The sequence below is a fragment of the Micromonospora lupini str. Lupac 08 genome (genome assembly GCF_000297395.2).
Lineage (GTDB): Bacteria > Actinomycetota > Actinomycetes > Mycobacteriales > Micromonosporaceae > Micromonospora > Micromonospora lupini.
The window spans coordinates 4,655,167-4,711,775 of the sequence record NZ_HF570108.1; the positions used below are offsets into that span (position 1 = coordinate 4,655,167).

At 71.0% G+C, this 56,609-nt stretch carries 52 protein-coding genes (2 of these 52 only partly in view); 22 read left to right on the forward strand and 30 right to left on the reverse strand.

What is annotated here, in order from left to right; translation table 11 throughout:
- Positions 1-347, reverse strand: partial view of an NBR1-Ig-like domain-containing protein gene (locus MILUP08_RS35465; protein ID WP_007461847.1) — the start only. The gene continues 697 nt to the left of window position 1, outside the view; only the first 347 of its 1,044 coding nucleotides appear in the window; it begins with the start codon at positions 345-347; its stop codon lies beyond the left edge, outside the window.
- Between the two features lie 138 nt (positions 348-485).
- Here MILUP08_RS35465 and MILUP08_RS33955 point away from each other — a divergent pair, with 138 nt between their 5' ends.
- A complete protein-coding gene (locus MILUP08_RS33955; RefSeq protein WP_007461851.1) occupies positions 486-902 on the forward strand; it encodes a hypothetical protein in 417 nt (138 codons plus the stop codon).
- Between the two features lie 115 nt (positions 903-1,017).
- Here the strand turns inward: MILUP08_RS33955 and MILUP08_RS22345 are convergent, their stop codons facing one another.
- The 5 genes from MILUP08_RS22345 to MILUP08_RS33960 all read right to left on the reverse strand — a co-directional run bounded on the left by MILUP08_RS22345 (position 1,018) and on the right by MILUP08_RS33960 (position 4,418).
- Positions 1,018-1,596 (reverse strand): dihydrofolate reductase family protein, encoded by a 579-nt coding sequence (locus MILUP08_RS22345; RefSeq protein ID WP_007461853.1) that lies wholly within the window; start codon positions 1,594-1,596, stop codon positions 1,018-1,020.
- Entirely contained in the window at positions 1,593-2,792 is a 1,200-nt protein-coding gene (locus tag MILUP08_RS22350; protein ID WP_007461856.1) for an RNA polymerase sigma factor, read from the reverse strand. The genes MILUP08_RS22345 and MILUP08_RS22350 overlap by 4 nt, the downstream gene beginning before the upstream one ends.
- A 19-nt stretch (positions 2,793-2,811) precedes the next feature.
- The gene (locus MILUP08_RS22355) at positions 2,812-3,165 is read right to left on the reverse strand and encodes a YciI family protein (protein WP_007461860.1); all 354 of its coding nucleotides are present in this window, start codon (positions 3,163-3,165) and stop codon (positions 2,812-2,814) included.
- A gap of 39 nt (positions 3,166-3,204) precedes the next feature.
- The gene (locus tag MILUP08_RS22360; RefSeq protein WP_007461862.1) at positions 3,205-3,615 is read right to left on the reverse strand and encodes a DUF6069 family protein; all 411 of its coding nucleotides are present in this window, start codon (positions 3,613-3,615) and stop codon (positions 3,205-3,207) included.
- A 152-nt stretch (positions 3,616-3,767) separates the two neighbouring features.
- Positions 3,768-4,418, reverse strand: a complete 651-nt coding sequence (locus MILUP08_RS33960) for a TMEM175 family protein (protein ID WP_007461864.1) — start codon at positions 4,416-4,418, stop codon at positions 3,768-3,770.
- Between the two features lie 258 nt (positions 4,419-4,676).
- On the opposite strand from MILUP08_RS33960, the gene MILUP08_RS22370 reads away from it, so the two are divergent.
- Both MILUP08_RS22370 and MILUP08_RS22375 read left to right on the forward strand, forming a co-directional pair.
- Positions 4,677-6,161: a DUF1996 domain-containing protein gene (locus MILUP08_RS22370; RefSeq protein WP_007461879.1), complete on the forward strand. Its 1,485-nt coding sequence runs from the start codon at positions 4,677-4,679 to the stop codon at positions 6,159-6,161.
- A gap of 170 nt (positions 6,162-6,331) precedes the next feature.
- Positions 6,332-7,417: a hypothetical protein gene (locus MILUP08_RS22375; RefSeq protein ID WP_007461881.1), complete on the forward strand. Its 1,086-nt coding sequence runs from the start codon at positions 6,332-6,334 to the stop codon at positions 7,415-7,417.
- 178 nt (positions 7,418-7,595) lie between these two features.
- On the opposite strand, the gene MILUP08_RS22380 is transcribed toward MILUP08_RS22375, so the two are convergent.
- On the reverse strand, positions 7,596-9,077 hold the full coding sequence (locus tag MILUP08_RS22380) for a hypothetical protein (RefSeq protein ID WP_039906448.1): 1,482 nt from the start codon (positions 9,075-9,077) through the stop codon (positions 7,596-7,598).
- Positions 9,078-9,424: 347 nt separating this feature from the next.
- On the opposite strand from MILUP08_RS22380, the gene MILUP08_RS22385 reads away from it, so the two are divergent.
- Positions 9,425-10,984, forward strand: a complete 1,560-nt coding sequence (locus MILUP08_RS22385) for an MFS transporter (protein ID WP_039908572.1) — start codon at positions 9,425-9,427, stop codon at positions 10,982-10,984.
- A 41-nt stretch (positions 10,985-11,025) separates the two neighbouring features.
- On the forward strand, positions 11,026-11,664 hold the full coding sequence (locus tag MILUP08_RS22390; RefSeq protein WP_007461887.1) for a TetR family transcriptional regulator: 639 nt from the start codon (positions 11,026-11,028) through the stop codon (positions 11,662-11,664).
- A gap of 161 nt (positions 11,665-11,825) precedes the next feature.
- Here the strand turns inward: MILUP08_RS22390 and MILUP08_RS22395 are convergent, their stop codons facing one another.
- Positions 11,826-12,260, reverse strand: coding sequence for a glutaredoxin domain-containing protein (locus MILUP08_RS22395; protein ID WP_007461888.1), 435 nt, complete (start codon positions 12,258-12,260; stop codon positions 11,826-11,828).
- A gap of 828 nt (positions 12,261-13,088) precedes the next feature.
- Between MILUP08_RS22395 and MILUP08_RS35470 the strand changes: the two genes are divergently transcribed.
- From MILUP08_RS35470 to MILUP08_RS22410, 3 genes are all read left to right on the forward strand, one after another.
- Complete coding sequence (locus MILUP08_RS35470) at positions 13,089-13,670, forward strand: hypothetical protein (RefSeq protein ID WP_144056990.1); 582 nt, start codon at positions 13,089-13,091, stop codon at positions 13,668-13,670.
- Between the two features lie 201 nt (positions 13,671-13,871).
- The gene (locus MILUP08_RS22405) at positions 13,872-14,477 is read left to right on the forward strand and encodes a response regulator transcription factor (protein ID WP_039906450.1); all 606 of its coding nucleotides are present in this window, start codon (positions 13,872-13,874) and stop codon (positions 14,475-14,477) included.
- Positions 14,478-14,598: 121 nt separating this feature from the next.
- Positions 14,599-15,183, forward strand: a complete 585-nt coding sequence (locus MILUP08_RS22410) for a response regulator transcription factor (protein ID WP_007461895.1) — start codon at positions 14,599-14,601, stop codon at positions 15,181-15,183.
- Between the two features lie 25 nt (positions 15,184-15,208).
- Here MILUP08_RS22410 and MILUP08_RS22415 read toward each other — a convergent pair whose 3' ends face one another.
- The 4 genes from MILUP08_RS22415 to lanKC all read right to left on the reverse strand — a co-directional run bounded on the left by MILUP08_RS22415 (position 15,209) and on the right by lanKC (position 21,503).
- Complete coding sequence (locus MILUP08_RS22415; protein WP_007461897.1) at positions 15,209-16,987, reverse strand: ATP-binding cassette domain-containing protein; 1,779 nt, start codon at positions 16,985-16,987, stop codon at positions 15,209-15,211.
- Positions 16,984-18,711, reverse strand: a complete 1,728-nt coding sequence (locus tag MILUP08_RS22420; RefSeq protein ID WP_007461899.1) for an ABC transporter ATP-binding protein — start codon at positions 18,709-18,711, stop codon at positions 16,984-16,986. The genes MILUP08_RS22415 and MILUP08_RS22420 overlap by 4 nt, the downstream gene beginning before the upstream one ends.
- Before the next feature lie 68 nt (positions 18,712-18,779).
- Positions 18,780-18,899, reverse strand: coding sequence for a SapB/AmfS family lanthipeptide (locus MILUP08_RS22425; RefSeq protein WP_013734295.1), 120 nt, complete (start codon positions 18,897-18,899; stop codon positions 18,780-18,782).
- A gap of 6 nt (positions 18,900-18,905) precedes the next feature.
- Positions 18,906-21,503: a class III lanthionine synthetase LanKC gene (gene lanKC / locus MILUP08_RS22430; RefSeq protein ID WP_007461902.1), complete on the reverse strand. Its 2,598-nt coding sequence runs from the start codon at positions 21,501-21,503 to the stop codon at positions 18,906-18,908.
- A 478-nt stretch (positions 21,504-21,981) separates the two neighbouring features.
- Between lanKC and xynC the strand changes: the two genes are divergently transcribed.
- Positions 21,982-23,727, forward strand: a complete 1,746-nt coding sequence (gene xynC / locus MILUP08_RS37450; protein ID WP_007461906.1) for a glucuronoarabinoxylan endo-1,4-beta-xylanase XynC — start codon at positions 21,982-21,984, stop codon at positions 23,725-23,727.
- A gap of 70 nt (positions 23,728-23,797) precedes the next feature.
- Here the strand turns inward: xynC and MILUP08_RS22440 are convergent, their stop codons facing one another.
- The 3 genes from MILUP08_RS22440 to MILUP08_RS22450 all read right to left on the reverse strand — a co-directional run bounded on the left by MILUP08_RS22440 (position 23,798) and on the right by MILUP08_RS22450 (position 26,539).
- Complete coding sequence (locus MILUP08_RS22440; protein WP_007461908.1) at positions 23,798-24,154, reverse strand: DNA polymerase ligase N-terminal domain-containing protein; 357 nt, start codon at positions 24,152-24,154, stop codon at positions 23,798-23,800.
- Positions 24,155-24,233: 79 nt separating this feature from the next.
- The gene (locus MILUP08_RS22445) at positions 24,234-25,682 is read right to left on the reverse strand and encodes an alkaline phosphatase PhoX (protein WP_007461910.1); all 1,449 of its coding nucleotides are present in this window, start codon (positions 25,680-25,682) and stop codon (positions 24,234-24,236) included.
- A 140-nt stretch (positions 25,683-25,822) separates the two neighbouring features.
- A complete protein-coding gene (locus tag MILUP08_RS22450; RefSeq protein WP_007461912.1) occupies positions 25,823-26,539 on the reverse strand; it encodes a TetR/AcrR family transcriptional regulator in 717 nt (238 codons plus the stop codon).
- Positions 26,540-26,641: 102 nt separating this feature from the next.
- Between MILUP08_RS22450 and MILUP08_RS22455 the strand changes: the two genes are divergently transcribed.
- Complete coding sequence (locus MILUP08_RS22455) at positions 26,642-27,625, forward strand: NAD(P)-dependent alcohol dehydrogenase (protein WP_007461913.1); 984 nt, start codon at positions 26,642-26,644, stop codon at positions 27,623-27,625.
- Positions 27,626-27,709: 84 nt separating this feature from the next.
- On the forward strand, positions 27,710-28,954 hold the full coding sequence (locus tag MILUP08_RS22460) for an MFS transporter (RefSeq protein ID WP_007461915.1): 1,245 nt from the start codon (positions 27,710-27,712) through the stop codon (positions 28,952-28,954).
- A 19-nt stretch (positions 28,955-28,973) separates the two neighbouring features.
- Here the strand turns inward: MILUP08_RS22460 and MILUP08_RS22465 are convergent, their stop codons facing one another.
- Positions 28,974-29,420, reverse strand: coding sequence for a hypothetical protein (locus tag MILUP08_RS22465; RefSeq protein WP_007461917.1), 447 nt, complete (start codon positions 29,418-29,420; stop codon positions 28,974-28,976).
- A gap of 149 nt (positions 29,421-29,569) precedes the next feature.
- Between MILUP08_RS22465 and MILUP08_RS22470 the strand changes: the two genes are divergently transcribed.
- The 3 genes from MILUP08_RS22470 to MILUP08_RS22480 all read left to right on the forward strand — a co-directional run bounded on the left by MILUP08_RS22470 (position 29,570) and on the right by MILUP08_RS22480 (position 34,987).
- Positions 29,570-31,807, forward strand: a complete 2,238-nt coding sequence (locus MILUP08_RS22470) for an ATP-binding protein (protein ID WP_051065782.1) — start codon at positions 29,570-29,572, stop codon at positions 31,805-31,807.
- Positions 31,808-31,938: 131 nt separating this feature from the next.
- Positions 31,939-32,397 (forward strand): peptidoglycan-binding domain-containing protein, encoded by a 459-nt coding sequence (locus MILUP08_RS22475; protein WP_007461926.1) that lies wholly within the window; start codon positions 31,939-31,941, stop codon positions 32,395-32,397.
- Between the two features lie 235 nt (positions 32,398-32,632).
- Positions 32,633-34,987 carry an AbfB domain-containing protein gene (locus MILUP08_RS22480; RefSeq protein ID WP_007461928.1) on the forward strand — a complete coding sequence of 785 codons (2,355 nt, stop codon included), beginning with the start codon at positions 32,633-32,635 and terminating at the stop codon, positions 34,985-34,987.
- Positions 34,988-35,032: 45 nt separating this feature from the next.
- Here the strand turns inward: MILUP08_RS22480 and MILUP08_RS22485 are convergent, their stop codons facing one another.
- The 3 genes from MILUP08_RS22485 to MILUP08_RS22495 form a co-directional block, all read right to left on the reverse strand.
- Positions 35,033-36,163, reverse strand: coding sequence for a Gfo/Idh/MocA family protein (locus MILUP08_RS22485; protein ID WP_007461935.1), 1,131 nt, complete (start codon positions 36,161-36,163; stop codon positions 35,033-35,035).
- Positions 36,133-36,846, reverse strand: coding sequence for a ThuA domain-containing protein (locus MILUP08_RS22490; protein ID WP_007461937.1), 714 nt, complete (start codon positions 36,844-36,846; stop codon positions 36,133-36,135). Before MILUP08_RS22490 ends, MILUP08_RS22485 begins: the two co-directional genes overlap by 31 nt.
- Before the next feature lie 138 nt (positions 36,847-36,984).
- A complete protein-coding gene (locus tag MILUP08_RS22495; protein WP_007461938.1) occupies positions 36,985-37,455 on the reverse strand; it encodes an RrF2 family transcriptional regulator in 471 nt (156 codons plus the stop codon).
- A 117-nt stretch (positions 37,456-37,572) separates the two neighbouring features.
- On the opposite strand from MILUP08_RS22495, the gene MILUP08_RS22500 reads away from it, so the two are divergent.
- The 4 genes from MILUP08_RS22500 (at position 37,573) to MILUP08_RS22515 (ending at position 40,916) form a co-directional block, all read left to right on the forward strand.
- The gene (locus tag MILUP08_RS22500) at positions 37,573-38,040 is read left to right on the forward strand and encodes a cupin domain-containing protein (RefSeq protein WP_007461939.1); all 468 of its coding nucleotides are present in this window, start codon (positions 37,573-37,575) and stop codon (positions 38,038-38,040) included.
- Positions 38,041-38,129: 89 nt separating this feature from the next.
- Positions 38,130-38,750 (forward strand): TetR/AcrR family transcriptional regulator, encoded by a 621-nt coding sequence (locus MILUP08_RS22505; protein ID WP_007461940.1) that lies wholly within the window; start codon positions 38,130-38,132, stop codon positions 38,748-38,750.
- A 126-nt stretch (positions 38,751-38,876) separates the two neighbouring features.
- Positions 38,877-40,382: an FAD-dependent monooxygenase gene (locus tag MILUP08_RS22510; protein WP_007461941.1), complete on the forward strand. Its 1,506-nt coding sequence runs from the start codon at positions 38,877-38,879 to the stop codon at positions 40,380-40,382.
- 135 nt (positions 40,383-40,517) lie between these two features.
- Positions 40,518-40,916 (forward strand): hypothetical protein, encoded by a 399-nt coding sequence (locus tag MILUP08_RS22515; protein WP_007461942.1) that lies wholly within the window; start codon positions 40,518-40,520, stop codon positions 40,914-40,916.
- 136 nt (positions 40,917-41,052) lie between these two features.
- On the opposite strand, the gene MILUP08_RS36035 is transcribed toward MILUP08_RS22515, so the two are convergent.
- Both MILUP08_RS36035 and MILUP08_RS22520 read right to left on the reverse strand, forming a co-directional pair.
- The gene (locus tag MILUP08_RS36035; protein ID WP_007461943.1) at positions 41,053-41,199 is read right to left on the reverse strand and encodes a hypothetical protein; all 147 of its coding nucleotides are present in this window, start codon (positions 41,197-41,199) and stop codon (positions 41,053-41,055) included.
- A gap of 106 nt (positions 41,200-41,305) precedes the next feature.
- Complete coding sequence (locus MILUP08_RS22520) at positions 41,306-41,689, reverse strand: hypothetical protein (protein ID WP_237747161.1); 384 nt, start codon at positions 41,687-41,689, stop codon at positions 41,306-41,308.
- Positions 41,690-41,904: 215 nt separating this feature from the next.
- Here MILUP08_RS22520 and nhaA point away from each other — a divergent pair, with 215 nt between their 5' ends.
- Both nhaA and MILUP08_RS22530 read left to right on the forward strand, forming a co-directional pair.
- Positions 41,905-43,179, forward strand: coding sequence for a Na+/H+ antiporter NhaA (gene nhaA / locus MILUP08_RS22525; RefSeq protein WP_007461946.1), 1,275 nt, complete (start codon positions 41,905-41,907; stop codon positions 43,177-43,179).
- A 69-nt stretch (positions 43,180-43,248) separates the two neighbouring features.
- Positions 43,249-43,695, forward strand: a complete 447-nt coding sequence (locus tag MILUP08_RS22530; protein ID WP_007461948.1) for a CBS domain-containing protein — start codon at positions 43,249-43,251, stop codon at positions 43,693-43,695.
- A 3-nt stretch (positions 43,696-43,698) separates the two neighbouring features.
- On the opposite strand, the gene MILUP08_RS22535 is transcribed toward MILUP08_RS22530, so the two are convergent.
- Entirely contained in the window at positions 43,699-44,988 is a 1,290-nt protein-coding gene (locus tag MILUP08_RS22535) for an ArsB/NhaD family transporter (RefSeq protein WP_007461950.1), read from the reverse strand.
- Between the two features lie 383 nt (positions 44,989-45,371).
- Here MILUP08_RS22535 and MILUP08_RS22540 point away from each other — a divergent pair, with 383 nt between their 5' ends.
- A complete protein-coding gene (locus MILUP08_RS22540; RefSeq protein ID WP_007461951.1) occupies positions 45,372-45,950 on the forward strand; it encodes a DM13 domain-containing protein in 579 nt (192 codons plus the stop codon).
- Between the two features lie 136 nt (positions 45,951-46,086).
- Here the strand turns inward: MILUP08_RS22540 and MILUP08_RS22545 are convergent, their stop codons facing one another.
- Both MILUP08_RS22545 and MILUP08_RS22550 read right to left on the reverse strand, forming a co-directional pair.
- On the reverse strand, positions 46,087-47,577 hold the full coding sequence (locus tag MILUP08_RS22545; RefSeq protein ID WP_237747164.1) for an RICIN domain-containing protein: 1,491 nt from the start codon (positions 47,575-47,577) through the stop codon (positions 46,087-46,089).
- Between the two features lie 66 nt (positions 47,578-47,643).
- The gene (locus MILUP08_RS22550) at positions 47,644-49,083 is read right to left on the reverse strand and encodes a glycoside hydrolase family 43 protein (RefSeq protein WP_007461955.1); all 1,440 of its coding nucleotides are present in this window, start codon (positions 49,081-49,083) and stop codon (positions 47,644-47,646) included.
- A gap of 590 nt (positions 49,084-49,673) precedes the next feature.
- Here MILUP08_RS22550 and MILUP08_RS22555 point away from each other — a divergent pair.
- The gene (locus MILUP08_RS22555) at positions 49,674-50,978 is read left to right on the forward strand and encodes a ricin-type beta-trefoil lectin domain protein (RefSeq protein WP_051066030.1); all 1,305 of its coding nucleotides are present in this window, start codon (positions 49,674-49,676) and stop codon (positions 50,976-50,978) included.
- 107 nt (positions 50,979-51,085) lie between these two features.
- On the opposite strand, the gene iolB is transcribed toward MILUP08_RS22555, so the two are convergent.
- From iolB to MILUP08_RS22585, 6 genes are all read right to left on the reverse strand, one after another.
- Entirely contained in the window at positions 51,086-51,910 is an 825-nt protein-coding gene (gene iolB, locus MILUP08_RS22560; RefSeq protein ID WP_039908580.1) for a 5-deoxy-glucuronate isomerase, read from the reverse strand.
- Between the two features lie 47 nt (positions 51,911-51,957).
- Positions 51,958-53,142, reverse strand: coding sequence for a glycoside hydrolase family 88 protein (locus MILUP08_RS22565; protein WP_007461958.1), 1,185 nt, complete (start codon positions 53,140-53,142; stop codon positions 51,958-51,960).
- Positions 53,143-53,226: 84 nt separating this feature from the next.
- Positions 53,227-53,904: a hypothetical protein gene (locus MILUP08_RS22570; RefSeq protein ID WP_051065784.1), complete on the reverse strand. Its 678-nt coding sequence runs from the start codon at positions 53,902-53,904 to the stop codon at positions 53,227-53,229.
- A gap of 5 nt (positions 53,905-53,909) precedes the next feature.
- Positions 53,910-54,806, reverse strand: coding sequence for a carbohydrate ABC transporter permease (locus MILUP08_RS22575; RefSeq protein WP_007461960.1), 897 nt, complete (start codon positions 54,804-54,806; stop codon positions 53,910-53,912).
- The gene (locus MILUP08_RS22580; RefSeq protein WP_237747166.1) at positions 54,806-55,669 is read right to left on the reverse strand and encodes a carbohydrate ABC transporter permease; all 864 of its coding nucleotides are present in this window, start codon (positions 55,667-55,669) and stop codon (positions 54,806-54,808) included. The genes MILUP08_RS22575 and MILUP08_RS22580 overlap by 1 nt, the downstream gene beginning before the upstream one ends.
- A 116-nt stretch (positions 55,670-55,785) precedes the next feature.
- Positions 55,786-56,609, reverse strand: the 3' portion of a protein-coding gene (locus MILUP08_RS22585) for an ABC transporter substrate-binding protein (RefSeq protein WP_007461965.1). 481 nt of this gene lie beyond the right edge of the window; only the last 824 of its 1,305 coding nucleotides appear in the window; its start codon lies beyond the right edge, outside the window; its stop codon occupies positions 55,786-55,788.

Below are 56,609 nucleotides of genomic sequence, written 5' to 3' on the forward strand. Positions count from 1 at the left end.
GTTGGGCTGCCGGCCCCGGTCGGGAAGTCGGCGACGACCGGCGCGAGGCCGCCCGCCGGGACGGTGTGGCTCTCCCCGGGGCGCTGCGCGTCCTCCCATCGGCGCCGCCACTGGGCCTCGTCCGCCTCGCAGGCTCGGACGAACTCCCGCGTGGTCTCCCAGGACGGGAACCTGGTCCCGGCGGCTGCCTCGTGCAACGTGGTGTGCGAGATCCGGCCCGACCGCCCCGCCATCTTGCGGAATGACGGGTCTCCCGCTGCTCTCCGGAGTGCCCGCAACTGTTCGGCGAACCTCTCGGCAGCCTGTCTGTCCTGAATCGACTCCTCGGCGGCACGCTGGTCCTTCATCACTCCCCCATGTCAGACGCCTTCGTCAGGCGTTGTCAGAGCGTGTCAGAGGCTACCGAACGAGCCGTGGAGACCATCAATGTGGTGCACCGACGACACCGGGGATCGACGGTCCCGGTGCATTGAAGGAGGTCACCGATGAAGAGCCTTTCCCGACGCGGCGTAAGAATCCTCGCGGCCGCCGGGCTGGCTGTGCCCGCGACGTTGGCATTCGCCGGACCCGCCCACGCCGAGACCAACCCGCGCTGCGCGGGTTCGGTCCAGATCGGCGCGACGGCGTACGTCACCGTCGGCGGACAGACCGCCGCATCCGTCAAGCAGTACAAGGGCTGTGGCAAGAACTACGCGTACACGTACGTGTGGCAGCAGTACCGGGCCAGCCACGGCTCGTACCAGGTCTGCACCTCGATCGTCACCGGCAGCACGCTGCGCGACCTGCAGTGTTCGAGCGGCCCCGACGTCTGGTCGCTGGGTGCCAACACGTTGACGGTGTGCACCCGGGCCCTCGGTGGGATCTCGGACGTGGCGCAGAAGGAGACCGAAGTGCGCTGCTGACCGGCGCCGTCGACGCGTGGTGACGCGGTCGGGTGGTCACCCGAGCGGCGTGGCCCGCGGGTGATGGTGGTGTGGCCCGTGCCGGCCACACCACCGCCCCGGGTGCAGGGACGACTCAGGTGTGCAGGGTGGGTCGGTAGGTGAACTCCTGGGTGCGACCGTCGAGCGTCCGGCTCTCGATCAGCTCCAGGTCGTAGTCGGCCGTCCCGTGGAAGATCGGCTCCGTCCCGGTCTGACCGGTGACCACCGGAAAGAGCGTCACCTGGACGAAGTCGACCAGGCCGGCGGCCAGCAGTGCCCGGTTCATCGAGAGGCTGCCGTGCGAGCGCAACGGCACCTCGGACTCCTTCTTGAGCCGGGCGACGACGTCGACGGCGTCACCGCGCTCGACGGTTCCGTCCGGCCAGTCGAGGGGCCCCTGCACCGTGTTCGACACGACAGTCGCCGGAAGGTTGATCATGCGGTTGACCCAGGCGTCCCGGACCTCGGACTCCTCGGTGCTGGCAGCCAGCATCCCCGCGAACATGCGGTACGTGCTGGCGCCGAAGACCATCCGGTGGTCCTCGCCGTACGTGGCGAGGCGGCGCTCCAGCAGCTCCGGGCCCTGCTTACCCCAGTAGCCGCCCCAGTTGCCCGTGGTGCTGCCGAAGCCGTCGAGGCTGGTGAAGACGTCGAAGGTGTAGGTGGCGGTCATGATGATCTCCTTGGGTGGGTGAGTTCGGTACGACGAGTCCGCAGGAAGGCCCGCTCGGTCTCGTTGCTGGTCAGTGCGATGGCCTGGTCGTAGGCGGCTCGGGCCTCCCCGTCGCGGCCGAGCCGGGCCAGCAGCTCGGCCCGGGTGGCGGGCAGCCGGTGGTAGCCCGGGAGGTCGACGTCCTCCAACGCGGCGAGGGCCATCGCCGGCCCGTGCACCTCGGCGACCGCGACCGCCCGGTTGAGCGCGACGACAGAGGTCGGCGCGAGCGCGAGGAGCTGGTCGTACAGCGCCAGGACCTGCGGCCAGTCGGTGGCCGCGCCGTCGGTGTGCACCGCGCCGATCGCGGCCTGGATCTGGTACGGGCCGGGACGGTTACGCCGCAGGCAGCGGCGGACCAGGTCGTGGCCCTCGGCGATGAGCGCCCGGTTCCACAGTGACCGGTCCTGGTCGCGCAGGAGCACGAGGTCGCCGGTCGGGCCGAGCCGGGCCGGACGACGTGCCTCGGTCAGCAACAGCAGGGCGAGCAGGCCCAGAACCTCGGGCTCGTCGGGCATCAACGCGGCCAGCTCGCGGGCGAGCCGGATCGCCTCGGCGCACAGGTCCGTCCTGATCAGCGGCCCGGCGGTGGAGGCATAGCCCTCGTTGAACATCAGGTAGAGCACGGTGAGCACGGGCGGCAGCCGGTCCGGCAGCTCATGTTCGGCGGGCACCCGGTACGGAATGGCGGCATCCCGGATCTTCTTCTTCGCGCGCACGATCCGCTGTGCGATTGTCGATTCCTGCACCAGGTAGGCCCGGGCGATCTCCGGTACCTCGAGACCGCCGAGCAGACGGAGCGTCAGGGCCGTCCGCGCGTCCGGGGCGAGCGCCGGGTGGCAGCAGGTGAAGATGAGTCGCAACTGGTCGTCCTTCACCGGTCCCACCTCCTGGGGCTCGTCCTGTTGGTGGAGCAGCAGGGCCTGGGCGTGCCGGGCCTCGCGGGTGGACTCCCTGCGGAGCCGGTCGACGGCCCGGTTGCGGGCGGTCGTCACGATCCAGGCGCCGGGGTTGGGCGGCAGGGTCTGCCACTTCTGCACTGCGGTGGTGAAGGCGTCCTGGACGGCCTCCTCGGCGAGGTTGATGTCACCGAGGAGGCGGGTCAGGGTGGCGACGCAGCGGCCGTACTCCGCGCGGTAGACGCTCGCCAGGTCCATGTCGGCCGACGGCTCCGGCTCAGGCCTGGGACAGGTCGTCGAACGGGCGCACCTCGACCGGGCCGCAGGCCGCCGCGCACCTCTCGGCCCAGGCCAGCGCCGCGTCCAGGTCGGCGCACTTGATCACCCAGAATCCGGCGATGTGTTCCTTCGTCTCGGCGAACGGCCCGTCGCTCATGGAGGTGGCGCCGTTCTCGACCCGGACGACCGTGGCGCTGTCGGGGGACGTGAGCCCTCCGGCGAAGACCCAGGCGCCCGCCGCCCGCATGTCGTCGATGATCCGACCGGTCTCCCGGAACATGATCTGGGTTTCCTCGTCGGAGGGCGTCGGCGCGCCCTCGACGTCGTGCACGGACAGCAGGTACTGCTTCATGGTGATCCTCCGATAGCTCGACGGTGGGACGGGAAGAGGTCAGGCGGCCAGTCGGCGCGCGACGGCCGGGATCACGATCGCGGCCGCGACCAGGTGGGTGAGCATCAGCAGCGCCCTGGTGGGCGTCCCGGCGTCGACGAGCACGTCCGGCACCAGGGACAGGACCGTCAACACCACAGTCGTACGGACGAACGCGCGCCGCGGACGCCGCGCGAGACGGGACAGCAGCACGGCGAGGAGCACGCCGACCGACGAGAAGACAGCGGTCAGCACGCCGAACCCCGTGACCGGGATCGGGGCGCCACTCACGTCGAGGCTGATCCCGGCCGCCTGGCCGGCGGCGGCGAGGGCCATGGTGGCGGCGCTCGCGGCGACAGTGGCGAGCACACCGGCCCGGATCAGCGCGCCGAAGGCCGTGTTGGTGCGGGTGGTCTGCGCGGTGGTGGTCATCGTGCCCTCCAGCGGGTGCGTGGCCCGTCTCGATGCCGGGCCCTCACCATGGCTACGAAGAGAGCCGGCCCCGATCGACAGCCACGCCCACACTATTTTGACGACCTCGACGCCGGTGTCCGCCGAGCCGGCCCCGGGTCGACGGGTCCGGTTCAGCCGGGACGGTCGGTGGTCCTGTCGTCCTCGCCGTACTCGCCGCGGATGGGCAGGTAGTAGGCGGGCAGGAAGGCCGCGATGACGGCGACGCCCGCGATCGGCACGAACGCGCCGACGAGGATGCCGCCGCCGATCCAGACCAGCGCGAATGCGTACCGACGACCGATGGCCCGGACGCCGAACGGGCCGAGGCTGGGGTCCAGGAGTTTCGCCCGGCGAAGGTGTGCCCAGATGACGTTGAACAGGGCCGCTGCCGCCCACAGTGTGCTGCCGTAGACGACGACCGCCGTGCGCAGCCCCTGCTCCGCGCGGAGCGCGTCGGCGAGCAGCGACGTGGAGAACGGCAGGAACGCGATGACCATCAGGAGCAGCGTGTTGAGGAACAGGACCGGACGGTCGACGTGCCGGACCCGGTCGAACATGACGTGATGATTCACCCACACCTGCCCGACGAGCAGGAAGCTCAGCGCGTACCCCAGGTACGACGGCCACAACGCCCCGAGACCCGGCAGGAGACGCCCGAAGTCCTTCGGCGGTTGGATCTCCAGCACGAGAAGCGTCACGGCGATGGCGAAGACACCGTCACTGAAGGCGACCAGCCGCCCCGGCTGGCGCGTCAGCCGAGGAGTGCCGGGTCGCGACGACATGCCTCCCAGTATCTGATCGGAACACGATTCGTTACCGTGAAATCCGTAATCGGCGGAGCGAGGCCGCCTTCGCGGAGTTAAAACAAACTTAAGGCTGCGCGGGCGAAAAACTGTTATCCGGAGCCGAGAAGGCGGCCACCAGGAGACCTGCTCACGACCCTCCTTAATTCTTTTTCCGCACGTTGATGCGGGCTCTGGACGTGCACATACTTCATCCCGACAGGAGCGTTATCGCCAACTCGAAGGAAACCACTGGCAATGCGGACTCCCCCCGCGCATGTCGTACCGCCGGACCGGGCGCGAAAGCGCCGTCGCCTCGCCCGCACCACGCTCGCCGCCGCGGTCGTCGCCGCGCTGGGCGGCAGCGCCATCTACATCGCCGGCGCCCAGGCCGAAGAGGTGGCCGTGCCCGGCCGGGTCCAGGCGGAGGCATTCGCCGCGCAGTCCGGTGCGCAGACCGAGAGCACCGGCGACACCGACGGCGGCAGGAACGTCGGCTGGCTGGCCGACGGCGACTGGCTGCGGTACGACAACGTGTCGATAACCGGCGCCGACCTGACGGCCCGGGTCGCGGCACTCAACACCACCGGCGGAACCGTGGAGTTGCACCTCGGCACGCAGAACGGTCAACTGCTTGCCAGCTTCCCGATCGCCTCGACCGGCGGCTGGCAGAAGTGGACGACAGTCACCGCGAAGGCGTCAAGCGTGCCGGCCGGCGCGCAGACCGTCTTCGCCGTCCTGAAGAGCATCGGCACGGCGGACTTCGTGAATCTGAACTGGTTCACGTTCGGGCCGGCGACGGCCACGACGCCGAGCGCCTCCACCGCACCGAGCGCGTCGTCCGCGCCGAGTTCCAGCCCGTCGGCGTCCCCGTCGGGCGCTCCGGCCGGCGGCGGCTGGGTGCCTGTCGACCAGGCCAGGTGGAGCAGGGAACTGGCTGCCTTCAACGCGATCACGCCGAAGGCGGTCCCGGCGGGCACCACCCGTGTCCCGGAATTCCACACCGACTGCGATCTCGCCAACTCGGCGCCCGACGACCCGATCGTCCTGCCCGGCCTGGCGGGCGCCTCGCACATGCACACGTTCTTCGGCCCCAGGGTCGACGCCTTCACCACCACCGACAAGCTGCTCTCCTCGACGACCACCTGCAACGCCCCCGGTGACCTGAGCGCCTACTGGGTCCCCGAACTGCGCAAGGACGGCAAGCCCGTTCCGATGAAGAGCTTCCGGGTCTACTACGGCTCGCGGGTCAAGGACCCGTCGACGGTCAAGCCCTTCCCGCCGGGCCTGCGGGTGGTCGAGGGCGACGCCAAGAAGCAGGTCGACACCCCGAAGAACGCCGGCAGCAACCAGTTCTGGTGCGCGGGCAGCGCCGAGATCGGCCGCAGCGCCGACGGCAACTGGCCGGTCTGTGCCCCCGGCGGCAACCTGATCTTCCAGTTGGTCTTCAAGGACTGCTGGGACGGCAAGAACATCGACTCGCCCGATCACAAGTCGCACATGGGCGACCCCGTCAACGGCGTCTGCACCGGCAAGTACCCGGTGGCGGTGCCCGATCTCTCCTTCATGGTCAACTACCAGTCGCTGGGCGGGGACGGTCTCAGCCTCGCCTCTGGCAAGCCGTCCTCGATGCACGGCGACTTCATGAACGCCTGGGAGCCCGACCACCTGGGCGCCCTGGTGAAGTCCTGCCTCAACCAGAACGCCAAGTGCGGGGTGGAACCGACGTTCGCCGGCGGCTGACCCGCGCCCGCGCACACCCACCGGACGGCCCCCACGCCCAGGCGAGGGGGCCGTCCGCTCGATTCCGGGTGGCTGACACCCGACACCGGCGCACCTGGTAGCCGACTGTGACCATCACGTCACCACGCGCAGACTCCTCCCCGACACGTCCCTGTCGACTGGAGGAACAGATGCGTCTCCGATCGTTCGTCACCGCCGCGCTGGCCGCCGTCCTGGCCGCCGGCGCACTCACACCGCCGACGCCGGCCGCCGCGGCCACCGCCGACCGCTGGGGGTTCGCGTACGTGCAGGACCCCACGGTGCCGGTCTGGACCGTGCTGGACACCAGCCGACAGTGGGGTAGCTGGAAGACCGCGTTCCCGGCCGCCTGGGCCACCGGCGTCAAGCTCGCGCCCGGCCGGTTCCAGGTCCGCTTCCCACAGGTGGGCGCCAGCTCGCGGGGCGTGCCCCACGTGACACCGGTGAACCGGACCGGGCACTACTGCGAGGTGGTTCGCTGGTTCCAGTCCGGCACCGACGAGATCGTCGACGTGCAGTGCCACAGGCCCGGCGGCACGCGCGAGGACACCCCGTTCACCGTGCTCTGGACGACAAGCTCCGGCGTACTGCCGGCCGGCACCTCCCACGCGTACGTGCAGTGGGGCGGCGGCGTGGTGGTGCAGTCGTACAACTCCACCGGCGTGGGAAACACGGTCGGGCCACTGGGGGTCGGGCAGTACCTGGTGCGGCTGCCCGGGGTGGGGCTGGCCGGGGTGCTCGCCGGCAACGTGCAGGTCACCGCCGTGCAGCCGAACGCCGGCCCTCGCCGCTGCAAGGTCTACTCCTGGACCGCCGTCGGCAGCGACGTGCAGGTGTACGTCTTCTGCTACGACCAGGCCGGTGCGTTCGTCAACACCGACTTCGCCCTGTCGTACCACCGCCGACGGCCGGTGATCGGCTCCCTCGCCCCGCCGTCGCGCTTCGGCTACCTCGGCACCGCAGTCGGCGGGCCGACAAACGACAACTCGGTGCTCGGCGTCGGCGCGAACACGGTGGCGGCGCTGGCGCCCGCCGGCCGCTACCTGGCGACGTTCCCGCAGATCGGCCTCAAGGAGACCCACGTCCAGGTGGTGGCGCAGGGCGCCGGCAGCAACTACTGCCACCTCACCCAACCGTGGACGTACGCCACAAACGCCGACGTCGACGTGATCTGCTTCGACAACGCCGGTGTGGTCACCCCGCACCGCTTCCTGGCCACCTTCACCTCCCGGCTCTGACGCGACGACCGCGCCGGCGGTGGCCGCTCACGGTCGCCGCCGGCCGGACGAAGCCGCTCTGACGTACGCATCCGGTCCCGCCCCGGTCCGATCTGGTGATCGAGCCGGAGCGGGACCGGATGCCCCCGTACCGCTGTCGGTCGCGCTGGACCACTCGGCAAGCTGGCCGAGGAGCCGGTCAGCCGAAGCAGTTGTCGACGGGCGGTGCGCTTGGCGTGCAGTTGGTGGGCCGGTTGCCGCTGACGACCGACTTTTCGTCCACGGTGGCCTGGCCGCCGTCGTTGAAGATCCCGCCCGGCGCCAGGACGGAGATGTTCTCCGTGACCCTGGACTCGGTCAGGGTGACGGTGCCCCCGTTGTAGATGCCGCCTGCCTGCGAGTTCGTGCCGAACGCCTTGTTGCGGCTGACCTCCGTGTGCCGCAGGACGACGACGCCGCTGCCGACGTAGACGCCGCCGCCGTTCTCGATGCTGCTGTTCGTGCTGGCGGCGTTCTCACTGATCTGGACGTCCTCGGCCACGAACTGACCGATCTGGTTGAAGATCCCGCCGCCGCGTTGACCGGCGTTGTTGCGGCCGATCTTGCTGTGCTCCAGGTGGAAGACGCCGTCGCTGAAGATTCCGCCGCCCTCGCTGCCGGTCGCGTTCTCGGTGACCTCGATGTTCCGGGCCGTGGTGGTGGCGTTGATGCCGCTGCGGATGCCACCACCCCGGAAGCCGGCGGTGTTGTGGTGGACGCGGACGTCCTCGAGCACCGCGACGCTTGAGTTCGACAGGCCACCACCCGTGCCACCGAGCGGCAGGACGTTGAAGATTCCGATCGTGCTGTTGTCGCTGAGCCTGGCGTTCCGCACGGTGAGGTTGCCGTTGTTGTAGACGCCCCCACCGTCGAACTGGGAACCGTTGTCGCTGATCCTGCTCTCGTCGTCCCCGTGCTTGTCGTCCCCGTGCTTGTCGCCGCTCTTGCCGTCCCGGCCCTTGTCCGCGCCGTGGTCGCTCCGGCCGAGGATGCTGGTGTCACCGAAGTTGGCGATCCCGCCGCCCAATCCGTTGGTGTGGTTGAAGACCACGTCGATGTTCTCGAGGGTGGCCCGGCCGCCGATGTCGATCCGGATGCCGCCCCCACCACCGCCGATCCCACTCGTGTCCTCGCCGCCCTTGATGGTGACGTCGCGCAGCTTCAGGTCTCCTCCGGCGCCCACCTCGAGGATCCGGAACGGTGTGGCGGTGGCCGCGCGGACGATCGTGGATCCTCTCCCGTCGATCGCGATCGGCTGAGTGACGAGCGGCAGGCCGATGGGACCGTGGGGCACGGGCGGCTGCGGCGCGGACGCGTTGAGCGTGTAGGTGCACCTCTCGGCGAGCCTGAGCTTCGCCCCGTGGCCGGCGTTCGCGCTGACGAGCGCCGCAATCAACTCGTTCGCGCCGCAGGGTACGTCCCGGACGTCGCCGTCCTCGCCGCTCCAGTTGTCGTCGCCCTTGTGGCCCTTGTCGTCGCGACCGCCGCGCCCTCCGTCGTCGTCGCCTCCCGTCCGGCTGCTTCCGCTGAGGACCTGCTCTCCGACGTTGAGCAGGCTGCCGCCGCCGGCCGCGAACGCTCCGGTCACGCCTGCCGGCGCCCCGACGGCGGCCAGGCCGGCCACCCCGGTCAGTCCGGCCACGCCGGCGACGAGCCAGCGCGCCCGTCGCTTCCTCGACCGTGGTGGTTGATCTGCCGCTGGATCGCTGGCGTTCGGGTGTCGATGGTTGGACATACCTGGCCCTTCTCCGTACACCATGTCTCTGCACGTCACAGTTGGTGCAGACAGCGACAAATCGGTTGCCGCACCCACGGGGAACGTAGCCGAGCAGAACTCGCATTAACCGGTCTTATGCGAAGAAGTCCTACATTCGGTGCAGGTCGCCACGTCGATCGTCACGCACCGCCGCGCCCATCGCCCGCTTGCGTTCGGCAACCGCTACACGTTAGCTTCTAACATGTTAGTAGCTAACTTAACGGGGTGGGATGATGAGGACGCGCATTGATCGCCGCTGGTGGATGCTCCTCGCCGTCTGCCTGGCCGTACTGGTGCTGAGTCTCGACTTCACGGTCCTGAACGTGGCCCTTCCCAGCATCTCCAGCTCCCTGGGCGCCGGCACCGCCGAGCTGCAGTGGATCGTCGACGCCTACTCGCTGGCGATCGCCGGTGCGATGCTGCCCTCCGGTGCGATCGCCGACCGCATCGGCCGCAAGAAGGTCATGCTGGCCGGGCTCGGCCTGTTCTTCGTCGCCTCGTTCGCCGCCGCCCTGTCGGAGACGGCAGGCCAGTTGATCGCGGCCCGCGCCGTGCTGGGTGTCGGATCGGCCATCATCCTGCCGCTGACCCCCGCGCTGGTCGTCACGACCTTCTCCGGCCGTGAGCGCACCCGGGCCATGGCCGTCTTCACGGCCGCGGTCGGCGCCGGAATGCCGTTGGGGCCGATCGTCGGCGGCGCCCTGCTCGAACGCTACTCGTGGAGTTCGGTCTTCTGGATCAACGTGCCGATCCTGACGATCGCGTTCGCGGCCGGCCTGTTGCTGATCGACGAGACGCGCAGCGAGACGCCGCGCCGGCTGGACGTCGTCGGCAGCATCCTGGCCGTCGTCGCCACGGTCGCTCTGGTGTACGGCGTCATCCGCGGCCCCGGGTCGGGCTGGTCGGACGGTCTGACCATCGCCCTGCTGATCGGCGCGGTGCTGGCGATCGCGCTGTTCGTGGCCTGGGAACGGCGCGTCGCCCACCCACTGATGCAGCTCCGGCTGTTCCGCAGGCCGCAGTTCACCTGGAACACCGTCGCCATCATGATCGTCGCCTTTGCGCTCGCCGGCGTGATCTTCGTGGTCCCTCTCTACCTACAGGCGGTCCGGGGCTTCGACCCGCTCGGCACCGGCCTACGGATCATCCCGATGATGGCCGGCCTCCTGGTGTCGGGCGCCCTGGCCACCAGCCTGGACCGCAGGTTCGGCGGAAAGGTCATCGTGATCACGGGCCTGGTGGTGATGGGCGCCGGGCTGCTCCTGCTCACCCGGGTCGACGACGCCAGCGGGTACGGGTGGCTGGCGATCGGCCTCGCCGGGTGCGGGTTCGGCGTCGGCGCGGTGATGGCCACCTCCCTGGAGGCGGCGGTCGGCTCGGTCGGTGACGACGAGGCCGGCAGCGGCTCGGCGGTGGTGAACACGCTGCGCCAGGTCGGTAGCGCCGTGGCGGTGGCCGCGATGGGCAGCGTGCTGTCCGGCGTCTATCAGAAGGATCTCGATCCGGCGCTCGGCGGGCTGCCGTCCGCCGCGGCCGATGCGGCGAAGGAGTCGGTGTTCGGCGCGGCCGCCGTCGCGGAGACGCTCGGACCGTCGGGTTCCGCGCTGTTGCGCTCCGCCCACCTGGCGTACGTCGATGGGATGTCGATGGTCATGTGGTGCTGCTTCGGCCTCGCCGTGGTCGGCGCGGCGCTCTGCCTGGCCTTCCTGCCGGAACGCGAACCGCTCGCATCGGTGCCACCTCGTGCAGACGACGAATCCCCGGTGCGTACCGCCACGCGGAGCAACGGTTAGGCTGCCCCGGTATCCCGACGAATCCGCCGAATGAGCCCTCTGTGAGCAGCACCGACGCGTCCCGGGCCGCCGGATCCGACTGGCGCCGCGAGAAACGGGAGCGCACCCGTCGGCTGCTCCAGCAGCATGCCATGCGGCTGTTCCTGGAGAAGGGTTTCGAGGCCACGACGGTCGAGGAGATCGCGGCCGCCGCCGGCGTCTCCCACATGACGTTCTTCCGCTACTTCCCCACCAAGGAGGACGCGGCGCTCGAGGACGACTACGACCCGATGATCGCCGACCTGATCGCCGAACGGCCGGCCGACGAGCCCGCCATCGACAAGATTCGGCACGCTCTCACGCACGGGCTCAACCAGCTCTACGACAGCGAACGGGACGTGCTGCTGGCGCGGATGCGGCTGGTCTACCGGACGCCCGCGCTGCGGGCCGGCACCGGGTCGCGTCGCGACGCCGACCAGCGACTGCTCATCGAGGCGCTGGCGCCCACCGCCGACGGATCCCGAGCCGGGTTGCACCTGCGGGTCGTGGTCGCGGCAGCCCTGGCGGCCACCACGGAGGCCATCCGGTACTGGGCGGAGAGCAACGGCGCCGACGACCTGCGCCACCTCATCAACGAGGCCTTCGACGCGCTGCGCGCGGAGTTGACGCACGAGGCGCCGGTCGACGAGTCCGCCGACTGACCCTGCGCGCAGCGGCCGCCGCGTGGTCGACCACGGCAGCCACCGCCGCGCCCACGCGTTCCACCTCAGCGCACAGCGCCGCGACTGTCTCTCCGACATCGCGGGCGCTCCGCCCGGTCACCATCCCGTCGTTCATGCCCGACCTCCGCTCACCGAGCGTGTCAGGACGAGCGGATCTGCTCGCGCAGCCAGGCCCGATCGGGGTTCACCACGGCCCGACCGCTGAGCACGACGGTCGGCACCGTCTCGTTGCCGCCGATTATCGCCCGGACGGCGGCCGCACCCGCCGGATCCAGCCAGATGTCCACCCAGTGTGCCCGCCGGGCGAGCCGGCCAAGCGAGAACCGGAGCTGAAGGCAGTAGCGACAGCCGGGGCGCCAGTACACGACTGGTCGTCCGTCCGCCGCGCTGGCCCGTTGCGCCATGGCCGCGCCCGCCGAGCGGGGGAAGGCCCACGGCGACAACGACAGCGCCAGCACCAGGAGGATCAGGAACTCGACGCCGCCGACCACGGGTAACCCGGCGGCCAGTTGGGCCACCAGGACCACCAGGCCGAAGGTCGCCATCACGACCGCCAGGGTCCACCGCCGCGCCACGCTGGGGACACTACCGGCGGACGAGCGGATTCGCGTTCTCGCCGACCTGGTCGGGACCTCGGTTCGCACCGTGGGCGGCCGGCATCTTCCCGCCGAGGTCGCGCCAACGTGATGGCCGAGTCCGATTGACGACTGACAGGCATCACCAGATGCGAATACGTAAGTGCGTCGCTACTATGGGTCAGCAATCCAGAGGGGAAGGGGGGTCGTGCCGGCGTGCGAAGTCCCGTCAACGGAACCGCGACGATGTCTGCGCCAAGCCGATCGGCTCCGCTCGTGGCCGGCCGACTGCGCAGGCTCGCCCGGCGGATGGTGCTGATCGCGGCTGCCGTCGGGGCCGGTTTCCTGCTGGCCGCCCTGTTCCAGGAGCCGGCCGCCGCCGACGGGATACGCGACCGCGTCGGCGACGAGCCTCATCGGCAGCTCCACGCTCTGGTCGAGCCGCTCACGCGACTCACAGTCACCGAGCGCTCCGAGGATGCGCGTCCGCGCGTCGTACGGGCCGACACACCCCGCCATGATCGTCCCGGCGCCCCGCTGGCAGGGGCGGTCGGCAGTGTCGTCGCCCCCCGCGGCGTGACACTCCCGGCAGTGCCTCGTCGGTCGACGCACGCATCGCGCGGGTCCGTGCCGCTGCCTCGGGTCGGCGCCACTGTCCCGGCCGGCACCACCGAGCGCCCACGGCTCCGGCCCGTCTCCCCGGCACCCGCGGCTCATCGCCCCGTTCGCCACGGGCAACCGTCCCGGCCGGCCGCTGATCCGGCGCCGCGGCCGGCCTCCGTCGCGGCCGATGCGTCCGCGCTGCCCGTACCGGCCGGTTCTCTCGCGGTGGGCCTGATCACCGCCCCTCTGCCGCACGTCGTCGACATCGTGCGCACGGCGCCGATCCAGTCGGTCATCATCGCGCTCGTCCGTGTCATCGACGCCGTCCTCCCGCCCGCTCTCCGGGCGGTGATCCCTCCGGCGACACCTCCGCTTACTGCTCCCCGAGCACCCGGGCCGGCCGAGGTGCCGGTGACCGGCTCGCCACCGGTGGCGGCCGTGCCGACACCGCCGGCGGACTCCGCGCTGCCGCCCGTCCCCGCCGGGTGCGTGGCCGTACGCGCCACGGCGCCCCCTCCTCCCTCTGCGCCGCCGCCGATGTCCGTCGCCGGCCCCGCGGGTCCCACGGCCTCGACGGGGCACCACGCCACACGCCCTGCCCCGCTGGCCGTGGCCGCCGGCTATCCCGTCCGACCCGTCGCGCCGGTCGACCAGGACGCCGCCGGCGTCAACGACAGGTCGACGCCGGGGCCGGGTCTGATCCGGCCGGCCGACCGGCAGTTGCCCGTCGGCACCGGGGTGCCCTGCGCACTCGTGCCACTCCTCGTCGAGAGCCGCGCTCCGTCCGCGATCGCCCGCCCGGGCTGAGGCCTGCCGACCGCGCCAGGTGGCCGACCGACCCGCTCGGTTCCGCCCGCTGGCCCGGTCGATCAGTGCCCGTGCCCGTCTGCCATGACGGCGCCGCGGGCCCATGCCTGTCCGTCCGTCGCGCACGACCGCCCTGACCAGCCCGTGGACGTTCCGGGATCGGTGGCCGGTGTGACGCGTACCTGAGATCGGAGAAACGTGGTGATCCACGTTGTCGTCGCCGAGGACATGGGTTTGCTTCGCGGTGCGCTCTGCGCCGCGCTGTCGGGTGAGGAGGACATGAAGGTGGTCGCCGACGTCGAGGGTGTCGGCGAGTTGTTGACGGTGGTCCGCCGGTGCAGACCCCAGGTGGTCGTGCTGGCGCTGACACCGGAGTCGCCCGACCCGGTGGAGGTGGTCGCCCGGATCAGCGCCGAGGCGCCGCACGCGGCCGTGCTGGCGATGAGCCCCCGGTGGAGCCCCGCCCTGGTGGAGGCGGCGCTGGCGGCCGGCGCACGCGGCCTGGTCGGGAAGGACAGCTCTCTGGTGGAGCTGGTGCGGGCGATCCGCGCGCTCGCTGCCGGGGAACGGGCGATCGATCCGGCCGCCGCGGTGGCGGTGCTGAGCCCTCCGGAGATCCCGTTGACAGCGCGGGAGATGGACGTGCTGCGGATGGCGGCCGAGGGTCTGCCCCTGAAGGAGATCGCGTCCCGCCTCTTCCTGGCACACGGGACGGTGCGCAACCACCTGTCGGTGATCCTGCGCAAGACCGGGGCTCGCAACCGGTTGGAAGCGGTGTGGCGCGCGCGAAGTAACGGCTGGTTGTAGCCGTCGGAGGGCGGGTCCGGCGGAGGGCCCCGGACCCGCCCCTCTCGCCGTGCGGGTTATACGGAGGCGTGTTTGAATATTGACGTTGTGTGATCGCCATCGCAGTACGGGAAGGTTCATCGTGATCCGTACCCTGCTCGCCTTGGACGGCGCCCTGGTCCTGGGCGCGCTGTCGTTCGTCCTCGCCGCCGAGGACGACATCCGTGTCGTGGCGGAGGTCGATCGCGGCGACGCGGTCTCCGCGGCCGTCCACGCCCAACGCCCCGACGTCGTCGTGGCCGACCTCGACGTGGTCGAGGGACTCGATCCGAGCCGCCTCGGCCGGTGCCCCGTCCTGGTGCTGGCCCACCCACAGCGGGCACGGCGACTGCGCGGCCTGCTCTGCCCCACCCGGACGGTCGGCATCCTGCGCAGCGACGCGGGCCCCCAGCGGGTCATCGACGGCATCCGCCGGCTCGCCCGCCGGGAGCCGGTGCTCGACGCGGATCTCGTCGTCGCGGCGCTGCGCTCGAACGGCCCGCTGACCAGCCGTGAGACGGAGGTGTTGACGCTGACCGCCGCCGGGGCGCCGGTCGCGGAGGTGGCGGCGTCGCTCGGGCTCAGCCGAGGCACCGTCCGCAACCATCTCGGTCGGATCACCCGCAAGGTGGGTGCCCGCACCCGGGTGGAGGCCGTGCGGATGGCGGGCGAGGCAGGCTGGATCTGACGCGCCGTCGGCTCGGGCGCGCAGTTCAGCGCCGCCGCGTCGCCGCCGTCTGGGGCAGCGCCACCGGGTCGTCCCAGCAACCGACGAGCGCCCGATAGGTGGCCGAGCGGGCCATCAACTGCTCGTGCGTTCCCACCACGGGCTCGGCGCCGTCGAGGACCAACACCCGGTCGGCCCGCAGCGCGGAACTGATCCGGTGCGCGATCACCACGAGGCTGCCGGGCCGCCGGGCGAAGGCACTCTCGACGGTCGCCTCCAGCGCCGGGTCCAGGTGACAGGTCGCCTCGTCGAGGACCACCAGCGGGGCGGGTGCCAGCCAGGCCCGGACCGCCGCGATGAGCTGCCGTTCACCGGCGGAGAGCAGGGCCGGCACGACCGGCGCGTCCAGACCGCCCAGGCGGGTCGCCAGGGGGCCCGCGCCGAGCGCGGCGACTGTGCCCTCCAGCAGGTCGTCGGCGGCGTCCGGCCGCAGGTAGCGGAGGTTGTCGGCGAGGCTGCCGGTGAAGACGTACGCCTCCTGCGGCACCAGCACCCGCATCCGGGCCAGGTCGGCCGGCTCGACGTCGGCCACCGTGGCGCCCGCCAGGTGGACCGTGCCGGCCTGCGGCGGCACCAGACCGGCCAGCAGGGCGGCCAGCGTGGACTTGCCCACGCCGCTCGGGCCCACCACGGCGAGGTGCTCCCCGTCGGCGAGCGTCAGCGAGAAGTTCTCCAGCACGGGCCGGGCACGCGGGCCGTACCCGAAGGTCAGTTCGCGGACCTCGACGGCCGGTGGGCCGGCGACCGGACGGGCCGGCGGGTGGAAACGTGGCGTCCCGGTGGCGGGAGCGGGCAGGTGGGGTCCGTCGGGCCCCGGACCGGCCCGCAGGATGTTCTCCAGGGTGACCGCGTACCGCAGCCCGCCGCCGCCGAGGCCCTGCACCAGCGTGTGCAGGGCCGGTTGCAGGCCGGTGGAGACGTAGATCAGCGCCCCCAGCACCGCGCCCGCCGTCAATCCGCGCCCGACCAGCCACGGAGCGGCCGAGAGCAGCACGACCAGCGGCAGCCAGCCGCCGATGCCGAGGCTGAGGCTGCGGATCACCGCCATCCGGGCGAGGGTGCGTTCGGCGGCGGCCTGCGCCGACACCCACCGTTCCACGTCGGACACGACGCGTGCCTGCGCGCCGCAGGCCACCACGTCGCGGTGACCGGCCAGCGCCGCCGACGCGGCCTGGCCGAGCTGCTCACCGGCCCGGACGTACGCCCGCTGGTGCCCGACCATCGCCGGCAGCGCGGCGAGGAACACGACCAGGCCGGCGAGCAGCGGCGCGGCGGCCAGTACCGCCACCACCGGCGCCAGGGCGAGCAGGCCGAGCAGGGCCGCGCCGGCGGAGAACAGGAAACCGCGAGTCACCATCAGCAGACCGGCGAAGGTGTCGCGGACGATCTCCATCTGGTGCGTCAGCCGGGTCACGGCGGCGCTGTCCGGACGGCCACCCGCCCGGGTGGCGTCGCGCAGCGCTCCCCGGACCACCTGGGCGGCCACCTCGTCGCGGAACGGCTCGACCAGAGCGCCCAGGCTCCGGTACGTCCGACCGGTCGCGGCCGCGCCGACCAGCACGGTCACGGCGAGGACCCCCAACCACGCCAGGCCGTCGAGGAGACGTCCGGCCAGAAAACCGTCGTCGACGGCGCGGGCGACCAGGAGGCCGGCGAGCAGCGCGGGCAACGACTCGACGAGCGACCAGCCGCAGAGCCGGGCGAGGTCGCCGCGGCGGGCCCGCAGTGCCCGCCAGGTCACCCGTCGTACGCTCGGACGGCTCACGGCCCACCGCCGACCGGCTGGAAGAGCGCACGGTAGTCCGGGTCGGCCCAGAGTCGCCGGTGTGGCGCCAGGGCGCGCAGCCGACCGCCGTCCAGCCAGGCGACGAGGTCGGCCGCCGCGGCCGCCGCGGTCCGGTGGGTGACCACCAGTCGGGTACGCTCGCCGCCGCGTCCGAGAACCGCCTCGGCGATCCGGTGTTCGGTGGCGGTGTCCAGACTGGACATGGCGTCGTCCAGGATCAGCAGCCGCTCGGCGGCGAACGCCCGAGCCAGGCCGAGGCGTTGCGTCTCACCGCCGGAGAGCGGTGTGTCCACAAGCGGGGTGCGGTAACCGTCGGGCAGACGGTCGATCACGTCGGCGACCGCCGCCTGGTGGGCTGCCCGCCGGACCGCAGGCGCGGCCGGGCCCGGCTCGGCCGGTGACGCCGCCGGTTCAACCGGCAGCGCCAAGCCGATCGCGTCGTGCACCGTCGCCCCGATCAGCACCGGTCGGTCGAAGGCGTAGCCGACGGCCCGGCGCAGCGCCGCTTCGTCGAGGTCGCGCAGCGGCACACCGTCGAGTCGCACCTCACCGCCGTCGGGATCGTGCAGCCGGCCCGCGACGGCGGCCAGGGTCGACTTGCCCGCGCCGGACGCCCCGACGACGGCCACTGTCGCGCCGGCCGGCACGTCCAGGTCGATGCCGTCGAGCAGGGGCCGGCCGTCGTCGGCGTACACGCGCACGTCGCGCAGTCGCAGGGCGCCGCCGCCGGGTGGGAGGGGCCGGTCTCCCGCCGGCGCGGCGGGGTGGTGCAGCAGCTCGGCGACCCGGTGTGCTCCCGCGCGGCTGCGCACCAGGTGATTCAGGGTGGCGAGCACGGCACCCAGCCCGGCGCCCATGGCCGCGTACCGGACCGCGGCGACCAGTTGACCCGGCGTGAGCCAGCCCGCGGTCAGGGCGTACCCGCCGACCGCGATGACGCTCAGGTGCAGCAGCGGCGCCACGGCGGCGGTGCGCGCGCTCGCCCGGGCCAGCAGTTCCCAACCGCGCCGGCCGTGCCGGCCCAGCTCCGGCAGGTCCGCCAGCACCCGGTCCTCCTCGCGCCGGGTGGTGGCCGCGGCGGCGATGGTCCGGGCGCCGCTCAGCGACTCCAGCAGTCGACCGGCGATGACGCCGAGCACCCGTTGGTACCCGGCGGTCGCGGTCGAGGCGTCGGCCACGAAGGCGCGCATGAGGACGGCGAGCAGGCCGAGACCGGCGAGCAGGGTGATCCCCAGGACCGGTTCCATGATGGCGAGCGCGACGACGCTGCCGAGCGGCGGAAGCACCGCCACGAAGGCGAGGACCACTGCGTTGCCGGCCTGTCCCGCGTCGGCGGCCTGGCCGACCAACCGGCCGACGAGATCGCCGACCGGGTACCGGCGGGTGGCGCGGACGTCCAGCGCGAACAGGTGACGCACAAGGTGCCGACGCAGGTCGGCGGTGGCGCGTGCCGCCCCGAACCCACTGGCCAGGTCGGTGAGGGTGTCGACGCCGATGAGGACGACCACCAGGCCACCGGCGGCCACCGCCCACCAGCCGGAGCCGCCGGCGAGGGCGGCGTCCACGGCGCGGCCGAGGGTCGCGGGTAGCAACAGTTCGGCGGCCGCGCCGAGCAGCGCGACCGCCGCGAGTCCACCGGTCCAGCCGCCGCCGGCCAGGGCCGTCCGCCGGAGCAACAGGTCCCCCGTGGCGAACGTCGGCATCGGTCCTCCCGTAGGTACGCCGCTGCCCTGGGTGGGTACGTCTACCCACCCAGGGCGTGTGCGACGGATCAGTTGCAGGTCGTGACGGAGAGCGAGCTGTCGCCGCAGAGCAGCAGGCTCGCCCGGCTACCGCCACCCGTGCGGTCGGCCGGAGCCATCTCCAGGCCCTGGAGGTCCAGAAGCGCCATGTCGTGTCACCTCCCTTCCATCCGTGCGTCGGTACGGTCGCCCCCGCTGTCGCGAGGGAGTCTCTGCGCGCCCGGCAGGGGCGCGAGGAAGGGCAGCACCGGCGGCTGGTCGTGCTGTGCGCCGGCCAGCGCGTGGAGCACGCCGGCGGTGCCGGTGCCGAAGTCCATGGACAGCCGCAGCAACTGCTCGCCGGGGAACGCGGTTCCGTCCCGGTACGGCAGCGCGTGCCAGGTCAACCGCTCCACCTGCGCGTCGAGTTCGCGGCGGTCGGCGTCGTCGGTCGAGGCGGCGAGGTAGGCGATGATGCCGGCGCGGCCGGCGAAGAGACCGGACTGCGCGTAGAACGGTGACCGCGCCGCGCGGCGGATCCCGGCGCTGGCCTCGGCGAACCGGTCGTCGGCGCGGTGGCGCAGGTACTGGTCGAGGACCAGCCCGATGCCTACGCTGCCGTGTGCCAGGTACGGCATGGTCCGCCAGCCCTCGTTGACCTCCAGGGCGCCGTCCGGGCGCAGCACGCACCGGCGCAGATCCTGGCGCAGCGCCGTGGCGGCGTGCTCCAGCAGCGTGTCGTCGCCGCTGAGCTCGTAGAGCCGCAGCAACATCAACGCCGGTCCGGTCCGGCCGCGCAGCAGCCCGGCGTACGGGTTACGTCCGCCGCTGATGTCCGGCCCCGGGTCGTCGGCCAGTTGCCCGATCACCCGTTCGGCGGCTCGCCACGCGGCGTCGTGCAACGAGGTCTCCCCGGTCCGCGCGGCCATCTCGGCCAGGTTGAGCGCGATCCCGGACAGGCCGCTCGCCAGGCTGTGGTCGAGCCCGTCCAGGGGTTCCCGCAGGCAGATGTCGAGCACGTCCAGCGCGTCCTGCCGGCGTCCGAGGTGATCGAGGGCGTACGCGACGCCGTGCAGTCCGTCGTAGAAGCCGCAGCGGGTGCCGGACGCGGGCGCTGTCGCCCGCCGTACCAGCCAGTCCTCGTGGTCGGGCCACCGCCCGGAGCCGCTCGTGTCGAGCGCGTACAGCACGCCCGCCGCCCCGTGGGCGAGGTTGAGGCCGCCGCTGCGGAACTGCTCGATGTCACCGGGAAAGAGCCGGTCGTCGCGCTCGGGGGTGGCGCTCGCGAGGATCGCCGTGGTCAGTCGGGCCCGCGTGGTGGGCCAGTCGTCCGCGCCGGGCGTCTCTCCCGTGTCCGCTGTCGGAAGGCCGCCGCCGGTGATCTCCTGGACCGCCGGGTCGAGGAAGGACCTCGGCACCGGGAAGTTCGCGGCGATGATGTCCGCGAGGTGAGCGGCCTTGCCCGGGGCGAGCCGGACCAGCTGGGTCAGGGGCAGGAACAGCGCCAACCGCAGACACGCCAGGGCGTACCTGTCGACCGCCGGTCCGCTGCGGTCCCTCGGCGCCGCGAAGCCCTGGTTGCGCAGACCGGGCCGGCGGTGCCCGGCGATCGGCGCGGCGACCTCGAAGTCCACCAGGGCGACCCGGTCGTCCGGCCGGATCATGATGTTGAACAGGTGCAGGTCCCCATAGACCAGACCGCGCTCGTGGATCGCCTCGATGACGGACTCGACCTGCTCGTAGGTCTGCCGGGCCCACCTGGCGTACGCCGCCCGGTCCTCGTCCGTCGCGTCGGCGTCGATGAGCGGGTACCTGTCGACGAGCACCTTGTTCAGCGCTCGACCCTCGATGAACTCGAGCGCGAGGAACCGGTGCTCGCCGAGGGCGAACTCGTCGTGCACCCGCGGCACCTGCGGCAGGTCGGCGAGTTGCCGCAGGGCGTCCGCCTCGCGGGCCAGCCGGGCGACGGCGTCGGTGCCGTCGGCGTCCAGGCCGGCGTGCGGTCGGGCCTCCTTCAGCACCACCTCGGTGTCGGTACGCAGGTCCCGGCCCACGTAGAGTCCGCCGCCGTTGGAAAAGTGGATCACCCGGTCGATCCGGTACGGCACCTGGTCGGTACTGGTCTGGGTGCGGGCGGCCAGGTGCGGGCCGAGGAAGTCGGGCAGGGTGATCCAGGACGGTACGTGGAAGACCGGCTCGCGGCGGTCCGGCACCAGCGTGCCGGAGTCGTCCTCGATCGCCGGCACCACCTGGCCGTCGGGCGAGTGGCAGTAGCGGGCCGCGAAGCCCCCGTAGCGCACGTGGACCGGGCCGTCGCCGTAGCGGAGGTCACTGAGGATGTACGGCCCGGTCTCGCCGGTCAGCAGTTCGTCGAGCTCCTTGCAGACCAGCTCCAGCTCCGCGTCGTCGCGGGGGTAGACGGTGACGAACTTGCCGCTGGCGGCCCGCGCGGCGTACTTGGAGTTGCGCAGCAGCAGCGTGCGGGGCCCGCGGAGGAACTTGAAGGACAGGCCGCGGGGGACGCAGTAGTTCCAGACGGCGTCCAGCACCCGCTCGGCGTTCGGCAGGCCCGCCGAGACGTGGATCTTCCAGCCCTGCTGCGGCAGTGAACCGCCGTCGGGCGCGTAGATCAGCCAGTCGTCGAGGGGCTCGCGGCGCCAGCCGGTGGGGATCGGCCGCTCGGCTGCGGCGAAGACGGGCTGTGCGACGGCGCTGCCGAGCGAGTCGTAGAACAGCCGGTCCGCGGCGCAGTAGCTGTCGTAGCGTTCGTCCACCGTCCCGCCCCCTCTCGAACTCGGCCGGCTGTTGTTCCGGCGTTGAATCGAGTCTCATCGACGGGAGGTGGCGGGCCCCAGTGCGCTTAGTCACGGACTTCGATGCGGGGCGCACCGGTGCGCATGACATTAGTCAGGCCCCGGACGCCGGGGTCCCGGTCACCGCCCACCGGCCCGCACCCGGTGGACGACCGCCGACCTCGCGGCTTGGAGAAGCTCCTGACCTGGGACTACTCCCCCTCAGGCAGTGACGCAGAGCGTTCGCGCGCTCACCGCCCTATCCGTTCTTGACCCCCGGTGCGGGCGGAACTTAGACTCCGGTGATTGTTAGCGTTAACACTTACGTCACTCGATCGAAATCAGATGGGTCATCGCCACCGGGGCCATCGTCACTCTCGGTGTCGACGCCGCAGGCCGGTGCCGGCCGGGCCGATGGGACCGCGACGGCGCGTACCACCACCACCCAGGAGGACGAGACATGACGAACGACAAGAACGAGCCGGTACGCGGCGAGCGCAGACTGGTGAGCCGGAGAACCATCCTGACGACCATGGGAGCCGTGCCGGTCGCGACCGTCGCGGCGGTCGCGGGGGCCACGGAAGCCTCGGCGGCGGCGGCGAGCATCAACCTGTCGGCGCAACGGCAGACGATCCGTGGCTTCGGCGCGATGGCCCACGCCGCGTGGATCGGCGACCTGACAGCCGCCCAGCGGGAGACGGCGTTCGGCACCGGCGAGGGCCGGCTGGGCTTCTCGCTGCTGCGGATCCCCGTCAACGAGAACCAGGCGGACTGGAGCGCCGACCTGGCGACGGCGCAGCGCGCAGCCGAACTCGGGGTCACCGTCTTCGCCTCGCCGTGGAACCCCCCGGCCAGCATGATCGAGACCTTCACCCGCGGCGGTCAGACCAACGCGAAGCGCCTCAGGTACAGCTCGTACGGCGCCTACGCCCAGCACCTGAACAGCTTCACCACCCACCTGCGCAACAACGGGGTCAACCTGTACGCCATCTCGGTGCAGAACGAGCCCGACTACGCGACGGAGTGGACGTGGTGGACGTCCACGGAGATGGTCCGTTTCCTGCGCGAGAACGCCGGCTCGATCAGCACCAGGGTCATCGCGCCCGAGTCCTTCCAGTACGTGAAGTCGATGTCGGACCCGATCCTCAACGACTCCACGGCCCTCGCCAACGTGGACATCATCGGGGCGCACCTCTACGGCACGTCGTACTCGAACTTCCCCTACCCCCTGTTCAAGCAGAAGGGCGCGGGCAAGGAACTCTGGATGACGGAGGTCTACTACCCCAACAGCAACACCAACTCCGGCGACGCCTGGCCCGAGGCGCTCGACGTGGGCGAGCACATCCACCACGCCATGGTGGACGCCGAGTTCCAGGCGTACGTCTGGTGGTACCTCCGGCGCAGCTACGGCCCCATGCGGGAGGACGGCCAGATCAGCAAGCGTGGCGCGATGATGGCGCACTTCGCCAGGTTCGTCCGCCCCGGGTACGTGCGGGTCGACGCGACGGCGAACCCGGCGTCCAACGTCTACGTCTCGGCGTACCGGGGCGGCGACACCGTCGTGATCGTCGCCGTCAACAAGAACACGTCGTCGGTGAGCCAGCAGTTCACCCTGTCGAACACCTCGGCGTCCGGCAGCGTCTCCAACTGGCTGACCGACGGGAGCAGGAACGTCGCACCCCAGGGTGCGCTCACCATGTCGAACGGCTCCCTCACCGTCACGCTGCCCGCGCGAAGCGTGATGACCTTCGTGGCCAACGTGAGCGGCGGCGGCACCCCGACCGGGGACACCTACAAGCTGGTGAACGTCGACACCGGCGTCGTCCTCGGCGTACAGAACATGTCCACCGCCGACGGTGGTCTGGCCGTGGTGTGGGGCGACACCGGCACCGCCGACCACAACTGGGTCCGGGTCACCGACGGCAGCGCGTTCCGGTTCCGCAACGCCAACAGCGGCAAGGTCCTCGGCGTCGAGAACATGTCGACCGCCGACAACGCCCGCGTCCTGCAGTGGAGCGACAACGGCACCGCCGACCACCGCTGGACGCTTGTGGCCAACAGCGACGGCTCCTACCGGATCCGCAACGTCAACAGCGGCAAGGTACTCGCCGTCCTCAACGGCTCCAGCACCTGGGGTGCGCAGGCCGTCCAGTACACCGACAACGGCAGCACCCGCAACAACTGGCGCCTGGTGCAGGTCGGCTGACCATCGCACGGCTCCGGGCCGACCGCCACCGGCCGGCCCGGAGCCGTCGTCACGCCATCCCGCGCGGGCCTCAGCCCGAGGGCTGCTCCTTGGTCAGGTGGAGCAGCCACCCCTCGCCGGTGCGGATGAGCGCGTACCGCCTGCGGCCGGTACGCCCGTGCAGCGTGAACAGCATCCGGCGGTCGGTGCGGTCGTGCTCCTCCCAGGTGCCGATGTCGGCGATCGACTTGTCGGCGTCCTCGTAGGTCAGGTGATCGAGGTCGTGATCCGGCACCTCGATCGCGAGCCGGTTGTCGCGGGGGCTGTCCGGCAGGCCACGGGGAACCGCCCACGAGCGCAGCACCCCGTTCTCCTCGAGCCGCAGGTCGAAGTGCGGTCGTGGTCTGCGGTGGTGGTGCAGGACGAAGGCCGGGTCCACCCTTGCCATTGTCGGCGATCTCCGGCCCGGCCGCGGTCCGGTGGGAATCAGGCCGGTCTCCCGATCCCCACCGGTCGGTGTGGCGCCCTCAGCCCAGGTACTTCTCCCACGGCCCGGTGATGGCCAGGGTGAGGCCGGGGTCCTGCATGTTGACGAAGAGCACCTTGCCGTCGGCAGTGAAGGTCGGCCCGCAGAACTCCGAGTCGTTGAGCTGGTTGCGGGCGATCGGGTACGTCGGCCCGCCCGGGATCGTGCTGAGCACGTGGGAGGCGCCGGTGCCGTCCTCGGCGAGCACCAGGCTGCCCCACGGGGTGACTGTCACGTTGTCCGGGCCGTCGAAGGTGAGGTCGGTGTACTTGACCGGCGTGCCCTCCTCGGAGGCCGTCTGGTGCGGGAAGTAGGTCACCAGCTGGATGGTCTGGGTCCGGAAGTTGTAGAACCACACCATGCCGTCGTGCGGCGCGGCGTCGGCCGGGAGGTCACCGTCGTCCCAGGCGTACGAGTTGACCACGTACACGCCTTCGTCGGTGGCCCACACGCCCTCGAACTTGCGTCCCCGGGTGACCTGGCCGTCGGTGAACTGCTCGCGCACGGACGTGGTCCGCGCGTCGCGGTCCGGCACCTCGATCCACCGCACGGGGAAGGGGCGGCCCAGCTGGGCGGAGGTCAGGTAGGCGACGTCCGGCAGCACGGAGCCGTCGTCCATGATGATCTGCATCGCGGCGAGGACGCCGGCGTTCGGTGCGAGGCGGGTCAGCACGCCGGGGCCCAGCTTGACCCCGGCCGGGGCGGTCCAGCGGTAGAAGAGGCCGTTGGGCTCGTCCGCGTCCTCGGAGAGGTAGACGTGGGTCCGGTCCCTGTCGACCGCCACGGCCTCGTGGGAGTAACGGCCCAGGCACTTGATCGGCCTCGGGTCGGCGCTGCCGTCGGCCCAGACCTCGAAGACGTACCCGTGGTCCTTCTGGAAGGTGCCGGTGCGGCCGCTCTCCTCCCACTCGTCGCCGGCCCGGTCCTCGGCCTCCTCGCAGCTCAGCCAGGTCCCCCAGGGGGTCGGACCGCCGGCGCAGTTGGAGATGGTGCCGGAGAGCGCGACGAACTCGCCCAGGTTGCGGCCCGCACGGTCCGTCCTGATCACGGTGCAGCCACCGGCGTCGACGGCGCCCGCGTCGTAGACCGTGCCCTTGACGTGCGGTACGGCGAACTCGGCGCCCGGGTCGATCTCGTGGTTCTGGATCAGGGTGTAGCGGCCGTGGCCGGCGTCGTAGACGGCCATGCCGTCGTGGTCCGACGGAGTCACGCCCTGGCCACGGTCGAGTCGGGTGACGCCGGTCCGGGTGACCACGGTGTAGCTGAAGCCCTCGGGCAGGGCCAGGATCCCCTTGGGATCGTCCACGAGCGGCGGGAAGGGCACGTGCCCGCCCGGCGAGTGCGGCCGGCCGGGGCTGGCCTGCGCCAGGGACGGCAGGCCACCGGCGACGGCGAGGCCCACACCGGCGGCGGCGCCGCCGGCGAGGAAGGTACGACGGGAGGAAGGCACGCGGATCAGCTCCTGGTCAAGGCAAGTGCGACGGCTGACAGCCAACCCCTGTCGACGGACACCGACACGTCACCTGTGGGGTCGGGTGGTGACATCGGGGTGAAGAATCGGGGCCGCGCCCACCGGCGCCGGCTCTCGCCTCACCCGTTTCGGCGCGGTGACGTCCAGCCCCGCTGGTGCAGCCGTTCGATGCCGTCGAGCAGCAGGTCCAGCGCGAACTCGAACTCGAACTGGTCGTCGCAGCCCTCCCCCACGATCGACTGGTCGTCGTGGGACGCCGCCCCGGCGATCTCCGCCAGGTGGGGGAACCGGGCGGCGAACTCCGGCGGCAGGGCGGCGGGCGGCTCGGGGGTGGTGGCGCCGGACCGACCGGCCTGGCGGGAGGCGTCGAACAGTTCCTGACTGAAGCCCAGGACGCGGCTGCCCATCGTGTGCATCACGTGGTGGGCGAGGTTGGCGGAGAACCCGCCGGCCTTGAAGGTCGCGACCACCGAGTCGAGGTAGGCGAGGACGGCAGGCGTCGCCATCGTCCGGGACTCGATCGCGAGCGGTGCCCAGGGGTGGCGGCGCAGCACCTCCCGCGCCGAGAGGACGCGCCGACGGATGGCGTCCTTCCAGTGGATGTCGGAAGCGGGCGGGTCGATCTGGCCGACGATCACGTCGATCATGCCGTCGAGCAGTTCGTCCTTGTTGGCCACGTGCTTGTAGAGCGCCATCGGCACGACGCCCAGATCCTGGGCGAGGTTGCGCATGCTGAGGGATTCGATGCCGGCCTCGTCGGCGAGCGCCACGGCGGCACGCAGGACGCGGTCCCTGCTCAGCGGCGTCCGGCGCAGCGTCTCAGCCTGCTCAGCCATCTCGTCCTCGTCCTGTCCGGCGGTCGTTGAACCATAACCGCCTTGACAGGTGTACGCCGTACACCTACCGTCGGTGTACGCCGTACACCCTCGGGAGGGACCATGAAGGCGATCGTTCAGGACCGGTACGGCCCACCGGAGACGCTCGCGCTCGCCGAGGTCGCCACGCCGACTCCCGCTCCCGACGACGTGCTCGTCCGGGTGGAGGCCGCCTCGCTCAACGCGTACGACTGGCATGCCATGCGGGGTGATCCCCGGATGGCACGGTTGGCGATGGGCCGGACGAGGCCCCGGGCGCGCATCCGTGGCCGCGACTTCGCGGGCCGGGTCGAGGCCGTCGGCGCGGAGGTTCGGCAGGTACGCCCGGGCGACGCCGTCTTCGGTGACCTCGGTGACGCCAACGGCGCGTTCGCCGAGTACGTGCGCGTGCCCGAGACGTCGGTCGCGACGATGCCGGCGAACCTGACGCCGCAGCAGGCGGCGGCCCTGCCACTGGCCGGCGTCACCGCGCTCATGGGGCTACGCGACGTCGGGCGGGTCCAGCCCGGCCACCGCGTGCTCATCAACGGGGCCTCGGGCGGCGTCGGCACCCTCGCCGTGCAACTGGGCAAGGCGCTCGGCGCCACCGTGACCGGGGTGTGCAGCACCCGCAACGTCGACCTGGTCCGCTCCCTCGGCGCCGACCACGTCGTCGACTACCACCGCGACGACTTCGCCCACGGCACGGACCGCCACGACGTCGTGTTCGACCTCGTCGGCAACCGCCCACTCGGCGACCTGCGGCGGGCGCTGACACCGACCGGAACGCTTGTGCTCTCCGGTGGCGGCGTGTACGACGGTGGCCGTCTCCTCGGACCGGTCTGGCTTATCGCGCGCGGACGGCTGCTGGCGCCCCTGGTCCGACACCGCATCGTCACGCTCGCGACGACGCCGAGCCGACCACACCTCGACGCCCTGCGCGACTACGTCGAAGCCGGCCGCCTCACCCCGGTCATCGACCGTACGTATCCACTCCACGAGGTGCCCGCGGCCATCCGGTATCTCGAAGGCGAGCACGCGCGGGCGAAGGTCGTCATCACCATCTGACCGCCGCCGCTTTACGACGGAGAGGCTCTGCCGTTCGCGGGGGGTCGATCCCTCGATTACGGTGATCAGGAACGGGGGTGGGTCATGGCATGGGAGGTGTCGCCGCGACGGGCCAGGGCCATGCTCGTCACGCTCTCCCTCGCCGCGTTCGCGTTCATCACGACGGAGTTGCTGCCCGTCGGCCTGCTGACCCACATCGCACCCGACCTCGACCGGTCCCGCTCGCAGGTGGGTCTGCTGGTCAGCGGGTACGCCGTCGTGGTCGTGCTGGCATCCGTGCCGCTGGCCCGGCTGACCCAGCGGATTCCCCGGCGGCACCTGCTCGGCGCCACCATGCTCCTGTTCGCCGCCGCGAACGCCGCCGCCGCGCTCGCTCCGACGTACGCCGTGCTGGCCGGCTCGCGTCTCGCGACCGCCCTCGCCCAGGCGCTGTTCTGGTCGGTCGCCACGGCGACGGTGATCGGGCCCTTTCCGGTCGCGGTGCGCGGCCGGGTGGTGGCGCTGTTCGCGACCGGGGCGACGCTCGCGCCGGTGCTCGGCGTACCCCTCGGCACCTGGCTCGGGCAGCAGGCCGGTTGGCGCGTGGCGTTCGCCGTGCTGGCCGGAGTCGGTCTGGTGATCGCCGCCGGAGTGGTCGTCCTCCTGCCCTCGTATCCCCCGGCGGCGGGCGGCGCCGCCCGGGGCACCGCACCGGACGGCCGGCGCTTCGCCGTGCTGCTGATCGCCACCGCCCTCGGCATCGGCGGCTTCATGACCCTGCAGACCTACATCACACCGTTCCTGCTCGACATCAGCGGCTTCGCCGACGCGGCCCTGGCGCCGCTGCTGTTCGCCTCCGGCGCCGCGGGCGTCCTCGGCACCCTGGCCGCGGCCCGCACCCTGGACACCTGGCCGATCGCCTCCCTGGTGACACCGCTGAGCATCGGCACGGCCGCGCTGTTCGGCATGTACGCGCTCGGCACGCTCCGGCACGTCACTGTCGCATTTCTCGCCGGGATCGGCCTCGCCTACGCGGCGTTCGGCTCCGCCGTGCAGAACCGGATGCTGCACCTGGCTCCCGGCAGCACCGACATCGCGTCGGCCGGCGTCAGCACCGCCTTCAACGCCGGCATCGCGGGCGGGTCGCTGCTCGGCGGCGCCCTCCTGCCCACCTCGGGGGCACGCCCGCTGGCGCTCGCCGGTGGACTGCTGACGCTTGTCGCCCTCGCCCTGCTCGCCGTGGACACGCGGCCGCGCCCCGCCGGCGGGTCAGCGCCGACCACCGTCCGTCCTGCCCGCCAGACCCGCACTCAGGCGGCAGGCCGCACCTGCCCGGACCAGGCGAGATAGGCCCGAGCGGGCATCCCCGTCAGATGAACGGCCCATCCGACACCTCGAACGAGAAATTCTTCGCGATCACATACTGCCTGGGGCCACTGACTGGCGCGTCCCGGAACGCGGCTGGGGACCAGTCGTCCGGGCCCGGTTCCAGGTCGAGCACAAACTGATCGTCGAGTAATCCGACCTTCAGCCCGTCGGAAAGAACCTGGAGCGGGTATCGAGCCGTCTCACTCAGGCTGTATTCGCAGATACCCCGCAGGCAGATGCGAACCAACTTCCATCCGAACAGTCTCCCGCTCGGGCCACCCTGGCCCGGAGACGTCCGGTCCATCGCCTGAATTTGCAACTCGATCTGGCGACCCTCAGTCTCGCCTCGAGGCAGCACGATGGAGATCCCCGTCAGTACACCGTCCTCGAAGCCGAGGAACCTGTCGAGGAACTCCGCGATGACGACCGGATCACCCGAACCCACCATGACCACCTCCCTCATGGCTGAGTCTGCCGTCCCTCCATCACCGACGACGCTCGGGTACCTCCGGCGGCAGCTCCGTTGTCACCACCGACGGATCTCTTGCGTCGTATGGCCGATTGCCCCCACTGAACGCCGTCGATACCGTGATCCCCGTGTTCGGGGAGGCCGTACAGGAGCTGCGGCGTCACAGCGCGCTGACGCAGGAGGATCTGGCCGCGAAGACGGGGCTGTCGGTCCGGCACCTCCGGGACCTGGAGGCGGGCCGGATCGCGCGGCCGCGACCCGCGACGATGCTGCTGTTGGCCGACGCCTTCGGCCTGCGGGGGGTCCGACGGGACCGGTTCCTCTCCGGTACGCCGACGCCGGCCGCCACGAGCGGTGTTCCGGCGCAGTTGCCGGCGGACGGCTTCGGTTTCGTCGGTCGAGCCGACGCGCTGGCTCGCCTCGACGAGATCCTGGCCCGGGTGGTGGAACAACCGACCGCGATGGGACTCGCGATCGTCTCCGGCACCGCCGGAGTGGGTAAGACCGCCCTCGCGGTGCACTGGGCGCATCGCGTCGCCGCGCACTTCCCCGACGGCCAGCTCTACGTCAACCTGCGCGGCTTCGACCCGGGCGGCGTCCCGGTCAGCCCGAGCACGGCGCTCGCCGGATTCGTCAACGCTCTCGCGGGACCGGGCGCCCGGCCGCCGACCACGCTGGACGAGCAGGTCGCGCGATACCGCAGTCTGCTGGGCGGCCGGCGGGTGCTCGTCGTCCTGGACAACGCCGGCGACGCCGACCAGGTACGCCCGCTCCTGCCGGGCGCGCCCGGCTGCTTCGTCCTCGTCACCAGTCGGGACCAGTTCCTGGGTCTGGTCAGTGTGAACGGCGCCCATCCGATCACCCTGGACGTCATGTCCGGTGTCGACTCCCGCGAACTGCTGACCCGGCGCCTCGGCGCGGAGCGCGTGACCGCCGAGCCCGAGGCCGTCGACGTCATCGTCAGCGCCTCGGCCGGGCTGCCCCTGGCGCTGTCCGTCGTCGCGGCCCGCGCTGCCATCCACAGCGGATTTCGTCTGCTGGAGCTGGCGGCGAATCTCCGCCCGATGGCCGGGCGCCTGGACGCCTTCGACGGCGGCGAGCCGGTCACCGACGTACGGCTGGTCATGTCGTGGTCGTACCGGACCCTCGACCCGCTCACCGCCCGGCTGTTCCGGTTGCTGAGCGTCCATCCGGGGCCGGACTTCGCCGTTGCGGCGGCGGCCAGCCTCGCGGGGATCACACCCGCTCAGGCCCACCGTCACCTCGCCGAGCTGACCCGGGCCCACCTGCTCACCGAGCACCGTCCGGGCCGGTTCACGTACCACGACCTGCTGCGCGCGTACGCCGCCGAGCTGACGGCTGCCGAGGACAGCGACGCGACCCGTCACGCCGCCCGGTCCCGCCTGCTCGACCACTACCTCTCGGTCGCGTACGCCGCCGACGAGCTGGTCTATCCACAGCGGGACCGGTTGCCGATCGACCCGCCGGGGCCCGGGGTCGCTCCGGTGGCGCTGCCCGATCGGGACGCGGCCGTGTGGTGGTTCGCCGACGAGCACCAGGTGCTGCTCTCGGCGCTGCGGCTGGCCAGCAGCCACGGCTTCGACCGCCACACGTGTCACCTCGCCTGGGCCATCACCACCTACCTCAACCAGCGCGGCTACTGGGAGGACTGGACCAGCAGCCTGCGGGCGGCACTGGCGGCTGCCGTCCGGCTGGCCGACGACCGGGCCGAGGCGTACGCCCACGGGGTGCTCGGCTTCGCCGACATCGCGCGACAGCAGTACGCCGACGCGCAGCACCATCTGGAGTCGGCGTACGACAGGTACCGGCGGCTGGGCGACCTGGCCGGGCAGGCCCGGGTCGAGCTCAACCTCGGATGGATCTGCGACCGGACCGGGCAGCCCGAGTTGGCCCTCGACCACGCCCGGGAGGCGCTGCGCCTGCACCGGCAGGCCGGGCACGTCACCGGTCAGGCCTTCGCGCTCAACGCGGTCGGCTGGTCGCACAGCCAGCTCGGTGACCACCTCGCCGCGATCGAGAGCTGCGAACAGGCGCTGGCCCTGTTCAGGTCGGTCGACAACGTCCTCGGCCAGGCGATCACCTGGGCCAGTCTCGGGCACGCCCACCTGCAGCTCGACGCGTTCACGGAGGCGGTCACCTGCCATGGGCACGCCGTCCGCCTGCGCCGCGAGATCGGTCACCGACGGTTGGAGGCGGACGCGCTGGTGAGCCTCGGCGACGCGCACCTGGCCGCAGGCGACGGCGGTTCGGCCCGGGTCGCCTGGCAGCAGGCGCTGGACATCCTCGTGTCGCTGCGGGAGGCCGACACCGACGCGATCGAGGCCAAACTCGCCGCACTGCGCTGAGCGGCGCGAAGTGCCGGTCAATCTCCGGTCCGGCTCCTGTCCGGGCTCCGTGGGGGACGAAACGATGGTGAGGCAAGCCGCGCGCCGCAGCGTCGCGGGTGCGGCCCACACACCTCGACCTGGGGGTTCCCATGTTCCGACGTCTCCTTCGCCTCGGCCTCACCGCCCTGCTCACCGTCACGACCGTGGGCGGCGCGGTGGCGATCTCCTCGCCCGCCCAGGCCGCCCTGCCGCACTGCAACGGCGCGGGCGTCTACACCTCCACCTGGTCCGGCGCCCGCGGCGCGACGGCCTGGATCCCGGCGTACGTCAGCAGCACCATCAACTTCAACTGTCTGCTCATCCGCGGCGACCACAGCTCGGGCGTCGGCGAGCTACAGCGCACGCTGACGGGGATCTACAGCAGGTACCTCGGCCCCAACGGAGTCGACAACGACTTCGGCGGCTACACCCAGAGCGCGTTGCGCAGCGTCCAGGCCGACATCGGCATCTCGGCCGACGGCGAGTACGGGCCGCAGACCCGCGACAACCTGTGCTGGCGGTGGACGGGAAGCGACAACTCCTGCATCTGGCTGAACAACAACCACTGAGGACGCGCGGGGCGCGCCTACGGGGGGCGCCCCGCAACCGACCGCCTCGGCTCCGGCCGAGGCGGTCACCCCCTGCCCGTACGGCCGGGGACGAAACCGCAAGCATCGACGGCCAACAATTGACTGAGTGTCCGCCGTACCTCTATAACGTGGTACGGGTGCCACCCGACGCCCACCGCCCGCGCGCTTCGGGCTCGGCTGCACGGCCCGCGGCGACCCGCCCCTCGGAGACGGCATGACACGTCAGGTCCCCACCCGCCCCGCCCTGCCCCTACTGCTGCTCCTCACCCTCGTCGCCGGCGTGTTCGCCGCGCCCGCCCGACCGGCGCGGGCCGCCCCGGCCAAGACGCCGCCACTGACCACCCCGTGGACCAGCCAGGCGCTGGCCGGGACTCCCCTGCCGGAGTACCCGCGACCGCAGATGACCCGGCCGGACTGGCTCAACCTCAACGGCGAGTGGCAGCTACGCCAGTCCGCCACCGACGACGCCCCGCAGTTCGGCACCGCTCTGCCCGAACGGGTCAACGTGCCCTTTCCGGTGGAGAGCGCGCTCTCCGGCATCCAGCGCGCCGCCAACGACAACCGCAACTACCTGTTCTACCGGCGCACGGTCACCGTCCCGCCGAACTGGTCCGGCCGGCGGACGCTGCTGCACTTCGGCGCGGTCGACTGGCAGAGCACCGTATGGGTCAACGGCGTCCGGGTCGGCGCCCACACCGGCGGCTACGACGCCTTCACCTTCGACGTGACACCCCAGCTCACCGCCGGCGCCAACGAGATCGTCGTCAAGGTCTGGGACCCCACCGACACCCGGCAGAACGGCAGCCTGCCGGCCATCGGCAAGCAGACCAAGACGCCCGGGGGGATCTTCTACACCCCCAGCTCGGGCATCTGGCAGACGGTGTGGATGGAGCCGGTGCCCACCGCTTCCATCAGCAGCGTGGACGTCTACCCGAACCTCGCCACCAACACCCTGCGGGTCCGGGTCTTCACCCGCGGCGACGTGAGCGGCCACAGCGTGCTCGCCGAGGCGCTGAACGGAAGCACGGTCGTCGGCTCGGCCACCGGCGGTTTCACCGACTTCAGCGTGCCGGTGCCCAACGCCCGCCGGTGGTCACCCGACGACCCGTTCCTCTACGACCTGCGGATTCGCCTGCGCAACGCCAGCGGCGCGACAGTCGACCAGACCGGCCACTACTTCGGAATGCGGGAGATCACCACCGGCGTGGTGAACGGGGTGCTGCGCCCCAAGCTCAACGGCCAGTTCGTGTTCCAGGTCGGCACCCTCGACCAGGGCTACTGGCCGGACGGGCTCTACACCGCGCCGACCGACGCCGCCCTCGCCTTCGACCTGCAGAAGCACAAGGACCTGGGCTTCAACATGGTGCGCAAGCACATCAAGGTCGAACCGCAGCGCTGGTTCTACCACGCCGACCGGCTCGGCCTGCTTGTCTGGCAGGACATCCCGTCGCTGACCGCGCAGAACGTCGACCCGACCGACGCCCAGCAGGCGCAGTTCGAGGCCGAGGCACGCGAGATCGTCGACGAGCACCGCAGCTCCCCCGCCGTCGTCGCGTACACGCCCTACAACGAGGGCTGGGGCGAGCGCACCCTGGCCGACACCCGCCGCGTCGCGCAGAACATCAAGAATCAGGACCCCACCCGGCTGGTCAACCCGCACAGCGGGCACAACTGCTGCCAGTCTCTCGGCGACCCCGGCAACGGCGACATCGACGACTGGCACGCCTACCTGGGTCCGGCCTCACCCTCGCCGTCGAGCAACCGGATCGCGGTGCTCGGCGAGTTCGGCGGGCTGGGCCTGCGCACGCCGGGCCACGAGTACAGCCCGAACGGGCAGTTCTTCGCCTACGAGTGGCAACCCACCTCCGTCGCGCTCACCGACCGGTACGTGGGGCTGGTGGAGGGCACCCGGAACCTGATGGTCGGCACGGGCCTCAGCGCCTCGATCTACACCGAGATCGCCGACCAGGAGGGCGAGTTGAACGGCTTCCTCACGTACGACCGGCAGGTGGTCAAGATGGACCAGGCCCGCGTCCGCGCGGCCAACACCGCCCTCGTCAACGCCTCCCGGACGATCGGCAGCTCCGCGCCCGTCGTCCTGCCGGTCAACACCCGGCGGTCGTTGCAGGTGACCACCCCCGGCTACACCAACCGGTACCTGCGCCACCAGAACAGCCTGGCGTACACCGAGGTGGTCGACGCGAGCAGCTCGGCGCTGCTCAAGAACGACGCTACGTACACCGTCCGGCCCGGCCTGGCCGACGGCGCCTGCTACTCCTTCGAGTCGGTCAACTATCCCGGCCAGTACCTGCGGCACCAGGAATCCCGGGTCCGCAACTCGCCGAACGACGGATCGGCGCTCCTGCGGGCCGACGCCACCTGGTGCGCCCGCGTGGGGCTGACCGGAAGCGGCGTCTCACTGGAGTCGTACAACTTCCGCGGCAAGTTCCTTCGGCACTACAACTCGGAGGTCTGGCTCAGCAACGGCACGGGCGGCGACGCCTGGAACACGCCCACCCTCTGGGCGGCCGACAGCACCTGGAACACCGCCGCCCCCTGGGCCCCCTGACGTATCGTCGCCACAGCCGCCCACGGTGACGGCCAGCAGCTCCGGTCACTCGGGGCGGTAGGCGTCCAGTGCGTGCTCGGTCTTCCAGTCGTCCACCGCCGTGAGCGGGACCGGCGCGGGCCGCTGCGCCATCGTCGTCAGCTCGATCCGCCGGCCCTCGGCTGCCGACCGGAGCAGGGTGGTCATCGTCTCGAGGACGTGCAGCGCGACGTCACCGCCGGCACGCGGCGGACGCCGGCCATCGGCTCCGACGAGGTCGATCAGGCCGATGCCCCGGGAGCCCTCGGCGTACCCGGCCCGCGGTTCGACAACGCGCCACTCGGTGTCGCCGAGCGCGCGGAGGCGGACCGTCCCGTCGAAGTTGTTCGGGTCGGGTACGGCGAGGGTTGCGGTCTCCCCGTGCACCTCGATCGGTGCGGCGGTCGTCGCGACGCCGTCGAAGCTCGTGGTGATGGTGGAGAGAGCGCCGTTGACGTGTTCGAGAACGCCTGTGACGTGGGTGTCCACCTCCACCGGAATCCGCTGGCCGGCGCGCGGGCCGGAGCCGATGACCCGCTCGGCGCGCAGGCGGCTGGCGGCTCCGACCACCGCGCGTACCGGCCCGAGCAGGTGGATGAGCGCCGAGATGTAGTACGGCCCCATGTCCAGCAACGGGCCGCCCCCGGGGACGTAGTAGAAGTCGGGGTGGGGGTGCCAGCGCTCGTGCCCCGGCGTGACCATGACGGCGGTCGCGGCCAGCGGGCGTCCGATCAGTCCGTCGTCGACCGCCGCCCGCGCCGTCTGCGTACCCGTCCCCAGGACGGTGTCCGGCGCGCACCCCACGTGGACCCGAGCCGCCGTGGCTCGCTCCATGATCGAGCGGCCGTCCGGGAACGTCACCGCGAGTGGCTTCTCGACGTACACGTTCTTGCCCGCGTCGATCGCGCCGAGCGAGATGTCGGCGTGCGCCGCGGGGATCGTGAGGTTGAGAACCGTCTGCACGTCCGGGCGGGCGAGCAGACGCTCCACGCTGGACGCCTCGCTGCCGGGGATCGCGGCCGCGGCGGCGGCCGACCGGGACGCGTCGAGGTCGGCCAGCGCGACGATGCGCACGGCAGGATGGTTCGCGAGGGTGTCCAGGTACGCGCGGGAGATGACCCCGAGACCTACGATGCCGACGCCGTGCGGGTCGCCCACACCATCCCCCTCTCGATGACGGTACGTACGCTCGGGTGCTCCAGCACGTCGACGCTGTGTCCCGGTGTCGTGACGACGATGCGCCCGGCACCCCAGCGCCGGGTCCAGATCGCCGGCGAGGTGACCGGCCGGTGCCAGGGATGCCACGCCTGCGTGGGGTGGGTGGTGACCGCCAGGACGTCGATCAGGTCGTCGTGCAGCACCCAGTACTGCTCGGTGACCAGCTCGAAGTCCTCGACTCCCGTGGTGATCGGGTGCTCTCGGCCGAGGTCGGTGACGCGCACCGTGTGCGGCAGGAAGTTGTCCTCCGCACCACCGTGACGCTCGCACGGCTCCTTGCCCGGGTGGGTCGCGAACTGGCCGCCCACCAGGTGCAGGTACTCCGCGGAAGCCCGGAACGAATCGACGACGCCGCCGTGCCAGCCGGTGAAGCCGGTACCGGCGCTGACCGCCGCGCTCAGGCCGGCCGACTGGGCCGAGGTGATCTCCGACATCGTCATGCACTGCACGACGAGGTCGGTGTCGGCCATCTCGGCGGCGTCGGCGTAGATCTCCGTCGACTCCTCGACCCGTACGGCGTAACCGCTTCGTTCGAGGAAGGGGATGAACAAGTCCGTCGCCTGGACCGGCTGGTGCCCCTCCCATCCGCCCCGAACCACGAGTGCTCTCGGCTGCTGCGCCACCCTCGCTCCCTTCCACGTACCGCCGCCACCGGGTCGGCCGCTTTCCGCCCCGGCGACGTGCGCCGGTGCCCGTGCTTGTCGAGCACCGAAACCGTACCCGTGAATGCGTTCCGCGGCCGCGCTCCGGTGCCGGCGGTCCTAGCGCAGCGCGGCGATCCTGGCTCGGGTGTTGGCGGGGGCTTCGGGGTGCCCGCGCTCGACGCCGGTCCGGACGTCAGCCACGGTCTTGCCGGCCAGCTCCCGCCGCCACGCCAGGTCGGCACCTCGCATGACCTGGGAGAACTCGCACGACTGTCGATAGTCGACACCGGCGTGCTCGCCCGGCCCCCGGCGGAGGATCTGCTCGCACCGGAACAGCTCCTCGGGCCCCTCGATCGCGGTCACGATGTCCAACAGGGAGACCGCCTCCGGCGGCCGTGCGAGCTGGAAGCCTCCGCGCGGCCCCGAGGTCGACGTCAGGATCCCGGCCCGCGCCAGAGCCTGAAGCTGCTTGTTCAGGTAGGCAGGGGGCAGCTCGTAGAACGTCGCGAGGACGCTGGTCGGCACCGGGGCGTCCAGCCAGCTCAGGTTGAGGCACGTGTGGAGGGCCCATTCGACGCCCTGGCTCATCCGCATAATCCTGGAGCTTACCTGTCCAGGATTTGGGACGCCGGCCATGATCGCTGGCGTGAGGCGATTCTGGACATCTAGTGTCTAGGAAACAGCCGAACAGCGAAGGAGCCGACAATGACTGTGGTACGCGCCGTCCAGGCCGAGGTTCTCGACAGCGATCCGGCCAGCGTGATCACGCTGCTCTTCGACCCCGAGCACACCGGGGGCGCCCTGACCAGCAACCGCACCCTGCTCAAGGACGGCACCGACGGCGCACCGCCGCACCTGCACACCCACTCCGGTGAGCTGTTCTTCGTGCTCGACGGCGCCCTCGAGATGCTCGTCGGCGACGAGTTGCACATCCTGGGCACGGGCGACGCGCTCTTCGTGCCGCCGAACACCCCGCACGCCTTCGCCCCCGCCGAGGGCCGGGACGCCGACTTCCTCGTCGTCATCACCCCTGGCAAGCCCCGGTTCGACTACTACCGCCTGCTCGACAAGGTGCACCGGGGCGAAGCCACCTGGCAGGACGTCGGCGAGACCCAGGACCGCTACGACAACCACTACGTGGACAGCCCGGTGTGGGCGGGTCGCCGCGGCTGACCGAACCCCGTCGGTGTCGGTCAGCCCACCCGCTTTATTTGCGCGCCGCGCATCTTTGCGGGTCGCGCAACTAGTGCTACCGTGGTGGCATGACGGGGTTGCGGGAGCGCAAGAAGGCCGAGACGCGGGCGGCGCTCGGCTGGGCCGCGATCCACCTCACCGCCGAGCGGGGCTACGACAACGTCCGCGTCGAGGACATCGCCGAGGCTGCCGGCGTCTCCCCGCGCACCTTCAACAACTACTTCTCCAGCAAGGCCGAGGCGATCGCCTCCCGCCACCTCGACCGCAGCATGCGCACCGCCGCCGCGCTGCGCGAACGCCCCGCCGACGAGCCGCTCTGGGCGGCGCTCACCCAGGCCGCGCTGGAGCAGTTCACGCGCGGCCCCGAGGTCGATGCCATGCCGTCCCCCGCGCACGCCCAGTGGGTGGCCGGCGTCCGCACCATGCTCGCCGAGCCCGCCCTGCAGGGCGAGCGACTGCGTGCCGTCGCGATCGCCGAGGCCGAGTTGGCCGCCGCGGTCGCCGAGCGCACCGGCACCGACCTCGCCACCGACATGTATCCCCGGCTCGTCGCGGCCGCCGCCAGCGCCGCCGTCGCCGTCGCCATGCAGCACTATCTCGACAGCCCCGACCCGCCCACCCCGATCGAGCGCCTCATCACCGAGGCCTTCGCCCAGGTCGCCGCCGGCCTTCCCGCGCCGCCCCGCTGAGGTCCGATCCCCCCGCTCCGGGCGAGCCGCACCCACACGTCTTCCAGCAGCGTCACACCCCACGGTGGGCCGGCCGCGTGCCGCGCCTGCCGGGGCGATGGCGCACACCCCGAAGGGATCACTGCCATGATCGACGTCCTCATCGTCGGGGCCGGCCCCAACGGCCTCATGCTCGCCTGTGAGCTGGCCCTCGCCGGCGTCCACCCCGTCGTCCTCGAACGCCACGCCACACCCACCGGCGAGCCCCGCGCCAACGGCGTCGTCGGCCAGGTCGTCCGCCTGCTCGACAGGCGCGACCTCTACACGCGGCTCAGTGCGGAGAGCACCCCGCCGTCGCCCCAACCGGCCTTCACCTTCGGCGCGTTCCCGCTGGATCTCACGATGCTCGCGGAGAACCCGCACTACGTGCTCGGCGTGCCGCAGGCCCAGCTCGAGGCCACCCTCGCCGCCCGAGCAGCCGAGCTCGGAGTGGATCTGCGCCGCGGCCACGAGGTCGTCGACCTTCGCCAACGCCCCGACGTGGTCGAGGTCTGTCTTGCCGACGGTACGCAGCTCACCGCCCGTTTCCTCGTCGGCGCCGACGGTGGCCGCAGCGCGGTACGCCGCCTCGCCGGCATCGACTTCCCCGGCGTCACCTACGACCGGTCGGTCTCCCGCACCGCCACCGTGACCGTCCCCGCGTCATTCCTCGACCCCGACACCGGCGCGCTGCGCGTCCCTGGCCACGGTGTCGTCCCACCCTTCCTGCACACCCGCACCGAACGCGGCCTGATCGCCTGGGCCCCGTTTCCCGGCCGTCCGGCGATCCTGAGCACGACGGAGTGGCCCGACGTGCCGACGAGCGACGAGAATCCGATGAGCCTGGCGGAACTACGCGCCAGCGTCGCCCGCGTGCTCGGCGCCGACGTCCCCCTCGGCGAGCCGGACGGCCCCGGCCCCGGCCTGCTGCGGCGGCTGAACGGCCAGAACACCCGCATCGCCGCCCGCTACCGCGCCGGCCGGGTGCTGCTGGTCGGCGACGCCGCGCACGTACACCCGGCGATCGGTGGCCCCGGCCTCAACCTGGGCCTGCAGGACGCCGCCAACCTGGGGTGGAAACTCGCCGCCACGGTGCGCGGCTGGGCGCCGCAGGGCCTGCTCGACACGTACGAGACCGAGCGCCGCCCCGTCGCCGAACGGGTGGTCATGTCCACCCAGGCGCAGTCGGCGCTCATCGGCCCCGGCGACGAGATCACCGGCCTGCGGGAACTCTTCGCCGAGCTGCTGCGCACGCCGGAGGTGACCGGGCACATCGCGGCGCTGATGTCCGGCGCGGACATTCACTACCCCGCCGACCCGGCCGACCCGTTGGCCGGCCGCAGTGCCCCCGACGTGGTCGTGGACGGCGACCACGGCCCGGTACGCCTCGCCGAGTTGACCCGTACCGCCCGGCCGTTGCTGTTGGATTCCACGGGCGTCTACGCCGAGGTGGCCGCACCCTGGCGCGACCGGGTCGACATCGTCACCGGTGCGCTGCGAGGCACGACAGCGACGGCATTGCTCGTACGCCCCGACTGCTTCGTCGCATGGTCCGCCGGCGACGCGGACACCCTGCGCGCCTCGCTCACCCACCACTTCGGCCTGCCCGGGTGACCGGAGAACGCCGTCGGTCAGCAGGCCGGGCGTCGAGTCTCGTGCGGCGAGCACGACCGGTCGTATCGTGGGAGGCGGCGACGGCGATTCGCAGCCTTCGATGACACACCACCTGCGGCGGCCGAGGAGACCATGATGATCGGTGTGGCGACCATCGGTGCCGTCGTGGCCGTCCTGCTCGTCGGTGTCGTGGTCCTGGTCCGCAGGCCGGAGGACGTTCGGTGGATCCTGCGCTGCTCGGCCCTGGCGATCACCGTGCTGGTCGCCGCCGCGCTGACCCCCTACACCGTGGACGACTCCGGGGCCGCGGCCGGCTATCTGCTCGGGGTGCCTGTCGTCGCCGCGCTGCTGCCGGTCCTCGCACAGCGGATCGGCCGGCTGGGCCTGGTCGTCGACCTGACGGCGGCGCTTGTCATCACCGGGTGGGGGCTGCTGCTCGGGCTGGGCATCGGCGGCGCCTTCCTGCCGGCCGTGGTGCTTCTTCTCGCCGGCGCCGTGAGCCCCAGCTCGCCGCGACCGTCCACCACCGCCTGACCCGGGAGGCGTCTCGTGGACGCCGTTGGAGTCCGCCGCGTACGGCGACGAATCCCGGGCTGACCCCGCGCCGCGGGACATGGCCGGTGGCCGGCACCATCGTCGGGCGCCGGCCACCGACCACACCGACGAAGGATCAGCCGGTGATCACCGGCCAGGCGTACGCGAGCAGGGCGCAGGCGGCACCCAGCAGCGCGAACGAGATGCCGCGAGTGGGCAGCGGCAGGGCGGCGAGCACGATCAGGATGACCGCGATGACGTAGAGAAATGCCTGGACCGACATGGAGCTCTCCTCAATCAGGGAATTGATGGCGACCGACGTCGACCGCCGGGGTGACACCCCGCTCGTGCAGCGAACGCCGCACGGGCGGGCGGGTGCGGGGGCCTGATCAGCCGTCCGGCGTGAAGAGCCCCTGAATGCCGACGACGATCGCGATGAGACCGAAGATCGCGAGCAACAGGCGGACCCCGGTCGCGCCGTCCGACTGCTCGGCGCGTGGCGTCGGCCGCCCGGTGAGGCGACTCCACAACAGGGCGAGACCCACACCGATCCCCACCACCTCGAAGTGGAACACCCGAGGGCCGGACACCAGGTGGACGATGAGGTAGTAGCCGCCGGTCACGAGCGCCACGAGGCCGACCACCCACGCGATCGGGGCCGCCCGACCGGCGAGGCGGCCCAGGTCGTCACCGACGCGTGGCAAGAGCCGCAGCACGGAGACGGCGAGCAGGAAACCACCAACGATGTTGGCGAGGTCGAGCAGCAGAGCCATGATCACGAGGGTCTCCGTCGATCGGATGATCAGCCGGTGGGAGCGTACCCACGGACCCGGTCGGTTGAAACGAGTTCTGGTGGCCGACGGGGTGCCGCCGGCAGCGGGTGGTCGAGGGGCCCCGCGGCGAAAGGTCCCGGTAGGATGGTTTCCGGTGCGCCGGGAAGTCTGGTCGGCAGATCGCCCCGACCTGTCTTCCGAAAGCTGGCCCGCCTGTGACGTCGAATTCCCCGCCCCGTGTCCTCGGCCGTGGTTCCTGGGCTGAGGCACGTCGCATCGCCGACGTGCTACGCAAGGAAACGATCGGCGGCGCGCTCCTCCTGATCGGCGCCGTCGTCGCGCTGATCTGGGCCAATTCCCCCTGGGCGGACCGCTACCACGCGATGACGGCGTTCACCGTCGGGCCCCACGCGCTGCACCTCGACCTGCCGCTGGCGATGTGGGCGGCCGACGGGTTGCTGGCGATCTTCTTCTTCGTCGCCGGTCTCGAACTCAAGCGCGAGTTCGTCGCCGGTGACCTGCGTGATCCCCGTCGGGCGGCGGTCCCGGTCGCCGCGGCGGTCGGCGGCGTACTCGTGCCGGCCCTGCTGTACTTCGTGGTGAACCGGGGCGGCGCGGTGCAGGGCTGGGCGGTGCCGACCGCCACGGACATCGCGTTCGCCCTCGCCGTGCTGGCGGTGATCGGTCGGCATCTGCCGAGCGCGTTGCGCACCTTCCTGCTGACCCTGGCGGTGGTCGACGACCTGCTGGCGATCGTCATCATCGCGATCTTCTACACGGCCCACCTGTCGCTGCTGCCGCTGCTGGCCGCGGCGGTGCCGCTGGGCCTGTTCGCGCTGCTGGTGCAGCGTCGGGTGCGCTCATGGTGGCTGCTCCTGCCGCTGGCGTTCGCGACCTGGGCGCTGGTGCACGCCTCCGGTGTGCACGCCACCGTCGCCGGGGTTCTGCTCGCCTTCGCCGTCCCGGTGCTGCGCTCCACCGGCCCGGGGCCCGGCCTGGCCGAGCACTTCGAGCACCGGTTCCGGCCGATCTCGGCAGGCGTCGCGGTGCCGGTGTTCGCGCTGATGTCCGCCGGGGTGGCCGTCGGAGGGCTCGACGGCCTGGCGCAGGCCGCCAGGGATCCGATCGCCGTCGGCATCACGCTCGGCCTGGTCGCCGGCAAGCCGATCGGCATCCTGCTGGCGACCTGGCTCGTCGCCCGGTTCACCCGGGCCCGGCTGGACGCGGGGCTGGCCTGGATCGACGTGGTCGGCCTGGCCGTGCTGGCCGGCATCGGGTTCACCGTCTCGCTGCTGATCGGCGAACTCGCCTTCGGTGTCGGCAGCGACGCCGACGGCCGGGTCAAGATCGCCGTACTGGCGGGCTCCCTGATCGCCGCCGCGCTCGCCACGATCATCTTGCGGACGCGCAATCGCGCTTACCGTCAGCTCTACGAGGCCGAGCAGGTCGATCGCGACCGCGACGACGTTCCCGACGTCTACCAGCGGTAGGTCGGCCGCAGGCGGACCGACACTCGGCATCAGAGCGGTCGACACGACGCCCGGGCGTATCGTCGGTGCGTGCGCGCGAGCGATGTGGCGATCCCGATGGAAACCGTTACCGAGGACATGCCGGCCCGGGAGGCCGCGCGGATCCTGGCGGCGCAGGACCTGCCCGGCCTGATCGTGGTGGACACCATGGGCCGCCCGTCGACGGTGCTGGCCGGCACACAGGTGCTGCGGATGGCGCTGCCGTCCTACTGCCAGGACGATCCGGCGCTGGCCCGGGTGATCGACGAGGCCGCTGCCGACGTGATCCTGAAGGGCATCGGGGAGCGCACCGTCGCGGACCTGCTGCCCCGCAACCGTCCGGAGCTGCCGGCGGTCAGCGCCGAGGCCACACTGCTCGAAGTCGCCTCGGTGATGGCCCGATCGAATGTGCCGCTGGTGGCGGTCGTCGACCGCGACCGGGTGATGACCGGCGCGATCACCCTGGACGGGCTGCTCGACCGGATGCTCGGCACCTGAGCGTCAGAAGAATCGCAGCCACAGATACGGCACCGCGATCGCCACCGAGATCACGGTGACGATCAGGCCGTACTTGGTGAAGCCCCAGAAAGTGATCTTGTGCCCGGCGCGGTCGGCGATGCCGAGCACCACCACGTTCGCCGACGCGCCGACGGCAGTGGCGTTGCCGCCGAAGTCAGCTCCGATGGCAAGCGCCCACCACAGCACCTGAGCCCTGCCGAGCCCGCCTTCGGCGTTCACCAGCTCGCTCACGATCGGGCTCATCGTCGCCACGTACGGGATGTTGTCCACGATCGCCGACAACCCCGCCGAGGCCCACAGCAGCAACATGGTGGCCGGCCACAGCTTGCCCTCGACGGCCTCGGTCGCCGACCGGGCGATGTTGTCGATCACCCCGGTGGCGACCAGTGCCCCGACCATGATGAACAGGCCGGCGAAGAACACAAGCGTCGGCCACTCGACGTCCTTTGCCACGTCTTCCGCGTCCAGCCGGGACAACGCCAGAAGCAGCAGGCCGCCGAGTATGGCCACCACCGACGGCTCCAGGTGCAGCACCGTGTGCAGACTGAACGCGACAAGCACCGTGCCCAGCACCACCAGGCTGATCACCACGAGGCGGGGGTCGCGAATCGCGTCCGCCTCCCGCAGCGCCATCACCCGAGCCGCGCGCTCGGCGTCGTAGCGAAACGCCGTGCGGAACATGATCCGGCACAGGCCGATGAAGACGACGAGCACGATCAGCACCAGCGGAGCCATGACGTTCAGGAAGTCGGTGAAACTGAGCCCCGAACGGCTGCCGATGATGATGTTCGGTGGGTCGCCGACAAGCGTGGCCGCACCACCGATGTTGGACGCCATGACCTCGGCGATCAGGAACGGGACCGGCGGCACACCGAGCCGCTCGCACACCAACAGCGTCACCGGCGCCACCAGCAGCACCGTGGTGACGTTGTCCAACGCCGCCGACACCACGCCGGTCACCACAACCAGGATCACCATGATCGGGAACGGACGGCCGCGGGCCTTCTTGGCGCTCCAGATCGCCAGGTACTCGAACAGGCCGGTACGTTTCAGCACACCGACGATCAGCATCATCCCCAGCAGCAGGAAGATGACGTTCCAGTCGATGCCCGCCTCTTCCGAGAAGAACGCGTGTTCGGCGTCGGTGGCCCCGATCGCCAGCATGATGGATGCGCCACCCAGGGCCACCGCCACCCGGTTGATCTTCTCCGTGGCGATGAGGATGTAGGCGGCGACGAAAACGGCCACCGCGATCCAGGCCAGGGTGCTCATTCGGCGCTTCTCCGGTTCTGGTCAGCCGTCATCGCAACGCCGACCAGGCTTCCCGGCACACCTCAGATCAACCTATCAGCCTGGGCGATCAGCATCGGGTGTGGTGGCAGGCAGGCGGTACGCCGGTGTGGGACGGTTCAGCGTGATCAGCGGGGCTTGGTCGGTGCGGGTGGGCACGTGGATCGGGGCGAAGCTGGCCGATGCCGCGCTGCCCCTGGCCACTGCCCTCGCCGGCACGGCGAACCTGCTGCCGGTCGCGCTGCTCGGCGCCGCGTCCGCCACCCTCGCCCTCGGTCTGGCACCCTGGGGCGTGGCAAGCGTCGTAAGAGTTCCGAAAGGGCTCGCGACCGGTCCGACGGCGGCAACGGCCGTACGCTCCGGGGGTGGGAAAAAGGATCTTCCGGTCGCGAGCGGCCTGGACCGCTCTCGCCGCCGCTGTCCTCGTGACGGCTCTTGCCCTCTACTGGTTCCAGCCGTGGAAACTGTTCACCGACACGTACGTCGACGAGGCGGTTCCCCCCGCGCGGACGACATCGGCCACGCCGACGCCAGCTCCCGCGTCCGCGGCTCCCCCGGCTTCGACAGCTCCGACGGCGACACCAGCGGGGAACGAGATCCTGACCGCCGGCGAGTTCGTTACCCATGAGCACCGGACGACCGGCAGCGCCGAGATCCACCGGCTCGCCGACGGGCGCCACCAGCTCGTGATCCGGAACCTGAGCACGTCGAGCGGGCCGGACCTGCGAGTGTGGCTGACCGACCAACCGGTCACCCTCGGCAAGGCCGGGTGGCGGGTGTTCGACGACGGCGAGTGGGTCGAGCTGGCGAGGCTCAAGGGCAATCAGGGCAACCAGGTGTACGAGATACCGGCCTCGGTCGACCCACGCGACTTCCGGAGCGTCTCCATCTGGTGCAAGCGATTCGCCGTCTCCTTCGGCGCGGCCGACCTCAGGGCCGCCTGACGCGGGAATGGCCGCGCTGGCCCGGTGCGAGGCCGACACCTCCGGCGCCGGTACGGCGCGCACCCCCGGTACCGGTCACCAGATCGGTACCGGGGGTGCGGGTCACCGTGGATCGGTCGTCACGTCGAGAAGACCGTCAGACCGCCGTGCGCGACCACTGCTGGTTGGCGCCGGTGTTGCACGTGTACTGCTTGAGAATCACGCCGTCCGCGGTCGAGGCGGCCGGCACGTCCACGCACTTGCCGCTGTGGCGGGCGCGGAGCTGGAAGTAGCTGCCATTGGTGACCATCTGGAACTGCTGGTTGGTGCCGCTGCCGCAGGTGTACTGGACGAGTTCGGCGCCGTCGGCGGTCGACGCGCTCACCACGTCGAGGCACTTGCCGCTGTTCCGGCTGACGATGCGCCAGTAGCCGCTGCCGGCGTCCTGGAACTGCCACTGCTGCCAGGCGTTGCCGCCGTAGGTGTACTGGGCGACGCGCGCGCCGTTGTCGGTGTTCGGTGACTGGACGTTCATGGCCTTGCCGCTGTGCCGCACGTCGAGCCGGTAGAACGTTCCCGTCGACGGCGGGGGCGTCGTCGGGTCGCCGCCGCCGATGGTGTCGCCCCACGCGTACCGGATCCGGTCGGCGCCGGAGGTGTTGCGGACGGTCAGGTTGAGGTCGGTGCCGCTGCCGGTGAGGGCGAACATCGAGTACCAGTCGTAGCCGATGGTGCCGGTCTTGCCGCCGAGGGCGGGCCAGTAGGTGCCGCCCATCTGGTTGTCCCGCATGACCTGGGCCATGGCCCGGATGTAGCGCACGAAGTTGTCGGTGCTGCCCGCGTCGGCGTAGTTGCGACCGTCGTTCATGGGGCCGCCGAACTCGGTCGCGACCGCGCGGGAGGCGCAGTTGCCGAGGCGTTCCCGGATGTGGCTGCGGAAGCCGTCGTAGGTCATCGCTCCGTAGAAGAAGGCGTAGTAGTGGAAGGACAGCAGCGTCGAGTTGAAGCGGCTGTCGTTGCAGATGTCGCGCAGGTCCTGGCTGAAGCCGGTGCCGCCGATCAGCACCCGGCCGGGCACCGCGGAGGTGTGGTAGCTGAGCCAGTTCGCGGCGACGGTGCGCCACTCGGCCGAGCTGTAGCCGTGCGGCTCGTTCATCGGTTCGAAGTAGACGTTGGTGTTCGAGCCGTACGTGTTGGTCACCGTGGACCACATCGTGTTCCAGGCGGCGAGATTGGTGATTCTGCCGCCGGAGGCGGCGCCGTCCTCCCAGTAGGCGAGGATGACTTTGAAGCCGCGGGCGGTGGCGGCGTCGATGGCGCCTCGGTAGGCCTCCCACCAGGCCGTACCCACCGTGTGGGTGTTGATGGGCAGCCGGACGGTGTTGACCCCCATGGTGGACGCCATGTCGTCGTAGAGGGCGTTGGCCTTGGCCCGCACCGTCGCGTTGCTGTCGGACATGCTCAGACCCTGCACGACGAGCGGGCTGGTCTTGAAGTTGTCGCCCAGCATGGCCCAGTTCATGCCGCGGAACTGGCTGGTGGCGGCAGTGGCCGGCGACGACGTGACGACGACGATGCCGACCAGCGCGGTCAGCGCGCTCAACAGAGCGATCAGGAGCCGGCGCAGCGGCCGGCTGCTCGGCGACACGTGTCCATGGGGCGGCCTTTTCCGTTTCATGACAGGTCCAATCGGTGTGGGGGTGGCGGTCGGTGGTCAGGTGGTCAGGCGGAAGGTGGCGTCGGCGCGGCCAGACGTGTCGCTGACCGGGTCGAGCCGGAGCAGGTAGCTGTAGTGCCGGATGTAGCGGTCCGGGTGGCTGTACGACTGGAACGACGTCCACGAGGAGTTGGCCAGGCCGGCGACCTGCCGGAAGGTGGCGTCGGCGGCGAAGGTGGCGGTGCCGTCGTTGGCTTCCAGCCGGAAGTCGAACCCGTAGTGGCGCAGGTAGTGGCTCGGGTAGTTGACCGACTGGATGGAGACCGTTCCGGAGCCGGCCAGGCCGGGCACCACCCGCCACTGGCCGTCCTGGGCGGGGCTGACGTTCGGGTCGATCCGCACGTCGTAGTCGTAGTGCCGCACGTACCGGTCCTGGAAGTTGTACGACTGGATCCGGTTCACCGCGGTGACCGGCCAGCGGGCGAGCACCCGGCTCTGTTCGGCGGCGGTCAGGTTGAGGATCGTTCCGTGCCGTTTCCTGGTGCCACCCATGGCGTACGAGCCGGACGCCGGCAGTCGGTAGCTGCCCGCGTTCGACGGGTCGGTGGTCAGGACCGGTAGGTAGCCGCGACCGCTGGAGTACTGATCGAGGTAGAGCGCCCATTCGTTGCGCGAGTTGAACTTCGTCCACATCGGGCCCTCGACCTGGGCTCCGGTCAGCCCGACGCCGGACAGGTTCCCGAGGCTGGTCCAGGTGCCGAGGATGGAGTTGCTGCCCTCGATGGCGATCTGACCGTCCCGGGAGGCCCGGACGTACCGGTAGACGCCGACGCCGGCCGGCACCTCGACGATCTGGGTGTCGATGATCTCCTGGCTGCCGGGCCGGTCGATGTAGAGCTGCGGCGTGGTGATGCTGCGGAAGTTCGTCGTGCGCGCGGCGTAGATGCGGTGCTTGGTCGCCCCGTTGAGCGGGACGTTCGTCGCCCAGTAGAGGACGTAGTCGCCGGTGGCCGGGTTCCAGATCGCCTCCGGGGCCCAGGCGTTGCGTCCGTCCGGGATCGCGCCGGCGACGTTCAGCAGCCACGGCGCCGACCAGTTGACCAGGTCGGTGGACTCCCACACGACGAGGTTGCGGCTGCCGTTGTTGATGGCGGCCGACCAGTCCTGGCCGCAGCCGATGCACAGGTCCGTGGCGATGATCCAGTACCGGTCACCGTTCGGCGAGCGGACCAGGGCGGGGTCGCGAACGCCACGGGTGCCGACGGTGGAGCGCAGCACCAGTCCGCCGCTGTTGAGGTCCGTCCACCGCAGGCCGTCCGTGCTGTGGGCGAGGTAGATCTGTTGGCCGGTCGAGGACTCGCCGGTGAAGTGCGCCATCAGGTAGCCGACGGTCGGGTCGAGCGCGGCCGCCTCCTTCGGCGTCGCCACCGACCAGGTGGTGAACAACAGGCACGCGGCGAGCGACACCGCGTAGAGCCGGGCGAGGACTCTCGACATCGGTCCTTCTCCTTCGCGGAGGGGCAGACGACTCGGCTGGGAGGTCCTGCGACGGGGCGGAGGCCGCTGTCGCGTCGAACCTTCGCTGGCGCGTCACTGACGACAACACCCGGGTGGACTTCACCTGTGAGCGTTAACAGCACTGAGGAGGCACGGCCCCGGGCTGTACGGCTGCGGGTGGTGGGTAATGTGCCGCGCCGGTGTCGCCGGCGAGGCAGACGCCATGTGTCCAGATCATTAAGTACTTGTTGCGGACAAGTGTTAGCGATCCCATCTAGAGTGTCAAGGCATCGAAGGCGCTCGTTCGGCCACGAATGACGTCATACGTCACACGACGATGCTAGTCTATGTGTGGCGTGGCTCACTGCCAGCCGTCGGCCCGGCGACCAGAACCGGCCACCGCGGCGTCGGCAGTGCCCTCGACGGTCCGCGAAGGACCGCCGTCGACGCCATCGCTGGCCGGTGACCCCGAACGCCAGCAGCAACAACGCACCGGCCTTTGTCCACCACCACCACCACCACCACAAGGAGGCGCAGCTGTGCCACTTCGCAAACTCTCCAGCCCCTGGATAGGGGCCGTCATGGCGGTCATGGTTCTGTTCGCCGTCGGGGCGTACGTCATCATGGCCGGCGGATCGGCATCCGCCGCCACCACCGCCGGCTGCGGCAAGGCGCCCGGCCTGAACAGCGGCACCCACACCATCCAGAGCAGCGGAAAGACCCGCAGCTTCATCCTTCGGCTGCCCGACAACTACAACAACACCTACGCCCACCGGCTGGCCTTCGGGTTCCACTGGTTGGGCGGCACCGCCGAGCAGGTCGCGTCGGGCGGCAGCGACGGAGCCCCGTGGGCCTACTACGGCATGCTCTCCCAGTCGAACAACACCACGATCTTCGTCGCCCCGCAGGGCATCGGTAACGGCTGGGGCAACTCCAACGGTGAGGACGTGACCTTCACCGACGACATGGTCCGCGTCATCGAGAACGCGCTCTGCGTCGACACGACGCAACTCTTCTCGGTCGGGTTCAGCTACGGCGGCGCGATGAGCTACTCGTTGGCGTGTTCCCGGCCGACCGTGTTCCGAGCGGTCGCGGCGATCGCGGCCCCGGGGGCGATCAGCGGCTGCAGCGGTGGCAACCAGCCAGTGGCGTACCTGGGGATTCACGGCATCAACGACAACATCGCGAACGGACGGGCGTTGCGCGACAGGTTCGTCCGGAACAACGGTTGCGCCGCGCAGAACCCGCCGGAACCGAGGGCGGGCAGCCTGAGCCACATCACCACCGCCTACTCGTGTCAGGCCGGATACCCGGTGCTCTGGGCCGCGTTCGACGGCGGCCACCAGCAGGGGCCGGTCGACGGGTGTGCCGGCTGTGAGAGCGGCGCGCGGAGCTGGGTCAAGCAGGAGGTGTGGAGGTTCTTCAGCCAGTTCGGGTCGACCGTGCCGCCGACCAGCCCTCCGCCAAGCACTCCCCCGCCGAGCACTCCCCCGCCGTCCGGCCAGCAGAACGTGCTGATCGTGGGTAACCAGTCCGGCCGCTGCATCGACGTCCCCGGCTCCAGCACCACCAACGGGGCCCGTCCGGCACTGTGGGACTGTCACGGTCGCACCAACCAGCGCTGGACCCACACCTCCAACCGCACCCTGACCGTCTACGGCAACAAGTGCCTGGACGCCAGCGGAGCGGGTAGCAGCAACGGCACGGCGGTCATCATCTGGGACTGCAACGGCCAAGCCAACCAGCAGTGGAACCTGAACTCCAACGGCACCATCACCGGAGTCCAGTCGGGGCTCTGCCTCGACGCCGTCAACTCCGGCACGGCCAACGGAACGCAACTGCGCCTCTGGGCCTGCCAAGGCAGCGCCAACCAGCAGTGGAGCACGCGCGCCTAGTGCCGCATCCGGCAACGCCGAGCCTGCCGGAGACGCGCCGCCCGGGTCCTGTCCCGGGCGGCGCGTTGCCGTCCGGCGGTGCGGACGGCCGAACGAGCCACGCATCGCTACAGCCCCACGCTGCGCAGGGTCGGCACGGTCTTGCCCACCCAGGCGAGGTCGGCGTCCTCGCGGGCGCCCTGGGTGCGTTGTGTGCCGGCCAGGAACCACAGGAAGTACGTGGTGTAGCCGGGCGCGCTGACCACTGTGTGGTAGCCCTCGGGCATCATCTGCATCACGTGGTCGCGGATGGTGACGTTCTCTTCGTACCCGTCGTCGGTGTAGACCCGGCTGATGCCGAACCCGTTCGCCGGGTTGACGCGGTAGTAGTACATCTCCTCGTGTGCGGCCTCGGCGGGCAGGTCGTCGACCCTGTGCCGGTGTGGCGGGTAGGTGCTCCAGTTGCCCGAGGGCGTGTAGGTCTCGCCGACGATGAGCCGGCGGGCGGGCAGGTCCGGTTGGGCGATCTCGGTGAGGATCTGGTGGTAGTTGCGGCCGAAGTTGGCCGCTCCCCAACGGCCGGTCGCGACCTGCTCCGGCGCGATGACATAGGGGTCGGCGGCCAGGTCGCTGGGGGCGCTGGGAAGGGCGATCTCCACGTCGGTGACGGCCTCGACGGTGATCGGGGACCCGGCCGGGAGGTAGACGGAGTGCGGCTTGCCCGAGAACACGTCCGGACGACCGCCGACCCGTGGGAAGTGGTGGCCGGCGACGGTGAAGCTGGCGGTGCCACCGAGGATGACGGCCAGGATCTCCCGGTCACCGGACTCGCCGGTCCAGGACTCGCCTGCCGACAGCCGCAGCAGGGTGAAGTCCAGCAGGCGGCAGGGATTGAAGGGCAGCGTGTTCCGGCCGTCGGAGGCGGGAATGGAGCAGTGGTAGCGGTAGTCCATGGTCACCTTTCTCAGGATTCGGGGGCGGTGCGGGTCGGTCGCGGTGGTCACCAGGGGCTGGTCCAGCCGGGGATCGTGGCGCGGGTGAGGGCTTCCAGATAGAAGTAGTCGCCCCACAGGGTTCCCTCGTCGACGCCGACGTCCTTGGGTTTGTCGTAGACGCCGTGCAGGATCAGCGCGTTGGAGACCGGATGGCCGCCGGTGGAGTAGTGGTCGATGAGCGAGCGCAGGATCTCCGCTGCGGCCGTCCGGTACCGGCCGGCGCTGGCCGGGTCGGCGAGGTTGTCGGCCAGTTCGACCAGGCCGCAGGCGGCGATCGCCGCGGCGGAGCTGTCCCGCTCCTGACCGCTGCCGTCGCCGAACTCCAGGTCCCAGTACGCGACGTGGTCGTTCGGCAGACTGGCGAGGAAGCGGTCCGCGCAGATCCGCGCGGCAGCGAGCAGCCCGGGGTCGCCGGTGTGTCGATGGTTGAGGCTGAACCCGTAGATGCCCCATGCCTGCCCGCGGGCCCAACAGGAGTGGTCGGCGTGGCCCTGCTCGGTTTCGCCGTGCAGGGGCACCCCGCTGTCCGGGTCCCAGTAGAAGGTGTGGAACGTCGTGCCGTCCGGGCGCAGGATGTGCTGGCGCAGCTGAGCGGTGTGCCGACGGGCCGCGGCGGCGTAGCGGTCGTCGCCGGTGGCCTGGCTGGCCCAGAACAGCAGCGGCGTGTTCATGAGGCTGTCGATGATGGTGCGACCCCGTTGGCGGGGATCGTTCAGGTCGCCCCAGGCCTGGATGATCCCGGCGGGTTCCAGGAACCGCGTCATCAGGTGGTCGGCCGCGGCGAGAGCCGCGCCTCGGGCCCGTGCATCGTCGGTACGGCGGGCCGGGGTGACGCAGGAGAGGGTGTAGAGAAACCCGAGGTCGTGGGTGTCCAGGTCGATGCCGCGGTTCACCCGATCGGCGAAGCTGTCCACGTGGGACAGCGCCGCACGCAGATGGCGGTCGTCACCGGTCAGGTCGTGGGCCAGCCAGAGCATCCCGGGCCAGAAGCTCGTGGTCCAGCCGACGTTGGCACCCTCGGGCTGGCCGACGCTCGGTGGCCGGAGCGGGTAGCGGTTGGCGGCGGTGGTGTCCGCGGGGTACCGGTCGCCGAAGGCGGCGATGTTCGCGTCGACGGTGCCTATCGCGGCGGCCACCGCGGCCGCCGTGGCCTCTGCGTCGGAGTTGGGACGGACGTCGGTCGCCGTCATGGATGCTGTTCTCCCTCGTGGGTCCGGTCCGGTGCCGGGCAGGTGTGTCGTCGGCGCCCCGGCTCGGCGGCCGGAACGCGGTGGTCAGATGCGCTGGGGTGCTGCCGTCGGTGGGTCGAGGGCGGCGCGCAGGGTGAAGCGGCTGTTGGCCCACACGACGTAGAGCAGCGGCGCGGCGGCGAGACCGAGAGCGATGGCGGGGCGGGCCGCCAGAATCTGGGCGAGCAGCGCGAGCACGAGCAGAGACGCGGCGGTGAGGTACCACCGACGCACCGCCAGATACACGCAGGTACGGGCCACCTCGCGCAGCGGCGCGCCGGGTCGCTCGGCGACGGTCACCAGCCCGAGCAGCGCGGTCGCGACGGTGAGCACGATCAGGGTCGCCAGCACCGGCAGGGCGAGTGCGCCGACCCGGTGGCCCCACGCGGCGCGGGCGTCGACGGCGAGCACCACCAGGGCGGTCACGGCCGCCGCCGTCCAGAGCATCGCCGGCCGGGCGGTGGCTCGCCAGGCGCGGCCGTAGGTGCGCAGCACGCCGCCGGTGTCGCCCGCCGAGTAGGCGGACATGACCGCGAAGGCCGCGCAGAGTCCTGGCGCGCAGAGCGGGGCGGTCAGCGCGTACAGGGGCCAGGAGCGCGCCGCCTCGGTGGTGAACGCGAGCGTCACCAGGGGCAGGCAACCGAGCACCAGCAGCAGGTTGGTGACGAGCGCGACGTAGATTCCGTCGAAGACGGCGGTGATGATGGTGTGGCGCGATCGCACGGGCCTCAACCCTTCAGTCCGGTCGAGGCGACACCCTCGATGAAGTAGCGCTGACCGAGCAGGAAGATGACGGCGACGGGCAGCACGGACAGCACCGAGCCCGTCATGATGAGCGCGTACTCGGCGTTGTACTGGGAGATGAAGGTGTTCAGCCCCAACTGGATCGTGCGCAACTCCGGACTACGCAGATAGATCAGTGGGCCGAGGTAGTCGTTCCAGGTGGTCGTGAACATCAGCAGGGCCAGACTGGCGAGCGCCGGCCGGGACAACGGCAGGATGATCCGTCGGTAGATGCCGTACTCGCTGAGCCCGTCGACCCGCGCCGCTTCGCTGAGCTCCTCGGGGATCGTCTCGTAGAACTGCTTCATCAGGAACACGCCGATCGCGCCGAACGCCTGTATCGCGACGATCGACCACAGCGTGTTCGACAGGTGCAGCTTCGACATGAGGATGAACTGCGGGATCATGTACGACTGCCAGGGCACCGCGATCGTCCCGACGTACGCCAGGAAGAGCAGGTTACGACCCGGGAAGCGGACGCGGGCGAAGCCGTAGGCCGCGAAGCTGCCGGTGAACACCTGCAGGAAGGTGACGGTCACCGACAGCAGCAGGGTGTTCCGCAGCCACGTCGTCATGTCCGAGCGCTGCCAGATGTCGACGTAGTTCCGCCACACCACGGGATCGGGGAGCCAGGTGATCGGGATGGTGAAGACGTCGTTGTTGGTCTTCAACGACGTCACCACCATCCAGAAGAACGGCAGCAGCAGCCCGGCCGCCGCGAGCACGAGAGCGACGTACCCGACGAGCCGCCAGCCCCGAGACCTGACACGTCGGGCGGACGTTGCGTGGTTGCCGGGCGCGGCGACGGCCGGGACGGGCGTGGAGAGGTCGGTCGCGGTCATCAGCTGTTCCTCCGCTTGTTGACCCAGAACTGGATGACCGTGATGCCGAAACAGATGGCGAACAGGACGATGGAGACCGCCGAGGCGTAGCCGAACTGGTTCTCCTCGAAGCCCTTCTGGTAGATGTACTGCGAGAGCACAAGTGTCGACTGTCCCGGTCCGCCGCCGGTCATCACGAGGATGAGGTCGAAGACCTTGAAACTTTCGATGGTGAGCAGCACGGTGACGAAGAAGGTCGTGGTTCGTAACCCGGGCAGGGTCACGTGCACGAACCGCTGCCACGGTGAGGCGCCGTCGGTCTCGGCCGCCTCGTAGAGCTGGGCCGGGATGGTCTGCAGGCCGGCCAGGAACAGCAGCATGTAGTAGCCCATGTACCGCCAGGTGCCGACGATGATGACCGCCGGCATCGACCAGGTCGCCGACGCGGTCCAGCCCGGCGGATCGTCCACCCCGACGGCGCCGAGGAGAGCGTTGATCGGGCCGTACTCCGGGCTGAACAGCTGGTTCCAGACGACCGCGATCGCCACGATCGACGTGATGTAGGGGAAGAAGGCGACGGTGCGGAAGAACCGCACGCCACGCAGTTTGCGGTTGAGCAGCAGCGCCAGCCCGAGTGCTGCCGCGAGGGTCAGTGGGATGTGGAAGACGGCGTAGTAGACGGTGTTGCGCAGTGCGGTCCAGAAGCTCGCGTCGTCCCACATCCGCCGGAAGTTTGCCGTGCCGGTCCACTCGGCCACCCCGAAGACGTTCCAGTTGGTGAACGCCACGTAGAACAGCACCACGACGGGTAGCAGGGTGAGCACGGCGAAGCCGAGAAAGTTGGGCAGGATGAACGACCAGCCGGCGACCGTGTTGCGCGACACCAGCCGCCGGTTCCTGGGTCTCGTGCGCGGCAATGTTGCCATAGGGAGTCTCCGGAAGCGTTCGGCCTGGCGGCGGGACCGGCGTACGGCGCAGGCGCGCCGGTCCCGCCATCAGCTCACTGGTTGAGAACTTCGTTCTTGGCGCGGGTCTGCGCCTTGCTCAGTTCCGCGTCGACGCCCTTGTTGTCGGAGAGGATCGCCGAATGCGTCTCGTTGAGGAGGTTCTGCAGGCCGGCGGTGTGCTTCGACACCGGGTTCTCCGGCTTGATGGTGTGCTTGGTGTAGGCGAACTTCGACAGATCGTCCTGCGGTACGCCGTCCAGCCCGAACAGGCTCGCGGTGACCGCGTCCGTGACCTGGGCCGGGGTGAGGCCGATCCCGGCCAGTGCCTTGCCGGCTTCCGGGCCGGCCGCGTACTTGAGGAAGTCCTTGGCCACGGCGGCCTTCGACTTACTGATCTTCGGGTTGATCCCCAGGCCGGTCGGGTCACCGAAGGTGACGGGCGTGGCGGAGGTGCCGGTGGTGGACTTGTCGAACTGCGGCGCCGGTGCCATCCCCCACTCGAACGTGTCGGCGTCACCGCTCTTGCGCTGGTTGAGCAGCGTGGCCACGTACCAGGTGCCCATCAGCAGCATCGCCGACTGCTGCTTGCCGAACTGCGCCTGGTAGGTCAGCTTGTTGGTCTTCGCGGTGCCGAAGGTCGGCTGCGCGCCGGCCGCCTGCAGGTCCAGTGACCGCTCGTAGTACGGCTTCATGAAGCCGAAGTCGCCGGAGAGCAGGTCCGCGTTGGGGGTCTGGGCGAGCGCGAATCCCTGCACTGTCGACTGGAAGGTGTGCTGGTACGCGCCTGTCGCGTTCGAGCCGGCCCCCTTCAGCCCGGTGTGCAGTCGCTTCGCGGCGTCGGTGTAGTCGTCCCAGGTCCAACTGCCGTCCGGCAGCG

What these genes read in the sequence shown, in the direction of transcription:
- MILUP08_RS22345 (WP_007461853.1), bottom strand. Translation starts at nt 1,596, where the DNA reads ATGACCGCCACCTACACCTTCGACGTCTTCACCAGCCTCGACGGCTTC.
- MILUP08_RS22465 (WP_007461917.1), bottom strand. Translation starts at nt 29,420, where the DNA reads ATGGTGGGTTCGGGTGATCCGGTCGTCATCGCGGAGTTCCTCGACAGG.
- MILUP08_RS22370 (WP_007461879.1), top strand. Translation starts at nt 4,677, where the DNA reads ATGCGGACTCCCCCCGCGCATGTCGTACCGCCGGACCGGGCGCGAAAG.
- MILUP08_RS22565 (WP_007461958.1), bottom strand. Translation starts at nt 53,142, where the DNA reads ATGACGGCGACCGACGTCCGTCCCAACTCCGACGCAGAGGCCACGGCG.
- MILUP08_RS22515 (WP_007461942.1), top strand. Translation starts at nt 40,518, where the DNA reads ATGATCGGTGTGGCGACCATCGGTGCCGTCGTGGCCGTCCTGCTCGTC.
- MILUP08_RS22535 (WP_007461950.1), bottom strand. Translation starts at nt 44,988, where the DNA reads ATGAGCACCCTGGCCTGGATCGCGGTGGCCGTTTTCGTCGCCGCCTAC.
- MILUP08_RS22475 (WP_007461926.1), top strand. Translation starts at nt 31,939, where the DNA reads ATGTTCCGACGTCTCCTTCGCCTCGGCCTCACCGCCCTGCTCACCGTC.
- MILUP08_RS22460 (WP_007461915.1), top strand. Translation starts at nt 27,710, where the DNA reads ATGGCATGGGAGGTGTCGCCGCGACGGGCCAGGGCCATGCTCGTCACG.
- MILUP08_RS22425 (WP_013734295.1), bottom strand. Translation starts at nt 18,899, where the DNA reads ATGGCGCTTCTGGACCTCCAGGGCCTGGAGATGGCTCCGGCCGACCGC.
- MILUP08_RS22420 (WP_007461899.1), bottom strand. Translation starts at nt 18,711, where the DNA reads ATGCCGACGTTCGCCACGGGGGACCTGTTGCTCCGGCGGACGGCCCTG.
- MILUP08_RS22495 (WP_007461938.1), bottom strand. Translation starts at nt 37,455, where the DNA reads ATGAGCCAGGGCGTCGAATGGGCCCTCCACACGTGCCTCAACCTGAGC.
- MILUP08_RS22355 (WP_007461860.1), bottom strand. Translation starts at nt 3,165, where the DNA reads ATGAAGCAGTACCTGCTGTCCGTGCACGACGTCGAGGGCGCGCCGACG.
- MILUP08_RS33955 (WP_007461851.1), top strand. Translation starts at nt 486, where the DNA reads ATGAAGAGCCTTTCCCGACGCGGCGTAAGAATCCTCGCGGCCGCCGGG.
- MILUP08_RS22360 (WP_007461862.1), bottom strand. Translation starts at nt 3,615, where the DNA reads ATGACCACCACCGCGCAGACCACCCGCACCAACACGGCCTTCGGCGCG.
- MILUP08_RS22455 (WP_007461913.1), top strand. Translation starts at nt 26,642, where the DNA reads ATGAAGGCGATCGTTCAGGACCGGTACGGCCCACCGGAGACGCTCGCG.
- MILUP08_RS22550 (WP_007461955.1), bottom strand. Translation starts at nt 49,083, where the DNA reads ATGTCGAGAGTCCTCGCCCGGCTCTACGCGGTGTCGCTCGCCGCGTGC.
- iolB (WP_039908580.1), bottom strand. Translation starts at nt 51,910, where the DNA reads ATGGACTACCGCTACCACTGCTCCATTCCCGCCTCCGACGGCCGGAAC.
- MILUP08_RS22375 (WP_007461881.1), top strand. Translation starts at nt 6,332, where the DNA reads ATGCGTCTCCGATCGTTCGTCACCGCCGCGCTGGCCGCCGTCCTGGCC.
- MILUP08_RS33960 (WP_007461864.1), bottom strand. Translation starts at nt 4,418, where the DNA reads ATGTCGTCGCGACCCGGCACTCCTCGGCTGACGCGCCAGCCGGGGCGG.
- MILUP08_RS22510 (WP_007461941.1), top strand. Translation starts at nt 38,877, where the DNA reads ATGATCGACGTCCTCATCGTCGGGGCCGGCCCCAACGGCCTCATGCTC.
- xynC (WP_007461906.1), top strand. Translation starts at nt 21,982, where the DNA reads ATGACGAACGACAAGAACGAGCCGGTACGCGGCGAGCGCAGACTGGTG.
- MILUP08_RS22500 (WP_007461939.1), top strand. Translation starts at nt 37,573, where the DNA reads ATGACTGTGGTACGCGCCGTCCAGGCCGAGGTTCTCGACAGCGATCCG.
- MILUP08_RS22505 (WP_007461940.1), top strand. Translation starts at nt 38,130, where the DNA reads ATGACGGGGTTGCGGGAGCGCAAGAAGGCCGAGACGCGGGCGGCGCTC.
- MILUP08_RS22385 (WP_039908572.1), top strand. Translation starts at nt 9,425, where the DNA reads ATGAGGACGCGCATTGATCGCCGCTGGTGGATGCTCCTCGCCGTCTGC.
- MILUP08_RS22450 (WP_007461912.1), bottom strand. Translation starts at nt 26,539, where the DNA reads ATGGCTGAGCAGGCTGAGACGCTGCGCCGGACGCCGCTGAGCAGGGAC.
- MILUP08_RS22520 (WP_237747161.1), bottom strand. Translation starts at nt 41,689, where the DNA reads ATGGCTCTGCTGCTCGACCTCGCCAACATCGTTGGTGGTTTCCTGCTC.
- MILUP08_RS22555 (WP_051066030.1), top strand. Translation starts at nt 49,674, where the DNA reads ATGGTTCTGTTCGCCGTCGGGGCGTACGTCATCATGGCCGGCGGATCG.
- MILUP08_RS22575 (WP_007461960.1), bottom strand. Translation starts at nt 54,806, where the DNA reads ATGACCGCGACCGACCTCTCCACGCCCGTCCCGGCCGTCGCCGCGCCC.
- MILUP08_RS36035 (WP_007461943.1), bottom strand. Translation starts at nt 41,199, where the DNA reads ATGTCGGTCCAGGCATTTCTCTACGTCATCGCGGTCATCCTGATCGTG.
- MILUP08_RS22480 (WP_007461928.1), top strand. Translation starts at nt 32,633, where the DNA reads ATGACACGTCAGGTCCCCACCCGCCCCGCCCTGCCCCTACTGCTGCTC.
- MILUP08_RS22350 (WP_007461856.1), bottom strand. Translation starts at nt 2,792, where the DNA reads ATGGACCTGGCGAGCGTCTACCGCGCGGAGTACGGCCGCTGCGTCGCC.
- MILUP08_RS22440 (WP_007461908.1), bottom strand. Translation starts at nt 24,154, where the DNA reads ATGGCAAGGGTGGACCCGGCCTTCGTCCTGCACCACCACCGCAGACCA.